This is a genomic window from Thauera sp. 2A1, from assembly GCF_009469595.2.
Classification (GTDB): Bacteria; Pseudomonadota; Gammaproteobacteria; order Burkholderiales; family Rhodocyclaceae; genus Thauera.
Window position 1 is genome coordinate 170,133 of the sequence record NZ_SSXV01000006.1, and the last position, 50,060, is coordinate 220,192.

Sequence of the window (50,060 nt, forward strand, 5' to 3'; positions counted from 1 at the left end):
GGTCTTCCCCGAGCAGGGCACGCGCGACGTCGGCGGCTTCGGCCGTCTGCTGCGGGTCATTGACCAGTACCGCGCCGGGGGCGCCTTCGCGGATCTCGAAGCTCACGCCGAACGACAGGGCTTGCGCCGCGGTGATCGCGCGCACCTTGTCCAGCACCAGCTTGCGGGTCTCGGGCGCGCTGCTGCGGATGCTCAGGCGCAGGGTCGCGGTCTGCGGGATGACGTTGCCCGCGTCGCCGGCGAGGAAGGCGCCGACCGACACCACGGCGGAATCCTTGGCGGCGACGTTGCGCGACACGATGGTCTGCAGCGCCATCACCAGCGAGGCGCCGGCCACCACCGGGTCGATGCTCTTCTCGGGCATGGAGCCGTGGCTGCCCTTGCCGGTCAGCACGATCTCCCAGTTATCGACTGCGGCCATGATCGGGCCGGTGGTGAAATACAGCTTGCCGCGTTCCAGCGTCGGCATGTTGTGCATGCCGAACACCGCGTCCATCGGAAAGCGCTCGAAGAGGCCGTCGCGGATCATCGCCGGCGCGCCGCCCATGACCTCTTCGGCGGGCTGGAAGATCAGGTGCACCGTGCCGTTGAAGTTGCGGGTGCGTGCCAGGTACTGGGCGGCGCCCAGCAACATCGCGCTGTGACCATCGTGGCCGCAGGTATGCGACTTGCCTTCGATGGTGCTCCTGTGGTCGGTGTCGTTGATCTCCTGCACGGCCAGCGCATCGGTGTCGGCGCGCAGGCCGATCGCCTTGGAGCCGTCGCCGGCGCGCAGCGTCGCCACCACGCCGGTCTTGCCGACGCCTTCGGTGACTTCGTAGCCCCAGCCGCGCAGCAGCCCGGCGATGTAGCTGGCCGTGTTGTGTTCGTCGAAGGCGATTTCCGGGTGACGGTGCATGTGATGCCGCCACGCTTCGATTTGCGGCTGGTCTTCAGTCAGTGCGGTGAGCAGGGTGTTCATGATCTTGAATCCTCTGGAATCTGAAATCGGGGTGCGGTACGCCGGGCGCGTCTGCTGCGTCCCGCCAGGGATCCGGTCCTGGCGGTGGCGATGTGAGTGCGGGCCTGGCGTCGAGTCTGTGGCCGGCCGTCTTACGAGGCCTTCTTCGCGCCCGCCTTCGGCACCGTCAGCATGATCGACATGATCGCCACGGCCACCATGAAGACGTTGAACATCAGGGCGATGATCGCGGCCTCGCGCACTGCCAGGTTGTCCTGGCGTCCGACGAAGGTGATCACGCCTTCCACCCAGGAGATGCTTTCCGGGTTGGCACTGAGCGCGGTGAAGATCGCCGCCGAGATCGCCACACCGAAGGCGGCACCGAGCGAAGAGGCCATCTTGTAGATGCCGGCACCGGAGCCGGCCTGGGCGGCGGGCAGGCTGGACAGGGCTGCGTCGGTGGAAGGCGTGGCATAGAAGGCCAGGCCGACGCCGAACAGGGTGTAGCCGATCATCGCCAGGATCTTGTAGTCGGCGAGCAGCAGGTTGGCGGGCGACAGCAGCAGGATGGCCAGACCGGTGATCAGGCAGCCCCAGATCATCGGCTTGCGGGCACCGAAGCGCTGCAGCAGCTTCTCGCCGACACGGATGAAGGCGATGATCGCCACCGCATAGCCGAGGGTCAGCGCACCCGCTTCCTGGGCCGTCATGTTGCCGCCGAGTTGCACAAGTTGCAGGGAGACCAGCAGGGTGCCGGCGACGCCGTTGAGCAGGAAGTTGGAGATCGTGGCGCCGGTGTAGGTCGAGTTGCGGAACAGCTTGAAATCGACGAAGCCCTGCGCAGCCGTGCTTTCGATGCGGAAGAACAGCGAGCCGAAGACGACGGTGACCGCGATCAGGCTGAGGATCAGCGGGCTCGTCCAGCCCAGCTTGTTGCCCTGGGTGACGACGATCTGCAGCGCGACCATGGCGATCATGAAGGTCACCACGCCGGCGAAGTCGAACTTGTAGTCACCTTTGGATTCGACCTTGCTCTCGGGCGTGCCCTTGATCATCAGCAGGCCGATCACCGACACGACGATGGAGGCGAAGAAGATGTAGCGCCAGCCGAAGTTCGCCGTCACCAGGCCGCCGAACAGCGAGCACACGCCCGAACCGCCCCACGAACCGATGGACCACAGGCTGACCGCACGCTGGCGCGCCGGACCATCCCAGTAGGTCTTCACCAGCGCCAGGCTGGCCGGCATGATGCACGCCGCCGACAGGCCCTGCAGCGCGCGGCCGACCAGCAGGAAGGGCGCGGCCAGGTCGCCGATCGGCGCGAGGCCGATCAGCAGCGAGCCGGCCATGTTGAGGAAGAAGCCGATATTGACGACCTTGACGCGGCCGACACGGTCGGCGAGGCCGCCGACGACGACGATGAAGATGCCCGAGAACAGCGCCGTGATCGCCACGGCGATGTTCATCATGCTCGAATCCAGACCGAGCTCGCGCTGCATGTCGGGGGCGATGTTGAGCGTGGTCTGGGCAAACATCCAGAAGGCGATGACGCCCATGATGATGCCGTAGAGCAGCTTGTCCGTCCCCTGGTACGCAGGGGCCTGAACGGCGGTTGTGCTCATGGTTATCTCCTGAAGAAAACCGGTTGAATGGGGGCTACGGGGCGCATCCTATGCTTTCTGGTGAAATCCAAAAGACGCCGTATTGGCGGGGGTGACAACCAATCGGAATCACAAGCCCCTGCTGGCGGCATGGGTACGCTTGGCGGCGCTGCCGAAGGTGGGCACACTGCGTGTCGGCGCGAATCCGCGTGCCGCATGAGTGCATTGTGGCGGGGCATGGAGCCTCGCGAGTCCTTGGGTTGCCGCGATGAAAGACCATCAGTTGAGGGCGCTGCTGCGGGTGGCGGAGTGCGGATCGATCCGCGCCGCGGCGCGGGCAATGAACCTGAGCCAGAGCGCCTTGACCAAGGCCTTGCATGAGCTGGAGGAAGATGTCGGCGCCGAGCTGCTGACGCGAAGCTACAAGGGCATCGAGTTCACCCCTGCGGGCGCTGCTCTGCTGACGCATGCGCGGCTGGCCCTGTCCATCCTGGACAAGGGCGCGGAGGAGGTGAGGCTGCTGAGCGGCAGTGCCCGTTCGCGCGTCGTCCTCGCCGTGACGCCGATGGTGGGCGCGCGCGTGCTGCCGCGCGTGCTGCGCGAATATGAGCGCCTGCGCCCCGATGCCGAAGTGCAACTGACCGAAGGCCTGCTCACCCAGATCCTCCCGGATCTGGTCGAAGGCCGGCTGGATTTCGCCATCGCGGTGGCCAATCCTGACAACCTTCCCTACGAGGTCGCGTTCGAGCCGATCGGCAGCGTGGAAATCACCCTTGCCGGTCGCACCGGGCATCCGCTCGGCACCCGCACCACCTGGGCGGAGCTGGCCAAGGCGAAGTGGATCATGAACCTCAGCCAGGGCAGCCTGGGGAGCGCGCTGGAAGAGTGGATGGAGCAGCAGCACCTGCCACGACCGGCGCGCCTGATCCGCTGCGCGTCGTCCATGCTGATGCTGGAGCTGATGCAGCGCACCGACTACATCGGCCTCGGCCCGGCGGCGCTGTTTCGCGACGAGCTCGTCGGCCACGGCATCCAGTGCATCGAGGTCGAACCCCTTCCGCCGCCGATGCCGCTCGGCCTGCTGCGCCTGCGCGGCATCCCGCTGTCCAGCTCGGCCAAGCCGATGGCGACTCTGCTTGCCCGCTACATGGCGGATTGAGCTCTTCGGCCGGGCGGGCTCAACCCATCAGGCGGTGCACTTCCAGCGCCAGCACGCTGGCGGCGAGCAGCCCCACCAGCAGCAGCAGCCAGCCCTGGCGCCGCTGCAGGGTCGCCAGCTCGGCCATCCTGTCCTTCTGTTCGGCGCGATGCCGGGTGGCCTCGGCCAGCGCCTGGTGCGTCAGCCGCGGCAACTGCGGCAGCGTGCCGGCCCAGTTCGGCGCCTCCTCGCGCACGCTGCGCACCAGCGCGCGCCAGCCCATGCGTTCGTCCATCCAGCGCTCGAGGAAAGGCTTTGCGGTCTTCCACAGGTCGAGGTCGGGGTCGAGCTGGCGGCCCAGGCCCTCGATGTTGAGCAGCGTCTTCTGCAGCAGCACGAGCTGCGGCTGTACTTCCATCTCGAAGCGCCGTGCGGTCTGGAACAGGCGCAGCAGCGTCTTGCCGAAGGAGATCTCCTTCAACGGACGGTCGAAGATGGGCTCGCACACGGTCCGGATCGCCGCCTCGAACTCGTCGACGCGGGTGTGCGGCGGCACCCAGCCGGCCTCGATGTGCGCCATCGCCACGCGCTTGTAGTCGCGCTTGAAGAAGGCGAGGAAGTTCTGCGCGAGGTAGTTCTTGTCCACCTCGTCGAGCGTGCCCATGATGCCGAAGTCCAGCGCGATGTAGCGCCCGTCGCCATGCACGAAGATGTTGCCCGGGTGCATGTCGGCGTGGAAGAAGCCGTCGCGGAACACCTGGGTGAAGAAGATCTCCACGCCAGCACGCGACAGCGCCGCGAGATCGGTGCCCTGCGCGCGCAGCACGCCGGTCTGCGAGATCGGCACGCCGTACATGCGCTCCATCACCATCACCTTGCTGCCGCACCAGTCCCAATATACTTCCGGGACGATCAGCAGCGTCGAGTCGGTGAAGTTGCGCCGCAACTGCGAACAGTTCGACGCCTCGCGCATCAGATCGAGTTCGTCATGCAGGTACTTGCTGAATTCGGCCACCACTTCGCGCGGCTTCAGCCTGCGGCCTTCGGGCCAGATCTTTTCCAGCACCGTCGCCGCGACTTCCAGCAGCGCGAGGTCGTGCTCGATGACGCGCTCGATGCCTGGGCGCAGCACCTTGACCGCGACTTCCGTGCCGTCGGGTAGTTCGGCGAAATGCACCTGCGCCACCGAGGCGGACGCGACCGGCGTGCGTTCGAAGTTGTTGAACACCGCGTCGACCGGCTTGCCGTAGAAGTTCTCCAGCAAGGCCAGCGCCTGCTCGGTGGGGAAGGGCGGCACGCGGTCCTGCAGCAGCGCGAGCTCGTCGGCGAGGTCGGGCGGCAGCAGGTCGCGCCGTGTCGACAGCATCTGGCCGAACTTGACGAAGATCGGGCCCAGCGACTCCAGTGCGCGGCGCAGGCGCACGCCACGCGGCTCGGCGAAGCTGCGCCAGAAGAACACCGCATGCCACGCGCGCGCCAGCCGCCCGCTGGAGTCGGCGTCGAGGATCATGCGATCGAGGCCGAAGCGCAGGCCGACGGAGACGATCTTGGCGAGGCGGAGGAGGCGCACGGCGGAGGGAGTTCGGCTGCGGGAAAGCGCGGACTTTAGCCGGAAAGCCGCGCGTGGGCAAAGAGGAGGCTGGCAGCCTATCCGCTATAATCGCGCGTTTAGTTTCCCTGCCGAGTGCCATGAGCGCCGACCCCAAAGTATTGCTGACCGATCTGCTGAAGGCTGCGCTGAAGAGCGTGGCGCCGGATCACGCCGACACCGCCATCCTGCTGGAGCGCCCGAAACAGGCGAGCCACGGCGACTTCGCCACCAACCTGGCGCTGCAACTGGCCAAGCCGCTGAAGCGCAATCCGCGCGAACTCGCCGGTCTGCTGCTGGCCGAGCTGCCGGCCTCGAAGCTGATCGCGAAGACCGAGGTCGCAGGCGCGGGCTTCATCAACTTCACGCTCGCCGCCGATGCCAAGACGGCGGTCGTGCGCGACGTGCTTGCGCGGGGCGCTGACTACGGCCGCGGCGCGACGAAGGGCGTGAAGGTGCAGGTCGAGTTCGTGTCCGCCAACCCGACCGGCCCGCTGCACGTCGGCCACGGCCGCGGCGCCGCCTACGGTGCGTCGCTGTCGGACGTGCTGGCCTTCGCCGGCTATGACGTGACGCGCGAGTACTACGTCAATGACGCCGGCCGCCAGATGGACATCCTGGCGCTGTCGACCTGGTTGCGCTACCTCGCCTTCTTCGGCATCGAGATCCCGTTTCCGCCCAACGCCTACCAGGGCGACTACGTCATCGACATGGGCCGCGACATGCGCGACGCCCACGAGGACCGTTTCGCCAGGGTCACTGCGGATCAGATCCTCGCCGGCACGCCCGGCCTGCCGCTGGCCGAGCGCAAGGACGACGAGGCCAAGCAGCAGCGCGAGGAACATCTCGACGCGCTGATCGCCAACGCCAAGAAGCTGCTCGGCGACGACTACGGCTGGGTGCATGGCTTCGCGCTCAACGAACAGCTCGGCGACGGTCGCGACGACCTCGGCGAGTTCGGCGTGCGCTTCGACAAGTGGTTTTCCGAACAGAGCCTGTTCGACACCGGCCTGGTCGAGCGCGCGGTGACGCAGCTCGAGAAGCAGGGCCACCTCTACCTGCAGGACGGCGCCAAGTGGTTCCGCTCCACCGCCTTCGGCGACGAGAAGGACCGCGTCGTGCAGCGCGAGAACGGCCTGTATACGTACTTTGCATCCGACATCGCCTACCACCTCAACAAGTACGAGCGTGGCTTCGAGCGCATCATCGACATCTGGGGCGCCGACCACCACGGCTACATTCCGCGGGTGAAGGGCGCCATTACCGCGCTCGGGCTCGACCCGGCAAAGCTGGAAGTGGCGCTGGTGCAGTTCGCGGTGCTTTACCGCGACGGGCAGAAGACCTCGATGTCCACCCGCTCGGGTGAATTCGTCACCCTGCGCGAGCTGCGCAAGGAAGTCGGCAACGACGCCTGCCGCTTTTTCTACGTGCTGCGCAAGTCCGACCAGCACCTGGATTTCGACCTCGATCTCGCCAAGAGCCAGAGCAACGAGAACCCGGTCTACTACGTGCAGTACGCGCATGCCCGTGTGTGCTCGGTGCTCAACCAGTGGGGGGGCGAGGCGGCCGAACTCGCAGCGGCCGACCTCGGCCTGTTGCAGAACGAGCGCGAGCTGGCGCTGTGCGCCCGCCTGGGGACGTTCCCCGAGCTGGTGCAGAACGCCGCAGCCGACTATGCGCCGCACCAGATAGCCTTCTATCTGAAGGACCTCGCTGCTGACTTCCATAGCTGGTACAACGCCGAGCGCATGCTGGTTGACGACGAGGCGGTCAAGCTCGCCCGCCTGGCGCTGGCCGCCGCGGTGCGCCAGGTGCTCGTCAGCGGCCTGGCGATGCTGGGCGTGTCGGCGCCCGAATCGATGTGAGCAGCGGAGAGTCCCGTGAGTCGTGATCGCAAGCCCGTCCGCAAACCCGCCCGTCCGCCCGCGCGCAGCGGCGGCGGCACCCTGATGGGCATCTTCATCGGCCTGATCTTCGGTGCGCTGATCGCCGCCGGTGCCGCCTGGTATTTCACCCGTGCGAACCCCTTCCAGTCGGTGCCGAGCGCCTCGCCGCGCCCGTCGACGGCGGCCCAGCCGCCTGCGGCCCTGCCCGGCAAACCCGGCGACCGCCCGGTGGTGAAGCAGGACTTCGAGTTCTACAAGATCCTGCCGCAAGGCGATGGCACGCAGAGCAGCGCGCAACGGCCGGCGCCGGTCGAGAAGGCGCCGGAAAAGACCGCCGAGAAGCCGCAGGTCGACAAGCCGGCGGCCGACAAGGCGCCGGTTGCGGTGAAGGAAGCTACGCCGAAGCCGGTCGAGCGCCTCTACCTGCAGATTGGCTCGTTCGAGAATCCCGCCGAAGCGGACAACCTGAAGGCGCGCCTCGCGCTGGCGGGCATCGAGGCGAGCGGACAGCGGGTACAGCTTGCCGATGGTCGCACGGTGCATCGTGTGCGCATCGGTCCGTTCTCCAGCCCGGAAGAGATGAACCCGGCGCGCGCGCGGCTGGCCGAGTCCGGCTTCAACGCGACCGTGAGCCGCGCTGCAACCGCGCAATGATTCCTTACCCGCGGCGCGGGAACGTCTGTGGCATGAAGCACGTCTGACGGCCGTTTCCTCGTAGTTCCCAACACCCAAGGAGTACCGCATGAATCGTCGTGACGCCCTGAAACAGCTCGCCGCGCTTGCCGCCCTCGCTTCGCCCGTCGCCGGCGCGTGGGCCGCGGAGGAAACCTTCCAGGTGCTGAATCCGCCGCAGGCGACGGACGACCCGTCGAAGATCGAGGTGGTGGAGTTCTTCCACTACGGCTGCCCGCATTGCCGCAACTTCGATCCGCTGCTCGAGTCCTGGCTGAAGAAGCTGCCGCAGGATGTTGCTTTCCGCCGCATCCCGGCGATCTGGAACAACCAGCAACTTGCAGGCTTGGCGCGGCTGTATTACGCCGCCGAGGTTAGTGGCGACCTGCATGCCCTGCACGGCAAGGTGTTTGCCGCGGTGCAGGACGAGAAGCGTCCGCTGCATACCGAGGCTGGCGTCAGCGAGTGGATCCAGGGCAAGGTGGTCGATCCGAAGAAGTTCATGGACGCCTACAAGTCCTTCGGCGTCAATTCGATGCTGCAGCGCGCCGACCAGCGCGCGCGCGACATGAAGATCCAGGGCGTGCCGACACTGGCGATCGATGGCAAGTTCCTGACTTCCGCGTCGATGGCCGGCAGCCACGAGGCAGCACTCAAGAAGGCCGACGAGTTGATCGCGCGCGCACGGCGGGAGCGCGCAAAATAAGACGTCGATGATCAAGAGCGCCGCGGCGACGGCGCGAACGGGGACAGGGAGCATTCATGAGTGACGAAACCAACACCGGCGGCGGCGAGGCCACGGCCGAACCGGCCAACGCGGACCGTCGTGTGCGCCAGCGCTTCATCGCGCGCCGCCATGGTCGGTCCTGCTTCTGGCTGGCGATGGGCGGCGAGCGCATCGCGCTCAACGACCTTTCGCTGGAGGGCTTCTCCGCCTCGCTCGCGCCGCCGCCCCGGGGCGAGTTCGCCGTCGTGCTGCAACGCGACGGCGTGCCCGACGAAATCCACTGCACTGCGATCGTCGTCAACCAGGTGCCAGGCCCTTGCGGCCCAGCCTCCGGCTGCCGCTTCGTCGGCCTGTCGCCCGAAAACGCCGATCGCCTGCAGGAATGGCTCGTCACCCATGTGATCATGAGCGCCACTGTCCGCATCTCAGAGAAGGATGCGGTGATGATCGTGCAGGGGCGCTCGCTGGTGTAAGTGGCCGTCCGGTCGGTTTCTGGGCCGAAGGCGGGCATTTCTCACGGTGCCCTCAAGAAACCGGCGGCCGGGCCGTAGACACAGGCATCGGATCGTGAAAAGGTAACGTCCAGTTACACGGTCTTGATTTAAGTTAGTCCAAAAGTAGTATTCGCGTCGGCATTCGTAATCGAGTTGATCGTCGCGTCCTGAAACAGGGCAAACCCGTCGAAAGGCGGGGACGCAAAGTTACCGGTCTAAAGGGCTCGCGCCCCATGACAGCGGGATTGCCAGGCAAGCATCGTCCGTATTGGACGGGTGCGTCGTTGGTCCATGCAATCCTCGCCCGTGGCACGCGGGCCGGAGATCTCAAGCATGGAGTCCGCAATGAACGCACCGCACCGCCGCACCTCCCGTTCTTTCCGTCGCGCCCCGGCGCTGGCCTGCCTGGCGATCGCGCTGGGCACGCTGTCGCTGCCTGCGGTCGCGCAGGTTAATTCTTCACAACCGCAGTGGGCGCCGGGCCGCCTGCTGGTGCAGCCGCGCCCCGGGCTGTCGGACACCGAGCTCGACAAGATCCTCAAACCGCACGGCGGGAAGCAGGTTGGCAAGATCGACAAGATCAACGTCCGCATCGTGCAGTTGCCGGCGCAGGCGTCCGAAAAGGCGGTCGAGGCGCTGCTGAAGAAGAACAAGCACCTGAAGTTCGCCGAGCGGGACATGATCGTCTCTGGCGCCGCAACCGCGAACGATCCCTATGCGGCCAGTGAGTGGCATCTGAGCAAGATCCAGGCGAACTCAGCCTGGGATGCGTCGACCGGCGCAGGGGTGGTGATTGCGGTTCTCGACTCGGGTGTCGATGCAACGCACCCGGATCTCGCCACCAAGATGGTTGGCGGGTGGAATTTTCTGGACAATAACGCCGACGCCTCGGACGTGAACGGTCATGGTACGGCAGTGGCGGGCGCGGCAGCGGCGGCGTCCAATAACGGAGTCGGCGTGGCGTCGGTGTCGGGCGGTTCGATGATCATGCCGATCCGCATCGCTGACGCGAATGCCTACGCGTACTGGAGCACGGTGGCACAGGGTCTGACCTGGGCTGCGGACAAGGGCGCAAATGTGGCGAACATCAGCTACAACGGCGTATCGGGCAGTTCGACGGTGCAGAGCGCCGCGCAGTACCTGAAGAACAAGGGCGGCGTCACGGTCGTGGCGGCAGGCAACAGCGGCGCCGAGGAGTTGATCGCCGCGAGCAGTACGATGGTCAGCGTCTCGGCGACCGACGCCAATGACGTGAAGACGTCGTGGTCGAGTTACGGGCAGTACGTCGATGTCGCCGCGCCCGGCATGAACATCTGGACGACGGTGCGTGGTGGCGGCTACCAGCAATGGTGGGGGACATCGCTCGCGAGTCCGGTCGTAGCCGGCGTGGTCGGTCTGATGAAAGCGGCCAATCCGGCCCTGGCAGCGGGCGATCTGGAAAGGCTGCTTTTCTCGACAGCGGTGGATCTGGGTACGGCGGGTTGGGATGCCTACTACGGTTATGGTCGCGTAAATGCGGTCGCTGCGGTGCAGGCTGCCCGCCTTGCGACCCCCGCAGACGCGACGGCGCCGACCGTGAGCATCGCCAGCCCGGCGAGCGGGAGCACGGTGAGTGGCCTTGTTGCGGTCGACGTCAGTGCCAGCGACAACGTGGGTGTCAGCCGGGTCGATCTGATGGTGAATGGCAAGAGCGTCGGCAGCGATACGACCGCACCATACGGTTTCAGTTGGGATACCACGGCGGTGGCTGACGGCGCGGCGACGCTGACGGCCTATGCCTACGATGCGGCAGGCAACTACTCGACAAAGGCGGTTTCGGTGACGGTGGCCAATAGCACGGCGAACAGCACGTCCAAGTCGACAGCGGCCGACACGACGCCGCCGGTGTCGACCATCAGCAACCCGGGTGCAGGTGCCACGGTGAGCGGTACGGTCAGCGTGAAGGGTGCCGGCAGCGACAATGTCGGTGTGACGCAGATGCGGCTTTACATCGACAATAACTTGGTGAGCACCGTCTCCGGCGCCAGCCTGTCCTATTCGTGGAATACGCGCAAAGTTGCGGCCGGCGGTCACTCGGTCCGGCTGGACGCGATCGATGCAGCCGGCAATGTCGGTACTCAGACGATTCAGGTTGCGCGGTGATCGCAACCTCGTAGACGAGGAAAAGGTCCCTGCAGAATGTCTGCTTGGGGCCTTTGCGCTTACACCGCAGTTGCGGGAGACGTCTTCAGGCAGTACGGCGACTGCGCAGACGTGCAGCAAGTCCTGCAAGACCAACCCCGAGTAGTGCCAGAGAGCCGGGTTCCGGAGCGTTTCCGCCGCCTCCGCCTCCGCCTCCGCCCGGCTTCTTCCAAGTTAGGTCGTGTGAGCCGGGGTTATTCTCCCATGTGGTAACGATTCGAACGTTGCTTCCTCCGCCTTGCTCTGACGTCTCAATGGCCATGGCATCGAAGTGAGCCCATGCCAAACTGCCAAAGTCCGAAAGCGTCAACGTCTTAATTTCTCCATCCGCAGCACCGGTTTCGTCTGCTAGATTCGGTACTGCACCTACGGTTTTCGTAAAGCTCCCGATATCGTAGAAAAGGAAGTCTGAAATGCCGTCCTTTAACGGGTCATGGTTATTTGGGAACAGATTGCTCAGTGTCGCACTGCTGTAAAAGTATGAGACGCCTCCGACTTTGAGCCCTACGGTTGCCAACGAGCCATCAGGCACAGACACGACCAATATGGCACCCTTACCATTGAACTCCGTAGGGAAAAAGGCAGATGGGTTGTTGGAAATCTGAATCGACGACCAGTCCCCGCCAGTGCCGAACTGCCCGCCAAGGTTGAGAACGCTATTGTTCTGATAAGTGCCCGCGACGTAGACGGTCCCGCTGGACGTAATTGCTGTATCTGTTTCAGTCGGATTAGTCGTGTTCGCTTGGTAATCGGCATATTTTCCAGCATCGCCAAGTCCGGCAGGTGCGCCCACTTGCAGTACATTGATAGCGTGCGCAGCACCGATTAAGCCGAGGCCGATAGCGGCTGCCACCGCATTCTTTAGCACTTTCATGATAGGTCTCCAATGCTTCACGTTTCGGGCTGCATCGATACGACGCGCTTGCGGACTTTCTAGCATGATTTGTACCATATTCAGCAAAGTATTGATAAATAAAAAATGTTTGTCTTTCGTGCTGTCCGTCAAGATCAAAAGTGTAAAACTGGCCGACACGTGGTTAAATCTTCCTCGCGGACAACAGGCAGACCATGTTTGCTGCTTTCCCGGTTCCTCCGTTTCCCCTTGTGGTGGTGATCATGGGGCAGTTCTCCCATCTCTCCCGTTTGGCCGCTGTGCTCGATTTTGCAAGACCCAATAGTGCGTCGATCCGCCCGGAGCCCCAATGCCCGCAACTTAGCGCCCCCTTATAGGACATATGCAAATGTGGCTTGCCCTCTGGATCGTCGCCATTTCAACAAGCTAGTGCGCGTCTTCATGCACGACGGCAGCGAGGACTGGACCTGCGTCCATGTCGAAGTCCAGGACCAGCACGACAGCGCCCTCGCGCGGCGTATGTTCACCGCATCTTCGACCACTACGACCGCCCCGTCGCCAGCCTCGCCGTTCTCGGCGACGACGATCCGGGCTGGCGTCCCGACCGCTTCGGGTTCGAACGGCTCGGCTGCTGCCATCGCCCCACTTACCCGGTGGCCAAGCTGATCGATCGCGAGGGCGAACTCGCCGCACTGCCGGCCGAACCCAAACCCTTCGCGCTCGTCACTGTCGCCCACTTAATCACGCGGCGCACGCGTGATGCGCCCTACGACCGCTTGGTGGCCAAGCGCCGCCGCTTCGGCCCGCTTTCCGCCGCCGTCACGGATCGTCTCGTCAAGGCTGCACCTGACCAGCTCGAGCGTTGGGCCGAGCGGGTGCTCGACGCCGCGACGCTCGACGACGTGTTCGCAGAGAGCTGAAGGCGGAGGTCGGCTGAAGCCGACCTCGCCCGGTACCACGGCGCTGTTCTTCTGTTCTATTTTCCTGCGAGCAGCCGATCCGCTGCCGCGCGGGCAGCTACGCCCAGTTCTCCAGTATCAAGGGGGCGTCGATCCGCTCGTAATGGCGGAGGTTGTTGGTCACCAGCACTGCTCCCGCCGACAGGGAATGGGCGGCAATCATCATGTCCAGTTCGCCGATCGGCTGGCCGGTGCGGAGGAGTTGGTCGCGGATGTCGGCTGCCACTCTCCGGTCTCGGCGCCCCACGCAAGGTGGGATCGACATCGGAAATGACTGGCGACCCGGTGTAGGTGTTGATCGACGGCCAAGCCGATGTCAACGACGCAAGCGTCGATGCGAAGCTAATGTGCCTCTGCAACCATCTGATTTTCCATAAGTTTGCCATTGGCGTTGCATTAAGCTATGTTCATGGCCTCTATTGTGACGATTTAGATGAGGGGTTTGCAGCTTATGGTGTCAAGGCTCGAAATCCCGCTCCAGGAGGTTCAGCGCCGACTCGGCCTCGACAACCCCTGGTGGCGCGCGGGGGGTGGAATTGACCCGGAAGAGGCACTCTGGCCGCGTCGAGCGTACTTCGGCCCTTTCTGTCGTCTGGCGCTCGAAACCCGCGTTCGGCGCGCCGTCGTACTCATCGGCCCGCGTCGCGTGGGCAAGACCGTCATGCTCAAGCACTTCGTCCAGCGACTGCTGGATGACGGCCTGGCGGGTGTCCGCATCCTTTTCGCATCGCTGGACACGCCGCTGTACTCCGGTCGCAGCCTCGAAGGTCTGGTGCGCCTGTTCATCGAACAGCATCAGCACCCGGCCGGGCAGCAACTCTGGGTCATCTTCGATGAAGTGCAGTACCTGAAGGATTGGGAGGTTCATCTCAAGTCCCTCGTCGACAGCTATCCGGGCGTTCGCTTCATCGCAAGCGGCTCGGCCGCCGCCGCGCTGCGCATGAAGAGCAGGGAGTCCGGCGCCGGCCGCTTCACCGAGTTCGTCCTGCCGCCGCTGACCTTCGCCGAGTACCTCACCTTCGCGCAGCGGGAGGATGAACTGATTGTCGAGCGCGAGGACGAGGGCAGCGGAAATAGTCGTTACCTTGCCACCGACATCGATGCGCTCAACGAAGAGTTTCTCAATTATCTGAACTACGGGGGTTTCCCCGAAGCGGTGATGAACCCGGTGGTGCGTGAGAATCCCTCCCGTTTCCTGCGCCAGGACATCATCGACAAGGTTCTGCTCAAGGATCTTCCCAGCCTTTATGGCATATCGGACACACAGGAGCTCAATCGCTTCTTCAATGTCCTCGCCTTCAACACCGGGGACGAAGTCGGTCTGGAGGCATTGTCGAAGCACTCGAACATCACCAAGCAGAAACTCGGCGATTACCTCGAATACCTGGAGGCCGCATTCCTGATCCGCCGCGTGCACCGCATCGACGAGAATGCCCTGCGCATGCAACGCGCGCGTACCTTCAAGGTTTATCTGACCAACCCTTCCGTGCGCGCGGCACTTTTCGGCTTTGTGCGCAGTGAGGACGAAGCGATGGGCAATCTCGCGGAGACGGCAGTCTGGAGCCAGTGGCTGCACGATACGGTCATCAGTCGATCGCTCCACTATGCACGCTGGAAGTCAGGCCGTCAGACCCTCGAGGTGGATATCGTCTCCATCGACGTCCGCACACGGAAGCCCCGCTTTGCCGTTGAGATCAAGTGGTCCGACCGCATTTCCAAGCAGTTGCAGGAGCTGAAAGGGCTCCAGGAACTGGCGGCCAGGCACGCGCTGGCTCGCCATCCGCTGGTCACAACGCGGACCTACACGGGCCAGGCTGAACTCGACGGAGTTCCGGTCGACTTCGTTCCGGTGGCGCTGCACTGTTACACGATCGCACGTAATCTGCTTCGCTCGAAGCACTAGCGATGACGGCAAGAGACATCTGCCGCCCACCTGCTCACGCGGCGCACCCACGACGCGCCGTACGACCGCTTCCAGGCCAAGCGCCGCCTCGTGCGGCTGCTCTACGAGCGCAACTGGAACAAGGGCTCGCAAGGGGGCGCCAGGAAGGTCGAATGGAGGGTCGCGCAGAGGGCATCGCAGTCCTGCTCGCCCGCCAGTTGAACCGCCGCTTCGGACCGCTTTCCGCCGCCACCACCAACCGCCTCGCCAAGGCGGCACCTGACCTGCTCGAGCGCTGGGCCGAGCGGGTGCTCGACGCCGCGACGCTCGACGACGTGTTCGCAGAGAGCTGAAGGCGGAGGTCGGCTGAAGCCGACCCTACGGAGCAGGCTGCGTCGGGATCGAGCCTTGCGCGCGGTCATGCACTGCGCGCTTGTGCCACAATTCTGCCCTTGCTTGTGACGGGAGGAAGGGCATGGCCGGAATGGTGAGTCGGCGGGGGTGTGGCGCGGGCGGTCGCGGGCGGTCGCGGGGATTCACGCTGCTCGAGCTGCTGGTGGTGATGGTCATCATCGGCCTGCTCGCCGGCTACGTCGGGCCGCGGTTCTTTGCCCAGATCGGCAAGTCGGAGATCAAGGTGGCGCATGCGCAGATCGATGCCTTCGGCAAGGCGCTGGACCAGTACCGGCTGGATGTCGGGCACTATCCGAGCACCGAACAGGGCCTGCAGGCGCTGATGACGGCGCCGGCGGGCGTGTCGCAGTGGTCGGGACCCTACTTGAAGAAGGCGGTTCCCGCCGATCCCTGGGGCCAGCCGTATCAATACCGCCAGCCGGGCGAACATGGCGAGTACGACATCCTGTCGTTCGGTGCCGACGGGCAGCCCGGCGGCGAAGGGCCGGCCGCGGATATCGGCAACTGGTGAGGCGCCGCGCCGCATGCGTTATCGCGTGAAGGCCGTCGGCGCGGATGCTGCGGTCGTCGAAACGGAGCTGGATGCCGGCAGCGAGGCCGAGGCGCGGGCGCTGGCCGCGGCGCGTGGACTGGCCGTGCTGTCGCTGCGCAGCGTGGCGGTGCGGCGCGGGTCGCGGTTTCCGCTGCAACTCTTCAACCAGGAACTGCTCGCGCTGCTGCGTGCCGGCATTCCGCTCGCCGAGGCGGTGTCGGCGCTGGCCGAGAAGGAGCACCGTGGCGCGGTGCGGGTGGTTTTGTCGGATATTTTGACAGCGCTGCGCGAGGGCCGGACCCTGTCGAGCGCGCTCGAGGCCGAGCCGCAGGCCTTTCCCGACCTCTACGTGGCGACGATCCGCGCCGCCGAGCGCACCAGCGATCTCGACCGCGCGCTGGAGCGCTACATCGCCTACCAGCAACAGATCGACACGCTGCGCGGCAAGCTGGTGAGCGCATCGATCTATCCGGTGCTGCTGCTGGGCGTGGGCGGGCTGGTGGTGCTGTTCCTGCTGGGGTACGTGGTGCCGCGCTTCTCGCACATCTACGAAGACATGGGCGGCGACATGCCTTTTCTGTCGCGCCTGCTGCTGGATTGGGGGCGGCTGGTGGAGGCCAACGCGGTGCTGCTCGGCGTGGGGCTGCTGGTGGCGATCGCCGCGGCGGTGCTGGCGGCGCGCAGCCCGGCGCTGTGGGCGGCAGTGGGGCGCGCGCTGTGGCGCCTGCCGATGGTGGGCGCGCGCCTGCGCATCTTCCAGCTCGCGCGCTTCTATCGCACGCTGGGCATGCTGCTGTCTGGCGGCATCGCCGCGGTGCCGGCGCTGGGCATGGTGTCGGGCCTGCTGTCGCCCCTGCTGCGTGACAGCCTCGCCACCGCGATCGCCCGCATCCGCGAAGGCCGCGGCTTTGCCGCGACGCTGGCCGAATGCGGGCTGACCACCCCGGTGGCGCGCCACATGCTGACCGTGGGCGAGCGCGCCGGCAACCTGGGCGAGATGCTGACGCGCTCGGCCGAATTCCACGAGGAACAGACCGCGCGCGAAGTCGAGTGGCTGACACGGCTGTTCGGCCCGGTGCTCATGCTGGTGATCGGCTGCGCGATCGGCCTCATCGTGGTGCTCATGTACCTGCCCATTTTCCAGTTGGCGGAGACCATAGGTTGAGTTCGCAGGCCAACGCGCCCGTCGCGGCACCCCCTTTCAGTGTTGCCGACCTGGCTGCCGCGCGTGCGGCAGGGGGGCGCCTGCTCGACGCGCTGGCGGAACTCGAGCCGGTGGCGCAATTGCGCGCCCCAAGGCTTGCCGCGACTTGCGGGTTTCCGCTCGTGGGTCATGCGCGGCTCATGACGCTGGCGCCTGACTTCGACGCCGTGCCTTTCGCAACCGCCCTGCGCCGGGAATGCGTCGCCCTGCGCGACGAGTCCGGGCGCCTGCTGGTGGTGGTGGCAGACCCCTTCGACAGCGACCTGCTCGATGGACTGGGCGCACGCCTGCCCGAGCCTTTTGCCCTGGCGCTGGCCGACCGCGACGACCTCACCGCCTGCCTCGCCCGCCATGAGGACGAGGTACGTCGTGCGGTGGGCCTCACCGATGCGGGCGAAGCCCTCGAAGGCGGCGAGGCGGTGGAGGAGCTGTCGCTCAAGCGCATCAGCGCCGACGCCAGCCCGGTGGTGAAGCTGGTCAACTCCACCCTGTACGATGCGCTGAAGCAGGGCGCCAGCGACATCCACCTCGAGACGGTGCCGGCCGGGCTGGTGATCCGCTACCGCATCGACGGCGTGCTCTCGAGGGTGGGGGGCGCGGCCGGGGCGGAGCTGGCCGAGCAGGCGATCTCCCGCCTGAAGGTGATGGCCGAACTGGACATCGCCGAGCGCCGCGTGCCGCAGGACGGCCGCTTCAAGGCGCAGACCGGGGGGCGCGAGATCGACTTCCGCGTCTCCATCATGCCCAGCATCCACGGCGAGGACGCGGTGCTGCGGGTGCTCGACAAGGAACACCTGAGCGCCGAGATGAGCGGGCTGACGCTGGAGTCGCTCGGCTTCGATGCCGGCTCGCGCGCGGTGCTGCGCCGCCTGGCGAGCGAACCCTACGGCATGCTGCTGGTGACCGGTCCCACCGGCAGCGGCAAGACCACCACCCTGTACGCCACGCTGGGTGAGACCAACAGCGGGCTGGAGAAAGTGGTGACGATCGAGGACCCGGTCGAATACCAGTTGGCCGGCGTGCTGCAGATCCCGGTCAACGAGAAGAAGGGCCTCACCTTCGCGCGCGGCCTGCGCTCCATCCTGCGTCACGACCCGGACCGCATCATGGTGGGCGAGATCCGCGACGGCGAGACCGCCGAGATCGCGGTGCAGGCGGCGCTGACCGGCCACCTGGTGTTCACCACCGTGCATGCGAACAACGTGTTCGATGTGATCGGCCGCTTCATGCACATGGGCATCGACCCCTACAACCTGGTGGCGGCGCTCAACGGCGTGGTGGCACAGCGCCTGGTGCGCATGAACTGCCCGCAGTGCAGCGTGGCGGTGACGCCCGATGCGGCGCTCATCGCCGAATCCGCGCTGGGCGACGTGTCGCGTTTCGCCTTCCGCGCCGGCACCGGCTGCGGCCACTGCCGCGGCTCCGGCTACAAGGGGCGGCGTGCGGTGGCCGAGGTGCTGCTGCTGGACGACGAGGTGCGCGAGCTGATCCTGGCGCGCGCGCCGGTGCGCGCAGTGCGCGAGGCGGCGCGCCGGCGCGGCTTCCGCAGCCTGCGCGAGGCGGTGATCGAACTCGTCGCTATCGGCGACACCACCGTGGAGGAACTGAACCGTGTCACGCTCCGCTGAGCGCCTGCTGCGCCTCGAGTCCGACGCCTGGCTGCTGCGCGATGCCGATGGCGAACGTCGCCAGCCGCATGGAGGCGATCCGGCTGCCGTGCTGCCAGCGCTGGGCGCAAGCCTGCGCGGCGGCGCTCGGCTGAAGGTGGTGCTGGGCGACGGCTGGTTGCGCTATCTGGTGCTGCGCTGGCCCGCAGGCGTGCGCACCGCCGAGGAGCGGCAGGCATTCATGCTGCATCGCTTTCGCACGGTGCACGACATCGCTGCGCCAGACTGGGCGTTCGCCGCCGACCGCGATGCGGTGCGTTTCCCGTCGCTCGCGTGTGCGGCGCCAGCGGCGCTGATCACTGCGATCAACATGCTTGGACGTGCGCCGGGCGTACGATTGGGCGAGGTCGTGGGCGATTTCGTTGATCGCTACAACCGCCTGCAGCGCAGCTTCGACGAGGCCGCAGGTACCCTGGGTGCGCTGGCGATCCTGGACGGGGAGCGCCTGACGGCAGGCGTGTGGCGTGACGGGGCCTGGCTTGCCGTGCGCAGCCGCGCGGTCGGCGCCGATGCCATGGGCGACCTGGCACGCATGCTCGAGGGTTGGCACACCGAGCATGCACCGGCCGGCGAGGGCACGCTCTACGCCTGCGGCATCGCACCGGCTGCGCTGCCCGGCTGGCGCATCGTGCGCACGGAGGAACGCTGATGCGTCGCCCGTCTTCGCTGCGCAATGCGCCGGCCTTGCTGGCGCTGGATTTCGGGCCGCGCCGGCGGCGCCCGGGCGGGCTCGGCTGGCTGACGTTGCTGATCGGCGCCGTTGCGCTGGTGGCCGCGCTGGTCGGCGCATGGTCGGATTACGTCGATGTTGACGAGCGCACCCGGATCGTCGAGCGCCTGCGCGCGCAGACACGTGCGGCCGCGACGCCGGTTGCAGTCCCTGCAGGCACGGACGGCAGCCTCGATGCCGGCGCGGCGCAGGCGGTGGCGGCCCGGCTCAACGCCGACTGGGCCGGAGTCTTTGCCGACGTGGCGCGCGCGCAGGCCGAGGGGGTCACCTTGATGGAACTCCACGGCGATGCCGCGCGTGGCAGCCTGCGCATCGTTGCCGATACGCCGGATCTGGACGCAGCCTTTGCCTGGGTCGAGCGCCTGCAGCAGGCTGACGGTGCATTGCGCGCGGCCTCGCTCGACAGCCATGCGTGGATCGAGGGCAAGGGTGGCGCGGCGGTGCGCATCAACGCGACGGCGTCGTGGGGGGCGGGACGATGATGCGGACGGAAGGGTTTCGCGAGCGCGGCTTGAGTCCGGGTGCGCTTCTCGAAGGGGGCCTGCGCATGCTGCGCCGCGCCGGTTGGGCCGGACTGCTGGGCGCGGGGCTGCTGCTTGCGGCGGCGCTGGTCCAGGTTGCGGCGGGCGAGTGGGCGGCGGCGCGGCGCGCCGATCTGGCCGCACAGCGAGCACAGTTATCCGGTCAGGCGCCCGCAGGCGCGCGGGGCGCGCCGTCGGTGGCGGGCTTTCTTGCTTCGTTTCCTGCAGCAAGCGAATTGCCGCGGGTGCTGGCGCGGCTTTATGAGCTCTCCGACGCGCATGGGCTGAACGTCGAGCGCACAGCCTACCGCCGTGCCGACGAGCCTGGCACGCCGCTGGCGCGTGTGTCGCTGCAGATGCCGGTGCAGGGCAGCTACGGTGCGCTCTACACGTGGCTTGGCGAGGTATTGGGGAGTACGCCCGCGGTGGGCCTGGAATCATTTTCCATACGCCGCGTTGAAGAGGGCGCGGACCTGGTCCACGCCGACATCCGGCTGGTGGTGTTCGTGAGGCAGGGCGAATGAGGATTCGACCTGCGAACCGACGCCCGCTGCTGTTTGGCGCCGCCCTGCTCGCGACGCTCGCTGCCACCTGGTGGGCGGCGATGCTGGAGAACACGGTCGCGCCGCCGGCGACCCGGCCGGGGGCGGCGTCGCCTGCGACGCGGGGGGCGGCAACGTCGGCGGCGGCATTGCGCACTCCCATTGCTCGCGCCCGCGGCGCAGCGCCAGCGGCCCTGGCAGTGAGCCGTCACGCCTGGCCGGCGGAGGGGGGTACGCTGATGGCCAGTTCGGCCCCGCCCGCGCCGGTAGTGCAGGCGCCGCCCCCGGCACCCCCGCCCGAGGCTGGCTTGCCGCCGCTGCCGTTCCGCTTTGCGGGACTGATCGAGGAGCGCGGCGAGCGCTCGGTCGTGCTACTGGAGGGGCGCGAAGTCCGCATACTGCGCGCCGGCGAGCGCATCGACGAGCGCTACCGTGTCGACCGCATCACGCCGACGCGCATCGAATTCACCTATCTGCCGCTGCGCCAGCAGCAGTCGCTCCAAGTGTCCGATCATGAACCCACTCAATAGACCCTTGCGTCGCCTGTTGCCGCTGGCGCTCGCCGGCTTGCTCGCCGCGTGCGGGACCAACACTGCGCTCGACCGCAGCCGCGCCGAGTTCATCAGCGGCGATCCGCTCGCCGCGCTTGCCGCGCTCGAGCAGCGGGTGCGCGACGAGCCGCGCAACCTCGAACTGCGCGCCTTCTATCTGCGCCAGCGCGAGCGCCTGGCGAGCGAGTACCTGACGGCGGCCGAGCACGCGCGAACCTTGGGGGAGTTCGACCGCGCCGAGCAGTTGTACCGCCGCGCGCAGGGCATCGACCCGACGCATCCGCGTGCGGCAGCGGGCATCGAGTCGCTCGCCGACGAGCGCCGCCGCCAGGTGCGGCTGTCGGAGGCCGAAGTCGCGCTGGCACGGGGCGATGCGGCGGGCGCGGAGCGGCTTGCGCGTTCGGTGCTGGCAGAGGTGCCGGCGAATGCGCACGCGCAGCGTCTGCTGCGCGAGGCCGACGAAGGGCGGACCGCGGAGCGATTGCGGTCGGCAAGCCTGGCGGGCGGTCCGATGGACAGGAAGGTGTCATTGCAATTCCGCGAGGCTCCGTTGCGTGCGGTGTTCGAGGCGCTGTCGCATGCCGCCGGGCTGAGTTTCGTCTTCGACCGCGAGATGCGTGACGATGCCCTCGTGACGCTGGTGGTGCGCGACCGCACCGTGGGTGAGGTGCTCAAGCTGCTCGCCACCACGCAACAGATCGAGACGCGATTGATCGACCCGCACCTGGTGCTGGTGTACCCGTCGACGCCAGCCAAGCAGCGCGACTATCAGGACCTGGTGTCGCGCAGCTTCTATCTCGTGCATGCCGACACCAAGCAGGCACAGGCGCTGGTGAAGCAGGTGGTGAAGACGCGTGACATCTTCATCGACGAGAAGCTGAACCTGCTGGTGATAAAGGACACGCCGGAGGCGGTGCGCCTTGCGGAGCGGCTGATCGCCTCGCTGGACGTGGCCGAGCCCGAGGTGATGCTGGAGGTCGAGGTGCTCGAGGTGGCGCGCACCAAGCTGCGCGATATCGGTCTCGAGTTTCCCGACGAGATCGGCTATGGCCTGCTCGCCAGCCGCAATGGCGGCGCGCTGGTGCAGGGCAACGTCAATCTGCGGCGCGGCGGTGAGCTGGCGCCCTTCGCCGCCAACCCGGCGGCGGTGCTGCGCCTGCTGAGCGAGGACGGCGACAGCAGCACGCTGGCGAATCCTCGCATCCGGGTCAAGAACCGCGCCTCGGCCAAGGTGCACATCGGCGAGAAAGTGCCGGTGTTCACCACGACCTCCACCGCCAACGTCGGCGTGGCGGCGTCGGTCAGCTACCTGGATGTCGGCCTCAAGCTCGAAGTGGAGCCCAGCGTGACCCTCGACGACCAGGTGGCGATCAAGGTCGGGCTGGAGGTCAGCAACATCGTGCGCGAAGTGCCGGGGCCGGAAGGCTCGCTCGCCTACCAGTTGGGCACGCGCAGCGCGACCACCACGCTGCGGCTGAAGAACGGCGAGACGCAGGTGCTCGCCGGCCTCATCAACGACCAGGACCGCGTCACCGCCCGCCACCTGCCCGGGCTGGGCGAGCTGCCGGTGCTGGGGCGGCTGTTCTCGTCACAGCGCGACGACGGCTCGAAGACCGAGATCGTGCTGCTGATCACGCCGCGCATCGTGCGCAACGTGGTGCCGCCGGTTTCCGCCCGCGACGATCTGCCGGCAGGCACCGAGGCCAGCATCGGCGCGCTGCCGTTGCGCATGGCCGGCGGAGCGCAGGGCAGCCTGAGCCTGCGCGCGGCAGGGCCGGCGATGTCCGCTGCGGGCGGCCTGCCTGTGGCCTTGCCGCCGCCGGCCGCTTCATCGAGCGGACCGGCAACTGCGCCGGGGGCCGCCGGGGCGGGCCTTCGCGACCTTGTGGTGCGCTTGACGGGGCCGGAGACGGCCAAGCCCGGCAGTACGGTGACGCTGGCCTTGGAACTGGGGGGCAGCGGCCGCCACGACGGCGGTGTGATCGACGTCGGTTACGATCCGGCGCTGCTGGAGCCGGTGGGCTTCGCCGCCGTGGTGGCGGGCCAGGCCTCGGTGGCGCTGGTGCCGGGCACGCTGCCGAGCCAGTTGCCGCTCTCCTTCCGTGTGAAGGCGGAGGGACAGGGGATGGCCAGCATTGCGGTGACCGGTGTCACGCTGCAGGTCGGCGGGCAGCGCATGGCGAGCCCGGCGAGCAGCTCGACGACGATCAACGTCTTGCCATGATGTGGTCGCGGCGCGGTTTCACGCTGATCGAGCTGGTGGTCACGGTGGCCATCGTCGGGATCCTTGCTGCGGGCGCCATGCCGTTGGCCGAGCTCGCCGCACAGCGCATGAAGGAATCGGAACTGCGCACCGCGCTGCGCCAGATCCGCGACGGGCTCGATGCCTACAAGGCCGCAGTGGACGCCCTGCGCATCGAAGTCAGGACGGGGGCTTCGGGTTACCCGCCCGATCTTGGGACCCTGGTCAATGGCGTCACGGATGCGACCGACCCCGACGGCCGCAAGATCTACTTTTTGCGGCGCCTCCCCCGCGACCCCTTCTTCGCCGACGCCAGCGCACCGGCCGACAAGACCTGGGGCAGGCGCAGTTATGCCAGTCCGCCCAGTGCGCCGCGCGAGGGCGCCGACGTGTTCGACGTGTATTCGCTTTCCGAGCGCGTGGGCCTCAACGGCGTGCCCTATCGGGAGTGGTGAGCATGGCGCAGGGACGGACCGCGCGCGGCGGCTTCACGCTGATCGAGCTGCTGGTGGTGATGGCCATCATCGCCACGCTGCTGTCGATCGCCGCACCGCGCTATTTCAACCATCTCGACCGTGCGCGCGAGAACACGCTGCATCAGTCGCTGGCCGTGATGCGCGACGCGATCGACAAGTTTCGCGCCGATACGGGCGCCTACCCCAAGGATCTTGACGAACTGGTGAGCCGTCGCTATCTGCGCGCAGTGCCGGTGGACCCCATCACCGACGCGGCCAGCACCTGGCAGCTCGTGCCGCCGCGCGAAGGCGAGGAGGGCGGTATGGCCGATGTGCGCAGTGGCGCGGCGGGCACTGCACACGACGGGCGGGCCTATGCAGACTGGTAGCGAGAGGCACGCCGAGGGCGGATATACCTACCTGCTGGTGCTGTTCCTGGTTGCCGGACTGGGCCTGTTCGCGGCGCAGGCCGGCGTGGTGTGGCAGGCGGCGACGCAGCGCGAGCGCGAGGCCGAGCTGCTGGCGATCGGCAGCGAGATGGCGCGGGCGCTGGCGCGCTATCGAGACCAGACGCCGGTGGGCCAGCCGCCGTGGCCCGGCCGGCTGGAACAGCTCGTCGAGGATAAACGCTTCCCGACGACACGGCGCCATTTGCGGCGGGTCTATCGCGATCCGCTCACCGGTCGTGCCGAGTGGGGGCTGGTTCGAGAAGGCGAGGCCATCGTCGGCGTTCACAGCCTGTCGAAGCTCACACCCATCCGCCGCCACGAGCTGCCGCCGGCGCTGGATGAAGCAGCCAAGGGGGCTGCAAGCTACACCGAGTGGATCTTCCGCCCGGTTGCGCCGGCCGCGCCGGGCGGCGCATCCAGGGCGCTGAATGGGGCGCGGAGATGAATGCAATGCCTGCAGTCGCAGATGAGAGCCCGCGCGAATGTGTGCGTGGCATGGCGGGTGCCGAGTGCGAAGGCGCGCGCGACGGCACGGCCTGCGTCGACGCCGCGGGCACCCCGCATGGGCCTGCGCGCGGCGAGGTGCGCATCGTCTCCCTGGTGCCGTCACTCACCGAGCTGGTGTGCGAACTGGGCTTGCGCGACGAGCTCGTCGGGCGCACCGGCTTCTGCATCCATCCGCGCGAGGCATTGCGCAGCGTGCCGAAGGTGGGCGGCACCAAGGATGTGAAGCTCGACGTGGTGCGCGCGCTGGCGCCCACCCACCTGATCGTGAACATCGACGAGAACCGGCGCGAGACCGTCGATGAGCTCGCGGCCTTCGTGCCGCACGTGATCGTCACCCACCCTTGCGCGCCGCGCGACAACCTCGCGCTGTACCGGCTGTTCGGCTCCATCTTCGGCTGCGAGGAACGCGCGGCTGCGCTGGAGGCGGATCTGCTGGCGGCGCTGGACGAGGCGGCTGCGGTGGCGGCGGAGCAGCCGCCCGAGCGCGTGCTGTACCTGATCTGGCGCGAGCCGTGGATGACGGTGGCGCGCGATACCTACATCGCGGCGATGCTGGCCGAAGTGGGCTGGCGGACGCTGCCGGATGTCGACGGCGGCGCGGCCGGCGCGGCGCGTTATCCGGCCTTCGACTGGAACGCGCCCTGGCTGGCGGCGGTGCAGCGCGTGCTGTTGTCGTCCGAGCCCTATCGCTTCCGCGAGGCCCATGTCGCCGAGGTACGGGCGCTCGTCGGCCGGGCGGCGATGCTGATCGACGGCGAGATGGCGTCATGGTACGGCAGCCGCGTCATCGCAGGGCTGCGTTATCTGGCAGCGCTGCGGCGACGAAGCGTTCCGGCGTGAGGATGGCGAAGCGTTCCCGCACCAGGCGGTGACGGGCGAGCTTGAGCAGGGCCTTGTCCCGCGTGACGAGATGTGTCGCCATCGCCTGCGCGGCGATCTCGAGGAACTTCTGGTCGTCGCGGTCGCGACACTGCGGGAGCAGGGGCGGCAAGTCGATCGACGCCGGCTGCGGCGGCGCGGCCTCGCGTGTGCCTGGCGTGGCGGCGGGAAGCACCATCACACGCGCCCGGTAGGCGGCGAGCAGTTGGGCCTGCGCTTCGATGGCCACGCCGAACTGCGAGTAGGCGAGCACGCGGCGCAATTCTTCCAGCGCGTCTTCGCGGCTGTGCAGCGTGATCGTGCCGCCGGCAATCAGGCGCTCGAGCGACTGCAGGGCGGGATCGCGAAACATCCAGATCGCCAGCACGGTGTTGGTGTCGAGGACGAGGCGCACTGGAGCATTCATCGGTGAGGAAAAAGAAAAAAGGGAAGGGTCACCCCTTCCCTCTTTCATCATGCGCAGGCTGCGGTCAGGCGGCCTTCTTGGCGTCGATGCGGATCTTCACGAAGGAGCCCGGCGCGTCTTCCAGCACCTTGAGCTTGCCCTTGGCGGGATCGCGCGGCTCGACCTGCTCGCTGTCGTGCGCCGTCACCCAGGACTGCCAGTCGGTCCACCAGGAACCGGCGTGTTGCTGCGAACCTTCGAACCAGGCATCGGAGGTGGCGGGGAGCTTGGCGGCCGAGTTGATCCAGTAGCCGTACTTGTTGGCTGCCGGCGGGTTGACGATGCCGGCGATGTGGCCGGATCCGCCCAGCACGAAGCGCACGGGCCCACCGAAGTTGCGCGCGCCGATGTAGGTGCTCTTCCACGGTGCGATGTGGTCTTCGATCGTCGAGATGAAGTAGCAGGGTGCCTTGATCTTGCCGAGGTCGATCTTGACGCCGTTGATCTCGATGCCGCCCGGCTCGGACAGCTTGTTTTCCATGTACAGCTTGCGCAGGTAGAAGCTGTGCATCTTGGCCGGCATGCGGGTGGAATCGGAGTTCCAGTACAGCAGGTCGAACGGGAACGGGTCCTTGCCCATCAGGTAGTTGTTCACCACGAAGGACCAGATCAGGTCGTTCGAGCGCAGCATGTTGAACGTGCCGGCCATCTCGGAACCTTCGAGGTAGCCGCGTTCGAACATCTTCTTCTCGAGGCTGGAGACCTGGGTCTCGTCGATGAAGACGCCCAGTTCGCCCGGCTCGGAGAAATCGGTCATGGTGGTGAAGAAGGTCGCCGAACCGATGCGGTCGGCCTGCTTCTTGCCGGCCAGGTAGGCCAGCGTGGTGGCGAGCAGCGTGCCGCCCAGGCAGTAGCCCGCCGCATTCACGGTCTTCTCGCCGGTCTGCTTCTCGATCGCGTCGAGCGCCGCGACGATGCCTTCCTGCACGTAGGAATCGAAAGTCTTCTCGGCCAGCTTCTCGTCCGGGTTGACCCAGGAGATCACGAACACCGTATGGCCTTGGTCCACGCACCACTTGATGTACGAGTTCTTCTCGCGCAGGTCGAGGATGTAGAACTTGTTGATCCACGGCGGCACGATCAGCATCGGGCGCTTGTACGCCTTGTCGGTGCTGGGCGTGTACTGCAGCAACTGCATCATGTCGGTCTGGAAGACGACCTTGCCCGGCGTGGTGGCGACGTTCTTGCCCAGCTCGAAGGCGGTGGTGTCGGTCATGCGCACGCGCAATTGACCACCGCCATCCTCGACGTCGCGCAGCAGGTTGTTGAGGCCCTTGATCAGGTTCTGACCGTGGCTCTTGACCGTCTCGCGGAACACTTCCGGGTTGGTCAGCGCGAAGTTGGACGGCGACAGGGCGTCGATGTACTGACGGGTGTAGAAATTGACCTTCTTCTGCGCCTGTTCGTCCATGCCGTCCACGCAGCACACGGTGTCGTGGATGTGGCGCGCGGCGATCAGGTAGGACTGCTTGATGAAGTCGAACAGGAAGTGCTGCTCCCACTCCTCGTCCTTGAAGCGTTTGTCGCCTTTCTCGGGGGCGGCGACCGGTGCGGCGCTCATGCCGGCGAAGCGCATCATCGAGTGCTGCCACAGCGAGAAGTAGTCCCACACCAGGTTCATCTGGGTCTGGGCCAGCTTGTACGGGTTGGCGAGCAGCTTGGCCATCATGTCCATGAAGGCCTGGGCGATGCCCAGCTCGTCGGCCGGGGTATTGACGCCTTTCTTCAACTGGCGCTGGACATGGTCGCTGATCAGGTGCGAAGCGCGGCGGGCGACTTCAGCGTAGGTCTTGGCGACTTCCTGCGGATCGGGCAGTTCGGCGTATTGGGTTTCGGGGGTGGGTGCAGCCATGTTGTCAGGAACTCCTGTTTTGCGATCGTTCTGGGCGTTCAGCTTGTCCGGATGAACCGGATCAGGTCATCGCTGCCGACCACTCGACGAAGCGCGCCCTGCTTTTCGAGGTGGTTGAGGTGGGCAATCGCCTCACCCATGGCAAACATGCTCTGATGGGTGTCGAGCTCGCGCGGAAACAGCGTGCCAAGCAATTCACCCGCGCAGCGCGGCACGCCACACTCGGCCAGCAGTGCGGCGCAGCGGTCGCGGTGATGCTCGGCGAGCTGATCCACTCGCGCGCGTATCCCCTTGAAAGGTTTACCGTGCGATGGTAGCACGAGCGTGTCGTCGGGCAAGCTGCAGAATCCCCTGATTGAGTCGAGGAAGCGGCCCAGCGGGTCGTCATGTGGCGTTGCGGCATACACGCTGATGTTGGTCGAGATCCGCGGCAGCAGCATGTCGCCCGAAATCAGGATGCCGAGCGTCTCGCAGTAAAGGCTGGCGTGCTCCGGCGCGTGGCCGTAGCCGGCGATGACGCGCCAGTCGTTGCCGCCGATACGCAGCGTTTCGCCCTCCAGCATCCGGTTGAATCGCGCCGGCATCGCCGGGATGCCGTGGCGGTAGGCGTTGCCGCGGCTCGCCAGGGCCTCGGCGCGCGCTTCGGCGAGGCCGTGGGCGCGGAACTGCGCCACCATGTCGGCGATCGAGTAGCCCGGCAACTGGTGCCAGATGGCCTGGCCGCCGAGGAACTCGCCCAGCGTCATGTGAATCTCGCCGTCGTCACGCGCGGCGAGCCAGGTGGCGAGGCCGACGTGGTCGGGATGATGATGGGTGACGACGACCCGGCGCAGCGGCCGCGATTCCTCGCCGAGGATGCGCGTCCAGGCGTCGCGCGTGCGGTCGTTGCCGTAGCCGGTGTCCACCGCCACCAGCGCGTCGCCGTCGTCGAGCAGCCAAAGGTTGATGTGGTCGAGCGCGAAGGGCAGGGGCATGCGCACCCAGCGCAGGCCGGGTGCGATGGTCACCGCCGTGCCTTCGGCGGGGAGGTCGGGGAAGGGGTAATCCAGGATGCTGTCGAGTGCGTTCATGATCTCTTTTCGGCTCAGAGGCACGCGCCGTGCCGCGAGGCGTGCGCTGATCGCATGCGCAGCGCGAGGCGGCCGCGAATCAGCGGTTTGGCATGGAGGGCGGGCGGTTGAAGAGCTTTGGGGCTAGAATTTCGAAATTCTGACGCATAACGGCGACTATGGGCGACGAAAAGACCTTCACGATCACCGAGCTCGCGCGCGAGTTCGACATCACGCCACGCGCCATCCGCTTCTACGAGGACGAAGGGCTGCTGACGCCCGCCCGCGCCGGGCGCACGCGGGTCTACAGCAAGGCTGACCGCACCCGGCTGAAGCTCACCCTGCGCGGCAAGCGGCTGGGGCTGTCGCTGGCCGAGATTCGCGAACTGATCGAGATGTACGGTGGTGTGCATGATTCCGTTCCGCAACTGCAGCGTTTCCTGGGCGTGCTCGCCACGCGTCGTGCCGCGCTCGAGCAGCAGCGGCTGGACATCCAGGCGGTGTTGCTCGAGATCGACATGCTCGAACAGCAATGCCACGCGCTGCTCGGCAAGAATGTCGAAGGCGCGGAGGCGGCACGCGAGGAGCTCGAGAAGCACATCAACAGCAGCAGCGACGCTTGATTTTTTTCGTGGTTAATTTACGTTAACGTAAACGTAATTACAACGATGATCCGCCATCAAGGTGGCAGGCCTCGAGGAGACGACTCATGCGACCTGAAATGCCCCAGTTCCAGCCACGCGACCCCGACTACGCCGTACGCGTGCGTGCCAGCTTCGACCTGCAGCAGGCGATGGCGCTGATCGGTGCCGAGCTCGCGGTGGTGGAGCCGGGTTACGTCGAGATCCATCTGCCGCACCGGGCCGAGGTCACCCAGCAGCATGGCTACATCCACGGTGGCGTGGTCGGCATGATCGCCGACTCGGCCGCGGGCTACGCCGCCAACACGTTGACGCCGGCCGACGCCAGCGTGCTGACGGTCGAATACAAGATGAACCTCGTCGCCCCGGCGGACGGCCAGCGTCTTGTGGCGCGCGGCGAGGTGGTACGTCCCGGCCGCACGCTGATCGTCACGCGCGCCGATGTGTACGCCATTCGCGACGAGCAATGGACCTTGTGCGCGATCATGCAGCAGACCATCATGGCCATGCACGGCAAGAAGGAGCGCGAGGGCTGATGCAGCGCCTCCCGCGCCGGCATTTTGTGCCGCCCCTGACCGTCCCCCCGAAGAGGCCTGCGACATGACGACCCGACTGCGTGTGCTGTCCGCATCCGACACCACCGAACTGGAGCAGGTGCGCCAGTTCTTCCGCCACTATGCTGCCTGGCTGGGCGTGGACCTGAGCTACCAGGGATTTGGCGACGAGGTGGCGAACCTGCCCGGCGCCTACGGCGAGGCCGACGGTCGGTTGTTCTTCGCCGAGGTCGATGGCCGCCCGGCCGGCTGCGTGGGCATCCGCCGCTTCTCCGAGGGCGTGTGCGAGGTGAAGCGGTTGTACGTCGATCCCGATCAGCGCGGCCAGGGCCTGGGGCGCAAGCTGGCGCTGGCGGCGATCAAGGCGGCGCAGGCGCTCGGCTACCGGCGCATCCTGCTCGACACGCTGCCGACCATGCGCATCGCGGTGAAGCTTTACCGCGAGCTGGGCTTCACCGAGGCGCCGGCCTATTACCCGTCGCCGGTCGAGGGCACGATCTTCCTGACCCTCGACTTGGCGAAATGGTCCGAGGACGAGGTCAGCAACGAGAACCTGTTCCATCTCTTCGACTACAACCTGGCGTGGTCGCGCCAGATGCAGCAGATCGACCCCGGCTTCTTCGAGAAGCTGTCGCATCTGCAGAACCCGGAATACCTGTGGATCGGCTGTTCCGATTCACGCGTGCCGGCCAACCAGATCATCGGCCTGCTGCCGGGCGAAGTGTTCGTGCATCGCAACGTGGCCAACGTCGTGGTGCATACCGACCTCAACTGCCTGTCGGTGATCCAGTTCGCCGTCGATGTGCTCAAGGTCAAGCACGTCATGGTGGTCGGCCACTACGGCTGCGGCGGCGTCAAGGCGGCGCTCAACCGCGAGCGCGTCGGCCTGGTCGACCTGTGGCTGCGCCATGTGCAGGACGTGCACGTGAAGCACCTGCGCATGGTCGACGATCTGCCGCCCGAACTGCGTCACGACCGCCTGTGCGAGCTCAACGTGCTCGAGCAGGTGGCCAACGTCGCGCAGACGGTGGTGGTGCAGGATGCCTGGCGGCGCGGTCAGCGCCTGACCGTGCATGGCTGGATCTACGGCCTCAAGGATGGCCTGATCCGCGACCTCGGGCTGAACCTCAGCCGCACTGAAGATCTCATGCCGCGCTATGCCTCGGCGCTCCAGGCGCTCGGATCCTGAGCGCGACCCGTACATCAATTCAACAGGAGAGCTCCATGTCTGATCCCGTCGTCATCGTTTCCGTCGCCCGCACGCCGCTGGGCGGTTTCCAGGGCGATCTGTCCAGCCTGACCACGCCGCAGCTCGGCGCCATCGCGATCAAGTCGGCGGTCGAGCGTGCCGGCCTCAAGCCCGAGCAGGTGCAGGAAGTCATCATGGGCTGCGTGCTGCCCGCCGGCCTCGGCCAGGCGCCGGCGCGCCAGGCGGCGCTCGGCGCCGGCCTGCCGCTGTCGGCCGGCTGCACCACGATCAACAAGGTGTGCGGCTCGGGCATGAAGGCCACGATGCTGGCGCACGACCTGATCCTGGCCGGCAGCAACGAGGTGATGGTTGCCGGCGGCATGGAGTCCATGTCCAACGCGCCTTACCTGCTGCCCAAGGCGCGCTCCGGTTACCGCCTCGGCCACGGCCAGATGTTCGACCACATGTTCCTCGACGGCCTGGAAGACAGTTACTCCAAGGAGAACAAGGGCCGCCTGATGGGCACTTTCGCCGAGGACTGCGCCGGCCACTTCAGCTTCACCCGCCAGGCGCAGGACGAGTTCGCAATCTCTTCGACCACCCGCGCACAGGCGGCGATCGAGGGCGGCGCTTTCACCTGGGAGGTGGTGCCGGTCACCGTCTCCGGCCGCAAGGGCGACGTGCTGGTGACGAAGGACGAGCAGCCGCTGAAGGCGCAGATCGACAAGATCCCCACGCTCAAGCCTGCGTTCAAAAAGGACGGCACGGTGACGCCGGCCAACTCGAGCTCGATCTCGGACGGTGCCGCGGCGCTGGTGCTGATGCGCAGGTCGACGGCCGACAAGCTGGGGCTGAAGGCGGTGGCGACGATCGTCGGTCATGCGACGCACGCGCAGGAACCGGCGCTGTTTACCACCGCGCCGGTGGGGGCGATGCAGAAGGTGCTGGCGAAGGCGGGCTGGAGCACCGGCGACGTCGATCTGTGGGAGATCAATGAGGCTTTCGCGGTGGTGACGATGGCGGCGATGCACGAGATGAAGCTGCCGCACGACAAGGTCAACGTGAATGGCGGCGCGTGCGCGCTGGGTCATCCGATCGGCGCGTCGGGCGCGCGCATCCTGGTGACGCTGATCGGCGCGCTGCGCAAGCGCGGCCTGAAGCGCGGCGTGGCCAGCCTGTGCATCGGCGGCGGCGAGGCGACGGCGATGGCGATCGAGGTGGATACGTCGGTGGGCTGCGGCGGCTGAGGCAGGTGATCGTAGGGCGGGCTTCAGCCCGCCTTCGGACGTCGCACAGGAACGCTGCTCCCGAATCCCCGTAGGGCGGGCTTCAGCCCGCCGGCAACCCGCGGGAGCCGTATGTTGGCGGGCTGAAGCCCGCCCTACGGGGTCCAGAACACACGAACACGGGACGGCTATGACCGTCCCTGGAGAGGGAAACACATGATTCTGACTACTGAACAGGAACTGATCCGCGATTCCATCCGCGCCTTCGCGCAGGAGCGCCTGGCGCCTTTCGCTGCCGAATGGGACCGCAACCACACCTTCCCGCGCGAGGCGTTGAAGGAGCTCGCCGAGCTTGGCGCGCTCGGCATGGTGGTGCCCGAGGAGTGGGGCGGTGCCGGCATGGATTACATGAGCCTGGTGCTGGCGCTGGAGGAGATCGCGGCCGGCGACGGGGCGACCTCGACCATCGTCAGCGTGCAGAACTCGCTGCCCTGCGGCATCCTCAACCGCTTCGGCAATGATGCGCAGAAGGAGGCCTGGCTGAAGCCGCTGGCGCGCGGCGAGAAGCTGGGCTGCTTCTGCCTGACCGAGCCGCATGTCGGGTCGGACGCTTCTGCCATCCGCACCTCGGCCGTGCGAGTTCACGACAATGAGGGTGACGGATGGGTGCTGAACGGCGTCAAGCAGTTCATCACCACCGGCAAGCATGCCGACGTGGCCATCGTCTTCGCCGTCACCGACAAGGCCGCCGGCAAGAAGGGCATCACCTGCTTCCTGGTGCCGGCGAACGCGCCCGGCTACCAGGTCGGCCGCATCGAGGAAAAGATGGGCCAGAAGGCGTCCGACACCACGCAGATTTTGTTCGAGAACTGCCGCATCCCGGCGGACTCTGTGATCGGTGCGGAAGGCGAGGGCTACCGCATCGCCCTGTCCAACCTGGAGGCAGGGCGCATCGGCATCGCCGCGCAGTGCCTCGGCATGGCGCGCGCGGCGCTGGAGGCGGCGGTCAAGTATGCGCAGGAGCGCGAGAGCTTTGGCAAGCCGATTTTCGAGCACCAGGCGGTCAACTTCCGCCTCGCCGACATGGCGACGCAACTGGAAGCCGCGCGCCAGTTGGTGTGGCATGCCGCCAGCCTGAAGGACGCGGGCCGTCCCTGCCTCAAGGAAGCCTCGATGGCCAAGCTGTTCGCCTCCGAGATGGCCGAGTGCGTGTGCTCGGACGCCATCCAGGTGCACGGCGGCTATGGCTACGTCACCGACTTCCCGGTCGAGCGCATCTACCGCGACGTGCGCGTGTGCCAGATCTACGAAGGCGCCAGCGACATCCAGAAGCTGGTGATCGGGCGCGCGCTGGCGGGCTGAGGGTCATCCAAGCGCGGCTCGAGGCCGGCCCTTGCCGAAGCAGGCGGGCCGGCCTTGTCGTTGGTGGGCCGGGCGTCGATCCCGACTGGCCCCGCTTCACCTGGCAGTCCGAGGCGCTGGCCCCGCTTCTACGCCATGTCGGCCGCCATCCTTTCCGACCGCAAGGCCTATTACGCCCAACTCGAAGCCGCCCAGAAGATGAGCGCCGCCGCCGCGCCACTCGATCTCACGCCCTGGTTGCACTGGTTCCTCGCCACGCTGCTCCGCGCCATCGAGTCGGCCTCGGCGCAGATCGACCGGGTGCTCGCCAAGAGCCGCTTCTGGCAGCGCCATCGCGAGCAGATCGCAAGCCCGGAGCAGGCCAAGGTGCTCAACCGCCTGCTCGACGGCGACCAGCCCGGGCGGGGCGGATTCGAGCACGGCATCAGCGCCGCGCAATACCAGGCGGTCGCCAGGGTGTCCAAGGCCACCGCCACGCGACATCTGGCTGACCTGGTCGCCAAGGGCTGCCTGGAAAAACTGCCCGGTGGCGGGCGCTCGACCCGCTATCAGTTCCGCTGGCCGGCGGTAGGCGATGTGTAGCGTTCACTCCCCGCCGTGCACCTCGGCGAACTTGCGCTCCATCTCGCGCCGCATCGCACGACGCAGTTCGGCTTCCGTGAAGCGGCGGCGCTCGTCCGGCGTCTGCGGCTGCAGCGGCGGCACCTTGGTCGGGCGGCCGGCGTCATCGACGGCGATCATGGTGAAGAAGCAGCTATTCACATGGCGCACCACCTTGGCGCGGATGTCCTCGGCGATGACCTTGATGCCGACTTCCATCGACGAGTTGCCGGTGTGGTTGACCGAGGCGAGGAAGCTGACCAGCTCGCCGACCTGGATCGGCTGGCGGAACATGACCTGATCGACGCTGAGCGTGACCACGTAGTGGCCGGCGTAGCGGCTGGCGCAGGCGTAGGCCACCTGGTCGAGCAGCTTGAGGATGGTGCCGCCATGGACCTTGCCGGAGAAGTTCGCGGTGTCGGGCGTCATCAGGACGGTCATGGTGAGCTGGTGGGCGGGAAGGTCCATTAGGGGGTCTCGCAGCAGGGAACAAGTGGCGCCTCTGGCGAGGCGCAGGCGGGGGGGACCCAGTGTCCCCCATTTCCGCCCGCTTTCGCTACGCCGCCGGCACCGCGCGATGGCGGCGACGTTTCATCGGGTCGGAAACGTGTCGGCTCCTGTTCCCCGCTCCGCCGTAGCCGAGCCGGGTGCCGATGTTGCCGCTGACGCCGGGCACGATCCACTTGCCGCCGCGCATTTCCGGAAACAGGGGGCGGGATACGGGAGGCGCAAAGCCATGTTTTTCTTCCCGGTGCCACAGCGCGCGAGCTCGCGCGCAGGACTCAAGGCTCGTCCGATCCGGCCGATGAAGGTGCAGATTGGGGGCAAAGCGGCTGCACCATGATGCGGCTCGGGACGCCTTGTGGCGTCCTGCGGCGGCGCTCGCGGCTGAGCACGAAACAAGGGGCAGGCAATCGGAATCGGGGCAACGGGCGCATTGGGCAGGGCGGATGCCGGCCCATCAAGGAGAGCGCATGGCAGTCATTTTCGCGAAGACGGGCAAGGGCCAGGCCGAGATCGCAAACCGTTCCGCCGCCCTCGGCCCGCGGGTCCGGCGGGTGCTGATCTTTGTCGATGGCAGGCGCGCGGTCGAGGATTTGCGTGAGATGTTGCAATACGACGATCTGCAGCACACCCTGGGCGTCCTCGAAGAGGAAGGATTCATCGAGATCGTCGGCAGCAGCGGGCCGCAAGGGACCGCTGCCCCGCCAGATGCATTGCCTTCGATCAGCGCGTTCAGGCAGCATCCGCCGGGCGACGATTCGCTGCGCCTGCAGCAGGCTCGCAATTTCATGCTCAACACGATCAACACCTTCGTCGGCGCCCTGGGCACCAGCTCGCTGCAGGACCGCATCGCCGCCGCTCGTCACCAGGAGGCGTTGCGCCAGTTGTTCGACGAGTGGTATCGCGCCATCGTCAGCTCCCGGGACGGCCGCCGCCAGGCCGAGCACCTGCGGGGCAAACTGCTCGAGCTGATCTGAACCCGACGACGGCGGCCAGGCGCGCGAGTGTCGGTCGGGCGGCGTGGATGATGAACGGCGGCTAGCGGCCGGTGGCTTGCTGCAGCGTTCCCATCCGCGCCGCCACGGCGATCTGCCGCCGGCATCTCAGTGCGGCAGGAAGCGCTGGACGACCGTTGCCGTTCCCGCCGTGAGCAGGTAGCCGACGGCGGCGAGCAGCACGGTGAATTTCAGTCCCGCGCACCAGGTCGCCAGCTTCGCCAATGCTTCGCTGGCGCCGTGATCGAGCATCCGCAGCATCGCCAGATTCTCCATCGCATCGAGCGGGATCGCGGCGAGCACGGCCCAGGCGACGAAGGCGCCGATCATCGGCACCGGATTGCCCGGCGCGTCGGCGAGCATGGCGCAGGCGAGCGAGAGGGCCAGCGGATAGCACAGCAGGAACAGATAATCCCACCGGGTCTGCTCGCGCACCACCGCCTCCAGCCCTTCCCACGCCGTGAGGATGCGTGCCGCACGCTCGCCCGACCAGGCGAATTCCAGCGACAGGATGCCGCCCGGCTCGCGCGTCTTCAGGATCTCGTCCAGCGGCCCGAGGCGGCCGAACATCACGAGGGCGGCCAGCGCGAGCAGAATGCCCAGCAGGAGCCAGCGCTGCGGCCAGGTCAGCAGCAGGGTGAAAGGTGGCGTCAGTGTCGTCATCGGATCGTTTCCCCTGATCGATATGCGCTCGGCGGCGCCCCTGTCCACTCGCGAAACGCCCGCGCGAAGCTCTTCTCGCTGTCGAAGCCCACCGCGGCGGCGATCTGCTTGACCGGCTTCTTCGTCTGCAGCAGCAGCGTGATCGCGCGTTCGCGCCGCGCGTCGTTCTTCAGGCGCTGCAGCGACACGCCTTCGTCCTTCAGTTGCCGATGCAGCGTGCGCACCGACAGGTTGAGGCGTGCCGCGACATCCTCGGCGGTATGGGCGGCGCCCGGGTCGGCGTTCAGGATCTGGCCTACGCTGTGCACCAGCAGGCGGTCGCGGCGGTATTGCAGCACGGTGAGCGGCAGGGCGCGCTGCAGCATCGTCTGCAGCGCGTGTTCGTCGCGGCGCACCGGAAGTTCCAGGTAGCGCGCATCGAAGCTGATGCTGGCGGCGTCGGCAGAGAAGCGCGCCGGGCCGGCGAAAAGGTAGGCGTAGGCCTCGGCATGCGACGGAGCGGGGAAGGGGAAGGCCGCCTCGGTGAGCGCGATGCGCGAATCGACCAGCCAGCAGGCATAGCCGAGCAGGTAGCGCAGCGTGCTGACCAGGCAGAACTCGCGCAGCTCGCCGAGTGCGGTGTGCTCCGCGACGCGGATGGTGGCGCTGCCGCGCTGGCCGGAGCGTGGCGGGATGAGCTCGAAGACGATGTCCTCGGTCAGCAGGCGGTGGTGGCGGCACCAGCGCTTGAGCGCCACTTGCAGCGTCGGCGAAGTGAGCGAGGCGCGGCACAGAATGCCGTAGCTGCCCCACGGGAGCCGCCGCGAGAACCAGCCCAGCGCCTCGTCGTCGAGCTCCTGCATCGCCGTGCCCGACATCACTTCCATCTGCGCCGCGGTGACGCGTGCGCCGGCGTCGTCGAGGAGCGCCGGCGGGATCTGCGCCTGCGCCAGCGCGCTGGCCGGATCCATTCCGCGGCGGCGGTACCCGAGGACGATCGCGCGGATGAAGGCGATCGGCGTGGCGGCGCGGCCGCGGGTGAGTTCGGCAGCCGGGGGGGCGAGGATCTTCATGTGCCGGAATGCTAGCCGGCGTGGCACGAATTGCAACCTCGATGGCACTCGTCGCGCAGCGTGTCCGGCTAATCTCCGCCCAACCTTGGGCATGCGCCGTCCATAATGGATCAGCGCACATCGCCCCACGCGCCAGGACAACCTTGAGGAGGAGACAGCCCATGAACGTGCCCAGCCTGAACTTCAATCTTGGCGAGACCATCGACGCGCTGCGCGACACGCTGCAGGCCTTCTGTGCCGCCGAGATCGCGCCGCGCGCGGCGGAGATCGACCGCGAGAACGAGTTCCCCGCCGACCTGTGGAAGAAGCTGGGCGACCTCGGCGTGCATGGCATGACGGTGAGCGAGGAGTACGGCGGCACCGACATGGGCTACCTCGCCCACATCGTGGCGATGGAGGAGATCTCGCGCGCGTCGGCCTCGGTGGGCCTGTCCTATGGCGCCCACTCCAACCTGTGCATCAACCAGATCCGCCGCAACGGCACCGAGGCGCAGAAGCAGAAATACCTGCCCAGGCTGATCTCGGGCGATCACGTCGGTGCGCTGGCGATGTCCGAGCCCAACGCCGGCTCCGACGTGGTGAGCATGAAGCTGCGCGCCGACCGCAAGGGTGACCGCTTCATCCTCAACGGCAGCAAGATGTGGATCACCAATGGCGGCGACGCCGACACCCTGGTGGTCTATGCCAAGACCGACGTCAATGCCGGGCCGAAGGGCATCACCGCCTTCATCATCGAGAAGGGGATGAAAGGGTTCAGCCACGGCACCCACCTCGACAAGCTCGGCATGCGCGGCTCCAACACCTTCCCGCTGTTCTTCGACGACGTCGAGGTGCCGCTGGAGAACGTGCTCGGCGGCGAGGCCAACATCGGCCGCGGCGTGCAGGTGCTGATGAGCGGCCTCGACTACGAGCGCGCGGTGCTGTCGGGCGGGCCGCTCGGCATCATGGCGGCGTGCATGGACGTGGTCGTGCCCTACCTGCACGAGAGGAAGCAGTTCGATACCCCGATCGGCGAGTTCCAGCTCATGCAGGGCAAGGTCGCCGACCTGTACTCGACCTGGTCCGCCTGCCGCGCCTACGCCTATGCGGTGGGCCAGGCCTGCGACCGCGCCGACCACGCGCGCACGCTGCGCAAGGACGCCGCCGGCGTGATCCTCTACACCGCCGAGAAGGCCACCTGGATGGCCGGCGAAGCGATCCAGACCCTGGGCGGCGTGGGCTATACCAACGAATATGCGGCCGGCCGCCTGTGGCGCGACGCCAAGCTGTACGAGATCGGCGCCGGCACCAGCGAGATCCGCCGCATGCTGATCGGGCGCGAGTTGTTCAGCGAGACGCGCTGAGGCGGGGGCAGACCGGACCGAGCAGCGGCGCGTTGGGCTAGGTCGGAGTACGCATTGCCGCTGCAGGATGCGAGTGCATTTAGGCGGCGGGTAAGCGCTATTCGTTAGCTTGGCGAGAAGGAGAGACGGCCATGCGGAAGTTCCTGCTCTATGTGGTGTTCGTCTTGACGGCCTTCGGTGGGAGCGTCTGGGCACAGATGCCGAAGGGCGAGTACCTGGACGGCAAGGCGTCCCGGGCCGCGGTCATTCTCGCCCACGGGCAGAGTTTGGATCCTGATTCGCAGGTTGTCGGGCCATTGCGCAAGGCGGTCCATCGGGAACTCGGATTCCATACCCTCTCGCTCCAGATGCCGGTGCTTCCTGGCAGAGTCGGCACGGAGTCGCTATTTCTTCAATATGCCTCGACCTTTCCAGAAGCCTACCAGCGGCTTCAAGCTGCAATCGACTTCCTGAGAAAGGAGAAGGGCGTGGAACGCATATATCTCATGGGCTACAGCATGGGAGGTCGAATGACGAGCGCTTTCCTCGCCAACAACGCCGACGCCGGTGTAGCGGGCTTCATTGGCGTTGGTCTCACAGCCGGGGGGCCTGAGCCTTTGAATACGAACTTGAACTTGCGCAGGGTGAACATCCCCGTGATCGACATCTACGCGGAAGAGGACAAGGACGCCAGGTTCGCCGAATTCCGGAGGCCATTCGTGTCGAAGCGCTTCAAGCAGGTGTCGATCCCTGGAGCCAGGCACGACTATCGCGGCTACGACAAGCAGATAGCCGACGCGGTGATCGGATGGCTTCGAGAGCAAGAGCGCAAGTAAGTGCTGACAAGCCCTTGCACTTTTAGTGTGGTCACCCGATTTGATGTTCCTGGAATTTAGGGGTTACCCATTTCTCCTCTTCTCTCCCCATGATCCTTCTCTCCAAGTGACTCCGAACCTCCCGCGAAACTAACCCGGTGGCCGGCCCGGCGGGGGAGGTCAAGTCCGACAGGCTGCTAGGCGCGGCATGCTCGGTCAGGCAACGTGCTCCTGCTTTGGCTCGAAGCGAATCACCAGCCGCTGCCCACAGGCGTCAGCGTACTTGCGCAGGGTCGCCAGGGAAGGGGCGTGCTTGCGACTGCCGATGCTGCCCTCAATGCGGGCCACGACAGGCTGCGACACCCCCATGCGCTCTGCCAGCTCGGTCTGGGTCAGGCCGGCACGCTGGCGGGCGCGCAGCAGTTCGGCAAGGGCGGCGAACTCATCGGCCATGCCCTCGTAGGCTTCACGAAATACTGGGTCGCGCTTGCCGGCTTCCTCTGCGAAGGCGCGCGGATTGAAGGCGACAGGGTTGTATTTCTCACTCATGAGCGGATCTCCTTCATGCGGCGGCGTGCTGCGTCCAAGGCACGCTGCGGGGTTTGCTCGGTCTTTTTGATGAAGCCGTGCAGGATGACGATACGCTTGCCGACAACAGTGCAGAACAAGGCGCGTCCGATACCTTCCTGCCCCTTGGCGCGAATCTCGAACAATCCATCACCCATTGCGCGGGTGTAGGGCAGGCCCAGGTTCGGGCCGTGTTCAACGATGCGCTCCGCAATTCGGATGAAGCTGGCAAGGATGCCGGCGGGCCACTCCATCACCTCGGCTTCCACGGCTTCGTTGAAGAACTCGACGCGGTAACTCATGAGATGAATATAGCTTGTATGTTATAGACAATCAATGCGCTGTCCAATCGGGCCACTCGCGCAACGCAGGGGGGCTTCTTGCGTGAATGATTGAATGCAAGACCTGCCCCTTATCTTCTCTATCTTCTTGTCCATTGTTGATTGGCGAGGCCGTCAATGCGAGGTGGAAGTCATGACGGCCTGCTTGCCTCTTCCGGGTTCGCTGCTATACCAATAGCGTAAGCCGAAATCGCAGCGGCATTCCGCTGCGCCACAAGGAGCCTGCCATGAGTGCCTCTCGAATCTATCTCCCCACCGACTCCTGGGAGCCGGGCGAGTTTCCGGCGGTGCTGGCGATCGGGGATTCGTGGTTCTGGTATCCGCGCAACAACGTCTTGCAGGCCTTGGTTGAGCACAAGCGGCTGAAGGATCCGTACCGGTTCGTCCAGATGCTGGGCAATAACGGTGCCAAGCTCGAAGAGTACGTCTTCGGGCGTTATGCAAAGCAGCTCGAGAAGCATCTGTCGCCAGGTTTCCGCGGCGTCTATTCGGCGATCCTGATCAGCGGCGCTGGTAATGATGCAGTCGATTACCGGCTCGCGCTCAGGCGCAACTGCAGCAGAGCACATTCGGCGGAGGCATGCATCGACGAGGACACCATGGGGGTCTTCATCGGCAAACTTTCGGCGGCGCTCAGCGCATTGCTGCAACGGATCACCGACGCCTACGCCGACGGACCGGTGCAGCGGCCCGACATTTTTCTGCACTCTTACGATTACCCCGTCCCCGACGGCCGCGGCTTCAAGCTCGCCGACCTGAAGATCACCGGTCCGTGGCTGCAGCCGGCGATGGAGGCGCGCCGGGTCGAGGCGGAAATGGTCCTGCGTCGCGGGGTCTGCCGCATCCTGATCGATCGGCTGGCGGCCATGTACGAGCGTTTTGCCGCCACGCACGAACGCGTGTATTTCATCAGTTCAACCGGCTGCCTCGCCTCGGACAACTACAAGAAGGACTGGGACAACGAGTTGCACCCCACCCAGGCCGGATTCAAGCAGGTGGTGGACCGGTGCTGGATTCCAGTGCTGGCGCAGCACGGGTATGCGAAGCCCGCCGGGTGAGTGGTGCCCGGCTTATCCAGAGGCTTGTTCGTCCTGCTTGACGGGTGGCTTACGGGCGCCCCCCTCCCGTGTCCGCTCCTGCTTCTCCTACAGGTTTTTGCGAGCGCTGAGCGAAGTCCAAGGTGCTCCACAGACGAATCAAAGGCCCGTCGCGTTCCGTCGTAAAACCTCCATGCAGGGCCCCGGTCACGATCACCTCTTCTGTCGCAACGCGCTCGACTCCGAGCAGGGTGTCCAACTCCTCAGACTGTGGAGTTACGGTTCCGCGGAAATGGTTGATCCAGACAATGCAATGCAGTCGACAAATCGGCTGGCACGAATTGCGACCATCTTGGCACTCGTCGCGCGCGGCCAGAAGTTAGTCTTGCGCCATAAACCTGCCAAGGGTCGGGCGGGCGTGTGTATTGTTCCCCGATCACCGCGCCCCGCGGGGCAAATACACGAGGACGAGGAGACATGAGCACGATCAAATCTGCCATCAACACCCGCAGCGCGGACTTCCAGTCCAACGCAGCGACGATGCGCGGCCTGGTCGACGACCTGCGCGCGAAGGCGGCGGAAGTCAGCCTGGGTGGCGGCGAAGCGGCGCGCGCCAAGCACACCGCGCGCGGCAAGCTGCTGCCGCGCGACCGCGTCGGCCACCTGCTCGACCCCGGCACGCCCTTCCTCGAAGTGGGGCAGATGGCGGCGTTCGGCATGTACGAGGACGAGGCGCCGAGCGCCGGCGTCATCACCGGCATCGGCCGCGTGCAGGGTGTGGAGTGCATGATCGTGGCCAACGACGCCACGGTGAAGGGAGGCACCTACTACCCGATGACGGTCAAGAAGCACCTGCGCGCGCAGGAGATCGCCGAGCAGAACAACCTGCCCTGTGTCTATCTGGTCGACTCGGGCGGCGCCTTCCTGCCGAAGCAGGACGAGGTCTTCCCCGACCGCGACCACTTCGGCCGCATCTTCTACAACCAGGCCAACATGTCGGCCAAGGGCATCCCGCAGATCGCGGTGGTGATGGGTTCGTGCACCGCCGGCGGCGCCTACGTGCCGGCGATGTCGGACGAGACAGTCATCGTCAAGAACCAGGGCACCATCTTCCTCGGCGGCCCGCCGCTGGTGAAGGCGGCGACCGGCGAAGTGGTGAGCGCCGAAGACCTCGGCGGCGGCGATGTGCACACGAGGCTTTCCGGCGTGGCCGACCATCTGGCCGAGAACGACACCCACGCGCTGTCGATCGCGCGCCGCATCGTCGCCAATCTGAACCGGGTGAAGCCGATCGGCCTCGCCCTGGGAACCGGCGAAGAGCCGATCTACGACCCGGAAGAGATCTACGGCATCGTCCCCACCGACACGCGCAAGCCCTACGACATCCGCGAGATCATCGCGCGCGTGGTCGATGGTTCGCGCTTCGACGAGTTCAAGGCGCGCTATGGAACGACGCTCGTCACCGGCTTCGCCCAGCTCCACGGCTACCCGGTGGGCATCGTCGCCAACAACGGCATCCTGTTCGGCGAGTCGGCGCAGAAGGGCGCGCACTTCATCGAGCTGTGCGGCCAGCGCGGCATCCCGCTGCTGTTCCTGCAGAACATCACCGGCTTCATGGTCGGCCGCAAGTACGAGAACGGCGGCATCGCCAAGGACGGCGCCAAGATGGTGACGGCCGTGGCCACCGTGCAGGTGCCCAAGATCACCACGCTGATTGGCGGCTCCTTCGGCGCCGGCAACTACGGCATGTGCGGCCGCGCCTACAGCCCGCGCTTCCTGTGGATGTGGCCCAACGCACGCATCAGCGTGATGGGCGGCGAACAGGCGGCGAGCGTGTTGTCCACCGTGCGCCGCGACGGCATCGAGGCGAAGGGCGGCGCCTGGAGCAAGGAAGACGAGGAAGCCTTCAAGGCGCCGATCCGCGACCAGTACGAAGTGCAGGGCCACCCCTACTACGCCACCGCGCGCATGTGGGACGACGGCGTGGTCGACCCGGCGCAGACGCGCCGCATCCTCGGCCTCAGCCTGTCGGCCGCGCTGAACGCGCCGATCCAGCCGACCAAGTTCGGCGTGTTCCGGATGTGAAGGGAGCGAAGCGGACATGAGCTACGAAACCCTGGAAATCCTGCGCGACGGTGGCGTGGCGACGATCTGGATGAACCGTCCGGACGTGCACAACGCCTTCAACGCGCAACTGATCGCCGACCTCACCGCCGCCTGCCCCGCGCTCGACGCCGACGACACGGTGCGCGCGGTGGTGCTGGCCGGGCGTGGCAAGAGCTTTTCCGCCGGCGCCGACCTCAACTGGATGAAGGCCGCCGGCCAGGCCAGCGAGGCGGAGAACTTCGCCGACGCGATGAAGCTCGCCGGCATGCTGCGCACCCTGGCCGAGATGCGAAAGCCGACCATCGCCCGCGTGCACGGTGCGGCGCTTGGCGGCGGCATGGGCTTGGCCAGCGCCTGTGACATCTGCGTGGCAGGCGACAAGGCGGTGTTCGCGACCTCGGAAGTCAAGTTCGGCATCATCCCGTCGGCGATCAGCCCCTACGTGATCCGCGCCATCGGCGAGCGCCAGGCCTACCGCTACTTCCAGACCGCCGAGCGCATCGGCGCCGCGCGCGCCGGCCAGATCGGCCTCGCGCACGAGGTGGTGGCAACCGAGGAGATCGATGCCAAGGTGAAGGATGTGGTCGACGCCCTGCTGCAGGGCGGGCCGAAGGCGCAGGCCGCGGCCAAGGACCTGATCCGCGCGGTGGCCAACCGGCCGGTGGGCGACGCGGTGGTGGAAGACACCGCGCGCCGTATCGCCGGGCTGCGCGCCACGCCGGAAGCGAAGGAAGGGCTGGACGCCTTCCTGTCGAAACGGCCGGCGGCTTGGGTGCCGCAGGGCTGAGGAGGCAGAAGGCCGAGACGAGCGACTGTAGGAGCGGGCTTGACCGCGACAGTACGCGTGAGGTCGCGGTCAAGCCCGCTCCTACAGGGCACCGTTCAGGCCTGATCTTGCAGGAGCGGGCTCGACCGCGATGCGGCGCATGAGATTACGACCAGGTCCGTTTCTGCACGGTAATGAAGCGCGGTAGTGCGGCGCTTTGCCCGAATCGGATTTGAGGCAGGAGCTCAAGGAGCACGGCATGGACTTCATCTACGCATGGAGCAGCAAGCTCGATTCCCTGAGCCCCTTGCTCGACTGGCGCGACCTGCCGCTGAACATGGCCTCGCTCGCCGCGCTGGCGGCCGGGCTGGGATGGGCGAGCGGGTTGCGGCTGTACGCGCTGGTGTTCGTGCTCGGCGTGCTCGGGCGATGGGGTGGCGTGCATCTGCCGGGCGACCTGCATGTGCTCACGCATCCGCTGGTGCTGGGCCTGTCGGGGCTGATGCTGTTCGTCGAGTTCTTCGCCGACAAGCTGCCTTGGCTGGATTCGCTGTGGGACGCGGTGCACACCTTCATCCGCATTCCCGCCGGCGCGGCGCTGGCCGCGGCGGTGATGGGCGACCAGGGCAGTGCCGCGCAGGTTGCGGCGGCGCTGGCGGGCGGCACCCTGGCGGCGGGCACGCACTTCGCCAAGGCGGGCGCGCGCATGGCGATCAACGCCTCGCCCGAGCCGGTGACCAACGTTGGCACCTCGCTCGGCGAGGACGCGCTGTTCGCCGGCGGGCTGTGGATGTTGCTGCATCAACCGCTGTGGTTCCTGGTCGCGCTGGTGGCCTTCCTGCTGCTGGCCCTGGCGCTGATCCTGCTGCTGTGGCGCTTCATCGGACGATTGTTCCGGCCGCGGGTGCGGCCGGGAACGACATGAGGAACTGGAGGCCCGGAGGGCAAGGCCGTAGGGCGGGCTTCAGCCCGCCAGCCTGGCCGGGCAGCGTGCTGCTGCAAACGGTCGGCTGAAGCCGACCCTACGACGAAGGGTGCGCCCTAGCCTGTCGCGCTGTGCGAATGAGCCGAAGAGCGCGCCTGGGCGGCACAAGGGATTCACAACATCGAAGCAGAGAAGGTGGAGACGACATGTTCGACAAGATACTTATCGCCAACAGGGGTGACCAGGTGCGCAGCGCCGCAGCGACGAAGTCACATCGCCTTGCATGCGCAGCATGCTCAGGCGATTTCACCGCGGAGAGCACCCATGTTTGACAAGATCCTGATTGCAAACCGCGGTGAAATCGCCTGCAGGGTGATCAAGACCGCCCGCCGCATGGGCATCAAGACGGTGGCGGTGTATTCCGAAGCCGATGCCAACGCCCGCCACGTGCGCCTGGCCGACGAGGCGGTGCTGATCGGCCCGGCTGCGGCGCGTGAAAGCTACCTGGTGGTCGACAAGATCATCGCTGCGGCCAAGGCCACCGGCGCGCAGGCCATCCACCCCGGCTACGGCTTCCTGTCCGAGAACGAGGACTTCTGCGACGCCTGCGAGCGCGAAGGCATCGTCTTCATCGGCCCGCCGGTGTCGGCGATCCGCGCCATGGGCTCCAAGTCCGAGGCCAAGAAGCTGATGGAAGCCGCCAAGGTGCCGCTGACCCCGGGCTACCACGGCGACAACCAGGAAGCCGCGTATCTGCACCAGCAGGCCGACGCCATCGGCTACCCGGTGCTGATCAAGGCCGCGGCCGGCGGCGGCGGCAAGGGCATGCGCCTGGTGGAGAAGTCCGAGGACTTCATCGACCTGCTCGCCTCGTGCAAGCGCGAGGCGATCTCCAGCTTCGGCGACGACCACGTGCTGGTCGAGAAGTACATCACCAAGCCGCGCCACATCGAGATCCAGGTGTTCGGCGACACCCATGGCAACGTGGTGTACCTGTTCGAGCGTGACTGCTCGGTGCAGCGCCGCCACCAGAAGGTGCTGGAGGAGGCGCCTGCGCCCGGCATGACCCCCGAGCGCCGCGCGGCGATGGGCAAGGCGGCGGTCGAGGCGGCCAGGGCGGTGGGCTACGTCGGCGCTGGGACCGTCGAGTTCATTGCCAACCAGGACGGCTCCTTCTACTTCATGGAGATGAACACCCGCCTGCAGGTCGAGCACCCGGTCACCGAGATGATCACCGGCCTGGACCTGGTCGAGTGGCAGTTGCGCGTCGCCTCCGGCGAGAAGCTGCCGCTGGCGCAGGAGCAACTGCAGATCCGCGGCCATGCGCTCGAGGCGCGCATCTACGCGGAAGATCCGGCCAAGGGCTTCCTGCCCTCCACCGGCAAGCTGGTGCATCTGGCGCCGCCGGCCGAAGGGCTGCATGTGCGCGTCGACACCGGCGTCGAGGAAGGCGACGAGATCAGCCCGCACTACGACCCGATGATCGCCAAGCTCATCGTCTGGGACATCAACCGCGACCGCGCGCTGGCGCGCATGCTGCAGGCGCTGGCCGACTACCGCGTGGTGGGCGTGGCCAACAACATCGAGTTCCTGTCGCGCCTGACCGCGTGCCCGGCCTTCGCCACCGCGGACCTGGACACTGGCCTGATCGAGCGCGAGAAGGCCTACCTGTTCCCCGAAGGCGAGGTGGTGCCCGAGGACGTGTGGCTGGTGGCCGCGCTCGCCGAGCTGGTGCGCGAAGGCCAGCGTGCGCAGGAGGCCGCGCGCAGCCACCGCGATCCGCTGTCGCCCTGGCATGCGCGCGACGGCTGGCGGCTGAATGCGAGCGCGAAGCGTGAGCTGGTGTTCCGCCTGGGCGAGACGCAGCAGGCGGTGGACGTCACTTATTGCGCGGGCGCCTTCCGGCTGACGGTGGGTGGGCGCAGCGTGCTCGCGCGCGGCGAGTTGAATCCGCGCGGCCTGCTGCGCGTCGAGCTCGACGGCCTGCGCATGGACGCCACCGTGATCGTCGCCGCCGAAAAGCGCCATGTCTTCCTGCAGGGTCGCACCTGGCCGCTGACCCGCGTCGATCCGCTGCTGCATACCGGCGAAGGAGCGGGCGCGGAAGGCGGCCTGCTGGCGCCGATGCCGGGCAAGGTCATCGCGCTGGTCGCGGCAGAAGGGGCGAAAGTGGAGAAGGGCGCGCCGCTGCTGATCCTGGAGGCGATGAAGATGGAGCACACCATCACCGCGCCGGCCGCCGGCACGGTGAAGGCCTTCCGCTTCGGCGTCGGCGACCAGGTGGGCGACGGCGCCGAGCTGGTGGAGTTCGAGGCCGCGGCCGCCTGATTCGCGGAGCCTTGGGAGGTATTGCAAGGCATCGCGGTCAAGCCCGCTCCTACGGGGCGCGGATGCTGGATCGGCGCATGACGCTGATCCGCACACGGCGTCGCGGTCGCGGGGTGGGTGCAAAACGTTCGGCGGTGCCGTAGGAGCGGGCTTGACCGCGATCCGACGCGTCGAGGCGCGCCCGGCCCCGATCCTGCGGTAAGCGTGAAATACAAGAGAAATGGAGGAGAGAACGACACGATGAGCAACCTGAGCTATGTCCACGGTGCATCCGACAACCAACTGATCGGCCAGACCATCGGCCGCTTCTTCGACGAGGCCTGCGCGCGCCATGCCGAGCGTGACGCACTGGTGGTACGTCACCAGAATGTGCGCCTGAGCTACGCCGCGCTGAAGCAGAAGGTTGATGCGCTGGCCTGCGGCCTGATGCGCCTCGGGCTGGAGCCGGGCGAGCGCGTCGGGATCTGGTCGCAGAACAATGCCGAATGGGCACTGACCCAGTTCGCCACAGCCAAGGCCGGCCTGGTGCTGGTCAACATCAATCCGGCGTACCGCCGCTCCGAGCTCGAGTACGCGCTCAACAAGGTCGGCTGCCGCGCGCTGATCCTGTCGCCGGCGTTCAAGACCAGCAACTACCTCGAGATGATCGCCGACCTCGCGCCCGAGCTCGGCCACTGCGAGCCCGGCCTGCTGCGCAGCCATCAGTTGCCCACGCTGGAATTCGTCATCCGCATGGGCGCCGGGCGCAGCCCCGGCATGCTCAACTTCGACGAGCTGCTGACCGCGCCGACGCGCGAGGAACTCACCGCGCTGGCGCTGCGCGGCGAGAAGCTGCAGTTCGACGACCCGATCAACATCCAGTTCACCTCGGGCACCACCGGCCATCCCAAGGGCGCCACGCTGTCGCACCACAACATCCTGAACAACGGCTACTTCGTCGGCGAAGCGATCCGCCTCGTGCCGGGCGACCGGCTGTGCATCCCGGTGCCGCTGTACCACTGCTTCGGCATGGTGATGGGCAACCTCGGCTGCCTGACCCATGGCGCGACGATGGTCTACCCGGCCGAAGCCTTCGAGCCGCTGTCGGTGCTGGAGGCGGTGGCGGAGGAGAAATGCACCGGCCTGTACGGCGTGCCGACGATGTTCATCGCCGCGCTCGACCATCCGCGCTTCGCCGAGTTCGACATCGCCAGCCTGCGCACCGGCATCATGGCCGGCAGCCCGTGCCCGATCGAGGTCATGAAGCGCGTGATCGAGCGCATGAACATGCGCGAGGTGACCATCGCCTACGGCATGACCGAGACCTCGCCGGTGAGCTTCCAGAGCGGCACCGACGACCCGATCGACCGCCGCGTATCCACCGTGGGCCGCATCCAGCCGCACCTCGAAGTGAAGATCGTCGATAACGAAGGCCGCATCGTGCCGCGCGGCATGCCCGGCGAGCTGTGCACCCGCGGCTACTCGGTGATGCTCGGCTACTGGGGCGACGAGGCCAAGACCAGGGAGGCGATCGATGCCGGCGGCTGGATGCACACCGGCGACCTCGCGGTGATCGACGACGAGGGCTACTGCAACATCGTCGGCCGCATCAAGGACATGGTGATCCGCGGCGGCGAGAACATCTACCCGCGCGAGATCGAGGAATTCCTCTACTCGCACCCGAAGATCCTCGACGTGCAGGTGGTCGGTGTGCCCGACGAGAAGTACGGCGAAGAACTGTGTGCCTGGATCATCCTGCGCGAGGAAGGCTCGCTCACCGAGGCCGACGTGCGCGCCTACTGCCAGGGGCAGATCGCGCACTACAAGATCCCGCGCCACATCCGCTTCGTCGACAGCTTCCCGATGACGGTGACGGGCAAGATCCAGAAGTTCATGATCCGCGAGACGATGAAGCGGGAACTGGGGCTGGACGAGGCGAAGACGGCCTGAGAGCGTGAGAGTTTTTCTCCAATCTCGCCAGGTTGTGCTGGGACTGGCATGCTCCGAGACATGAACGAGACCGAAGGTCATAACGGATCGCCGGCCAGCCTGTTCGATGACCTGCCGGCTGTCGAGGAACAACAGGTGATCGCGGCGAAGCAGGCGCGGGCGGCTTCACGCCGGCAAG

General features: G+C 66.7%; 49 protein-coding genes and 1 riboswitch (1 of these 50 only partly in view). Of the genes, 36 read left to right on the forward strand and 13 right to left on the reverse strand.

Translation table 11 applies throughout. The features are described 5' to 3' along the window. Together GH664_RS08065 and GH664_RS08070 are read right to left on the reverse strand one after the other, a co-directional pair. Positions 1–961 carry the 5' portion of a M20 aminoacylase family protein gene (locus GH664_RS08065; protein ID WP_153167534.1) on the reverse strand. Its footprint begins 197 nt before the window's first position, so 961 of the gene's 1,158 nt are visible here — the first part of the coding sequence; its start codon is at positions 959–961; the stop codon falls past the left edge of the window. Between the two features lie 131 nt (positions 962–1,092). Then, entirely contained in the window at positions 1,093–2,562 is a 1,470-nt protein-coding gene (locus GH664_RS08070) for an MFS transporter (RefSeq protein WP_153167535.1), read from the reverse strand. Between the two features lie 247 nt (positions 2,563–2,809). Here GH664_RS08070 and GH664_RS08075 point away from each other — a divergent pair, with 247 nt between their 5' ends. Beyond that, positions 2,810–3,700, forward strand: a complete 891-nt coding sequence (locus GH664_RS08075) for a LysR substrate-binding domain-containing protein (RefSeq protein ID WP_153167536.1) — start codon at positions 2,810–2,812, stop codon at positions 3,698–3,700. Between the two features lie 19 nt (positions 3,701–3,719). Here GH664_RS08075 and ubiB read toward each other — a convergent pair whose 3' ends face one another. After that, positions 3,720–5,249 carry a ubiquinone biosynthesis regulatory protein kinase UbiB gene (gene ubiB / locus GH664_RS08080; RefSeq protein WP_153167537.1) on the reverse strand — a complete coding sequence of 510 codons (1,530 nt, stop codon included), beginning with the start codon at positions 5,247–5,249 and terminating at the stop codon, positions 3,720–3,722. Positions 5,250–5,368: 119 nt separating this feature from the next. Between ubiB and argS the strand changes: the two genes are divergently transcribed. The 5 genes from argS to GH664_RS08105 all read left to right on the forward strand — a co-directional run bounded on the left by argS (position 5,369) and on the right by GH664_RS08105 (position 11,188). Next, positions 5,369–7,132 (forward strand): arginine--tRNA ligase, encoded by a 1,764-nt coding sequence (gene argS / locus GH664_RS08085; protein WP_153167538.1) that lies wholly within the window; start codon positions 5,369–5,371, stop codon positions 7,130–7,132. A gap of 15 nt (positions 7,133–7,147) precedes the next feature. Next, positions 7,148–7,807, forward strand: a complete 660-nt coding sequence (locus tag GH664_RS08090; RefSeq protein WP_153167539.1) for an SPOR domain-containing protein — start codon at positions 7,148–7,150, stop codon at positions 7,805–7,807. Positions 7,808–7,895: 88 nt separating this feature from the next. Next, on the forward strand, positions 7,896–8,531 hold the full coding sequence (locus GH664_RS08095; RefSeq protein WP_153167540.1) for a thiol:disulfide interchange protein DsbA/DsbL: 636 nt from the start codon (positions 7,896–7,898) through the stop codon (positions 8,529–8,531). Positions 8,532–8,587: 56 nt separating this feature from the next. Continuing rightward, positions 8,588–9,025 (forward strand): PilZ domain-containing protein, encoded by a 438-nt coding sequence (locus GH664_RS08100; protein ID WP_153167541.1) that lies wholly within the window; start codon positions 8,588–8,590, stop codon positions 9,023–9,025. A 187-nt stretch (positions 9,026–9,212) separates the two neighbouring features. Continuing rightward, positions 9,213–9,299, forward strand: a riboswitch (cyclic di-GMP riboswitch). 92 nt (positions 9,300–9,391) lie between these two features. Next, complete coding sequence (locus GH664_RS08105; protein WP_153167542.1) at positions 9,392–11,188, forward strand: S8 family serine peptidase; 1,797 nt, start codon at positions 9,392–9,394, stop codon at positions 11,186–11,188. An 85-nt stretch (positions 11,189–11,273) separates the two neighbouring features. Here GH664_RS08105 and GH664_RS08110 read toward each other — a convergent pair whose 3' ends face one another. Continuing rightward, entirely contained in the window at positions 11,274–12,260 is a 987-nt protein-coding gene (locus GH664_RS08110) for a choice-of-anchor N protein (protein WP_228111431.1), read from the reverse strand. Between the two features lie 473 nt (positions 12,261–12,733). Between GH664_RS08110 and GH664_RS08115 the strand changes: the two genes are divergently transcribed. Continuing rightward, complete coding sequence (locus tag GH664_RS08115) at positions 12,734–13,000, forward strand: hypothetical protein (protein WP_153167543.1); 267 nt, start codon at positions 12,734–12,736, stop codon at positions 12,998–13,000. Between the two features lie 97 nt (positions 13,001–13,097). On the opposite strand, the gene GH664_RS08120 is transcribed toward GH664_RS08115, so the two are convergent. Then, positions 13,098–13,265 carry a type II toxin-antitoxin system VapC family toxin gene (locus GH664_RS08120; RefSeq protein WP_228111432.1) on the reverse strand — a complete coding sequence of 56 codons (168 nt, stop codon included), beginning with the start codon at positions 13,263–13,265 and terminating at the stop codon, positions 13,098–13,100. A 207-nt stretch (positions 13,266–13,472) separates the two neighbouring features. Between GH664_RS08120 and GH664_RS08125 the strand changes: the two genes are divergently transcribed. From GH664_RS08125 to GH664_RS08190, 14 genes are all read left to right on the forward strand, one after another. Further along, positions 13,473–14,942, forward strand: a complete 1,470-nt coding sequence (locus GH664_RS08125) for an ATP-binding protein (protein WP_256219462.1) — start codon at positions 13,473–13,475, stop codon at positions 14,940–14,942. 152 nt (positions 14,943–15,094) lie between these two features. Further along, a complete protein-coding gene (locus GH664_RS08130; protein ID WP_228111434.1) occupies positions 15,095–15,274 on the forward strand; it encodes a DUF4351 domain-containing protein in 180 nt (59 codons plus the stop codon). 122 nt (positions 15,275–15,396) lie between these two features. After that, complete coding sequence (gspG, locus tag GH664_RS08135) at positions 15,397–15,846, forward strand: type II secretion system major pseudopilin GspG (RefSeq protein WP_269468949.1); 450 nt, start codon at positions 15,397–15,399, stop codon at positions 15,844–15,846. Positions 15,847–15,859: 13 nt separating this feature from the next. After that, a complete protein-coding gene (locus GH664_RS08140; RefSeq protein ID WP_153167546.1) occupies positions 15,860–17,032 on the forward strand; it encodes a type II secretion system F family protein in 1,173 nt (390 codons plus the stop codon). Further along, positions 17,029–18,699, forward strand: a complete 1,671-nt coding sequence (locus GH664_RS08145) for a GspE/PulE family protein (protein WP_153167547.1) — start codon at positions 17,029–17,031, stop codon at positions 18,697–18,699. The genes GH664_RS08140 and GH664_RS08145 overlap by 4 nt, the downstream gene beginning before the upstream one ends. Beyond that, a complete protein-coding gene (locus tag GH664_RS08150; protein ID WP_153167548.1) occupies positions 18,683–19,387 on the forward strand; it encodes a hypothetical protein in 705 nt (234 codons plus the stop codon). Before GH664_RS08145 ends, GH664_RS08150 begins: the two co-directional genes overlap by 17 nt. Next, a complete protein-coding gene (locus GH664_RS08155) occupies positions 19,387–19,950 on the forward strand; it encodes a hypothetical protein (RefSeq protein ID WP_153167549.1) in 564 nt (187 codons plus the stop codon). Before GH664_RS08150 ends, GH664_RS08155 begins: the two co-directional genes overlap by 1 nt. Next, positions 19,947–20,513: a hypothetical protein gene (locus GH664_RS08160; protein ID WP_153167550.1), complete on the forward strand. Its 567-nt coding sequence runs from the start codon at positions 19,947–19,949 to the stop codon at positions 20,511–20,513. Before GH664_RS08155 ends, GH664_RS08160 begins: the two co-directional genes overlap by 4 nt. Further along, on the forward strand, positions 20,510–21,061 hold the full coding sequence (locus GH664_RS08165) for a hypothetical protein (protein WP_153167551.1): 552 nt from the start codon (positions 20,510–20,512) through the stop codon (positions 21,059–21,061). The genes GH664_RS08160 and GH664_RS08165 overlap by 4 nt, the downstream gene beginning before the upstream one ends. Next, positions 21,045–23,306: a secretin N-terminal domain-containing protein gene (locus GH664_RS08170; protein ID WP_153167552.1), complete on the forward strand. Its 2,262-nt coding sequence runs from the start codon at positions 21,045–21,047 to the stop codon at positions 23,304–23,306. Before GH664_RS08165 ends, GH664_RS08170 begins: the two co-directional genes overlap by 17 nt. Beyond that, complete coding sequence (locus GH664_RS08175; RefSeq protein WP_153167603.1) at positions 23,306–23,779, forward strand: type II secretion system protein; 474 nt, start codon at positions 23,306–23,308, stop codon at positions 23,777–23,779. Before GH664_RS08170 ends, GH664_RS08175 begins: the two co-directional genes overlap by 1 nt. A 2-nt stretch (positions 23,780–23,781) precedes the next feature. Then, a complete protein-coding gene (locus GH664_RS08180; protein ID WP_153167553.1) occupies positions 23,782–24,168 on the forward strand; it encodes a type II secretion system protein in 387 nt (128 codons plus the stop codon). After that, positions 24,155–24,673 carry a type II secretion system protein gene (locus tag GH664_RS08185; RefSeq protein WP_153167554.1) on the forward strand — a complete coding sequence of 173 codons (519 nt, stop codon included), beginning with the start codon at positions 24,155–24,157 and terminating at the stop codon, positions 24,671–24,673. Before GH664_RS08180 ends, GH664_RS08185 begins: the two co-directional genes overlap by 14 nt. Before the next feature lie 50 nt (positions 24,674–24,723). Continuing rightward, entirely contained in the window at positions 24,724–25,575 is an 852-nt protein-coding gene (locus tag GH664_RS08190) for a helical backbone metal receptor (RefSeq protein ID WP_153167604.1), read from the forward strand. Here the strand turns inward: GH664_RS08190 and GH664_RS08195 are convergent. The 3 genes from GH664_RS08195 to GH664_RS08205 all read right to left on the reverse strand — a co-directional run bounded on the left by GH664_RS08195 (position 25,520) and on the right by GH664_RS08205 (position 28,981). Then, positions 25,520–26,020, reverse strand: coding sequence for a putative toxin-antitoxin system toxin component, PIN family (locus GH664_RS08195; protein ID WP_153167555.1), 501 nt, complete (start codon positions 26,018–26,020; stop codon positions 25,520–25,522). The genes GH664_RS08190 and GH664_RS08195 overlap by 56 nt on opposite strands. A gap of 64 nt (positions 26,021–26,084) precedes the next feature. Further along, entirely contained in the window at positions 26,085–27,911 is a 1,827-nt protein-coding gene (locus GH664_RS08200) for an alpha/beta hydrolase (RefSeq protein WP_153167556.1), read from the reverse strand. Positions 27,912–27,949: 38 nt separating this feature from the next. Then, positions 27,950–28,981 carry an MBL fold metallo-hydrolase gene (locus GH664_RS08205; RefSeq protein WP_153167557.1) on the reverse strand — a complete coding sequence of 344 codons (1,032 nt, stop codon included), beginning with the start codon at positions 28,979–28,981 and terminating at the stop codon, positions 27,950–27,952. Between the two features lie 158 nt (positions 28,982–29,139). On the opposite strand from GH664_RS08205, the gene GH664_RS08210 reads away from it, so the two are divergent. The 6 genes from GH664_RS08210 to GH664_RS08235 all read left to right on the forward strand — a co-directional run bounded on the left by GH664_RS08210 (position 29,140) and on the right by GH664_RS08235 (position 34,514). Then, positions 29,140–29,583, forward strand: a complete 444-nt coding sequence (locus tag GH664_RS08210) for a MerR family DNA-binding transcriptional regulator (RefSeq protein WP_153167558.1) — start codon at positions 29,140–29,142, stop codon at positions 29,581–29,583. Positions 29,584–29,669: 86 nt separating this feature from the next. Next, a complete protein-coding gene (locus tag GH664_RS08215; protein WP_194270355.1) occupies positions 29,670–30,137 on the forward strand; it encodes a PaaI family thioesterase in 468 nt (155 codons plus the stop codon). A 64-nt stretch (positions 30,138–30,201) separates the two neighbouring features. Beyond that, positions 30,202–31,344, forward strand: coding sequence for a carbonate dehydratase (gene can, locus GH664_RS08220; RefSeq protein ID WP_153167559.1), 1,143 nt, complete (start codon positions 30,202–30,204; stop codon positions 31,342–31,344). 35 nt (positions 31,345–31,379) lie between these two features. Beyond that, positions 31,380–32,591 (forward strand): acetyl-CoA C-acetyltransferase, encoded by a 1,212-nt coding sequence (locus GH664_RS08225; RefSeq protein WP_153167560.1) that lies wholly within the window; start codon positions 31,380–31,382, stop codon positions 32,589–32,591. 195 nt (positions 32,592–32,786) lie between these two features. Then, positions 32,787–33,932: an acyl-CoA dehydrogenase gene (locus GH664_RS08230; protein ID WP_153167561.1), complete on the forward strand. Its 1,146-nt coding sequence runs from the start codon at positions 32,787–32,789 to the stop codon at positions 33,930–33,932. Positions 33,933–34,067: 135 nt separating this feature from the next. Then, positions 34,068–34,514: a hypothetical protein gene (locus tag GH664_RS08235; protein ID WP_228111435.1), complete on the forward strand. Its 447-nt coding sequence runs from the start codon at positions 34,068–34,070 to the stop codon at positions 34,512–34,514. A gap of 3 nt (positions 34,515–34,517) precedes the next feature. Here GH664_RS08235 and GH664_RS08240 read toward each other — a convergent pair whose 3' ends face one another. Continuing rightward, positions 34,518–35,000: an acyl-CoA thioesterase gene (locus tag GH664_RS08240; RefSeq protein ID WP_153167562.1), complete on the reverse strand. Its 483-nt coding sequence runs from the start codon at positions 34,998–35,000 to the stop codon at positions 34,518–34,520. A 506-nt stretch (positions 35,001–35,506) separates the two neighbouring features. On the opposite strand from GH664_RS08240, the gene GH664_RS08245 reads away from it, so the two are divergent. Then, entirely contained in the window at positions 35,507–36,013 is a 507-nt protein-coding gene (locus GH664_RS08245; protein ID WP_153167563.1) for a hypothetical protein, read from the forward strand. Between the two features lie 126 nt (positions 36,014–36,139). Here the strand turns inward: GH664_RS08245 and GH664_RS08250 are convergent, their stop codons facing one another. Then, positions 36,140–36,694, reverse strand: a complete 555-nt coding sequence (locus GH664_RS08250) for a hypothetical protein (RefSeq protein ID WP_153167564.1) — start codon at positions 36,692–36,694, stop codon at positions 36,140–36,142. Further along, on the reverse strand, positions 36,691–37,746 hold the full coding sequence (locus tag GH664_RS08255) for an AraC family transcriptional regulator (protein WP_153167565.1): 1,056 nt from the start codon (positions 37,744–37,746) through the stop codon (positions 36,691–36,693). Before GH664_RS08255 ends, GH664_RS08250 begins: the two co-directional genes overlap by 4 nt. Before the next feature lie 161 nt (positions 37,747–37,907). Between GH664_RS08255 and GH664_RS08260 the strand changes: the two genes are divergently transcribed. Next, a complete protein-coding gene (locus tag GH664_RS08260; protein WP_153167566.1) occupies positions 37,908–39,089 on the forward strand; it encodes an isovaleryl-CoA dehydrogenase in 1,182 nt (393 codons plus the stop codon). Positions 39,090–39,220: 131 nt separating this feature from the next. Next, on the forward strand, positions 39,221–39,904 hold the full coding sequence (locus tag GH664_RS08265; RefSeq protein ID WP_153167567.1) for a dienelactone hydrolase family protein: 684 nt from the start codon (positions 39,221–39,223) through the stop codon (positions 39,902–39,904). Between the two features lie 195 nt (positions 39,905–40,099). Here the strand turns inward: GH664_RS08265 and GH664_RS08270 are convergent, their stop codons facing one another. Further along, positions 40,100–40,432, reverse strand: coding sequence for a helix-turn-helix domain-containing protein (locus tag GH664_RS08270; protein WP_153167568.1), 333 nt, complete (start codon positions 40,430–40,432; stop codon positions 40,100–40,102). Then, positions 40,429–40,752, reverse strand: a complete 324-nt coding sequence (locus GH664_RS08275; RefSeq protein WP_153167569.1) for a type II toxin-antitoxin system RelE/ParE family toxin — start codon at positions 40,750–40,752, stop codon at positions 40,429–40,431. Before GH664_RS08275 ends, GH664_RS08270 begins: the two co-directional genes overlap by 4 nt. Positions 40,753–41,018: 266 nt before the next feature. Here GH664_RS08275 and GH664_RS08280 point away from each other — a divergent pair, with 266 nt between their 5' ends. The 6 genes from GH664_RS08280 to GH664_RS08305 all read left to right on the forward strand — a co-directional run bounded on the left by GH664_RS08280 (position 41,019) and on the right by GH664_RS08305 (position 49,882). Next, positions 41,019–41,849, forward strand: a complete 831-nt coding sequence (locus tag GH664_RS08280) for a hypothetical protein (RefSeq protein WP_153167570.1) — start codon at positions 41,019–41,021, stop codon at positions 41,847–41,849. 456 nt (positions 41,850–42,305) lie between these two features. Next, positions 42,306–43,913: a carboxyl transferase domain-containing protein gene (locus tag GH664_RS08285; protein WP_153167572.1), complete on the forward strand. Its 1,608-nt coding sequence runs from the start codon at positions 42,306–42,308 to the stop codon at positions 43,911–43,913. 16 nt (positions 43,914–43,929) lie between these two features. After that, on the forward strand, positions 43,930–44,721 hold the full coding sequence (locus tag GH664_RS08290; RefSeq protein ID WP_153167574.1) for an enoyl-CoA hydratase/isomerase family protein: 792 nt from the start codon (positions 43,930–43,932) through the stop codon (positions 44,719–44,721). Between the two features lie 238 nt (positions 44,722–44,959). Then, positions 44,960–45,625 carry a DUF4126 domain-containing protein gene (locus tag GH664_RS08295; RefSeq protein WP_153167576.1) on the forward strand — a complete coding sequence of 222 codons (666 nt, stop codon included), beginning with the start codon at positions 44,960–44,962 and terminating at the stop codon, positions 45,623–45,625. A 324-nt stretch (positions 45,626–45,949) separates the two neighbouring features. Next, a complete protein-coding gene (locus tag GH664_RS08300; RefSeq protein WP_153167578.1) occupies positions 45,950–47,953 on the forward strand; it encodes an acetyl/propionyl/methylcrotonyl-CoA carboxylase subunit alpha in 2,004 nt (667 codons plus the stop codon). Positions 47,954–48,193: 240 nt separating this feature from the next. Beyond that, on the forward strand, positions 48,194–49,882 hold the full coding sequence (locus GH664_RS08305) for an AMP-binding protein (protein ID WP_153167579.1): 1,689 nt from the start codon (positions 48,194–48,196) through the stop codon (positions 49,880–49,882). The last annotated feature ends 178 nt before the right edge of the window (positions 49,883–50,060 follow it).

Bases quoted from the DNA above. Each gene is read 5' to 3' on its own strand.
- GH664_RS08070 (WP_153167535.1), bottom strand. From the start codon at position 2,562: ATGAGCACAACCGCCGTTCAGGCCCCTGCGTACCAGGGGACGGACAAG.
- GH664_RS08075 (WP_153167536.1), top strand. From the start codon at position 2,810: ATGAAAGACCATCAGTTGAGGGCGCTGCTGCGGGTGGCGGAGTGCGGA.
- argS (WP_153167538.1), top strand. From the start codon at position 5,369: ATGAGCGCCGACCCCAAAGTATTGCTGACCGATCTGCTGAAGGCTGCG.
- GH664_RS08095 (WP_153167540.1), top strand. From the start codon at position 7,896: ATGAATCGTCGTGACGCCCTGAAACAGCTCGCCGCGCTTGCCGCCCTC.
- GH664_RS08100 (WP_153167541.1), top strand. From the start codon at position 8,588: ATGAGTGACGAAACCAACACCGGCGGCGGCGAGGCCACGGCCGAACCG.
- GH664_RS08105 (WP_153167542.1), top strand. From the start codon at position 9,392: ATGAACGCACCGCACCGCCGCACCTCCCGTTCTTTCCGTCGCGCCCCG.
- GH664_RS08125 (WP_256219462.1), top strand. From the start codon at position 13,473: ATGAGGGGTTTGCAGCTTATGGTGTCAAGGCTCGAAATCCCGCTCCAG.
- GH664_RS08130 (WP_228111434.1), top strand. From the start codon at position 15,095: ATGGAGGGTCGCGCAGAGGGCATCGCAGTCCTGCTCGCCCGCCAGTTG.
- gspG (WP_269468949.1), top strand. From the start codon at position 15,397: ATGGCCGGAATGGTGAGTCGGCGGGGGTGTGGCGCGGGCGGTCGCGGG.
- GH664_RS08140 (WP_153167546.1), top strand. From the start codon at position 15,860: ATGCGTTATCGCGTGAAGGCCGTCGGCGCGGATGCTGCGGTCGTCGAA.
- GH664_RS08155 (WP_153167549.1), top strand. From the start codon at position 19,387: ATGCGTCGCCCGTCTTCGCTGCGCAATGCGCCGGCCTTGCTGGCGCTG.
- GH664_RS08160 (WP_153167550.1), top strand. From the start codon at position 19,947: ATGATGCGGACGGAAGGGTTTCGCGAGCGCGGCTTGAGTCCGGGTGCG.
- GH664_RS08165 (WP_153167551.1), top strand. From the start codon at position 20,510: ATGAGGATTCGACCTGCGAACCGACGCCCGCTGCTGTTTGGCGCCGCC.
- GH664_RS08170 (WP_153167552.1), top strand. From the start codon at position 21,045: ATGAACCCACTCAATAGACCCTTGCGTCGCCTGTTGCCGCTGGCGCTC.
- GH664_RS08175 (WP_153167603.1), top strand. From the start codon at position 23,306: ATGTGGTCGCGGCGCGGTTTCACGCTGATCGAGCTGGTGGTCACGGTG.
- GH664_RS08180 (WP_153167553.1), top strand. From the start codon at position 23,782: ATGGCGCAGGGACGGACCGCGCGCGGCGGCTTCACGCTGATCGAGCTG.
- GH664_RS08185 (WP_153167554.1), top strand. From the start codon at position 24,155: ATGCAGACTGGTAGCGAGAGGCACGCCGAGGGCGGATATACCTACCTG.
- GH664_RS08190 (WP_153167604.1), top strand. From the start codon at position 24,724: ATGGCGGGTGCCGAGTGCGAAGGCGCGCGCGACGGCACGGCCTGCGTC.
- GH664_RS08195 (WP_153167555.1), bottom strand. From the start codon at position 26,020: ATGAATGCTCCAGTGCGCCTCGTCCTCGACACCAACACCGTGCTGGCG.
- GH664_RS08200 (WP_153167556.1), bottom strand. From the start codon at position 27,911: ATGGCTGCACCCACCCCCGAAACCCAATACGCCGAACTGCCCGATCCG.
- GH664_RS08205 (WP_153167557.1), bottom strand. From the start codon at position 28,981: ATGAACGCACTCGACAGCATCCTGGATTACCCCTTCCCCGACCTCCCC.
- GH664_RS08210 (WP_153167558.1), top strand. From the start codon at position 29,140: ATGGGCGACGAAAAGACCTTCACGATCACCGAGCTCGCGCGCGAGTTC.
- GH664_RS08215 (WP_194270355.1), top strand. From the start codon at position 29,670: ATGCGACCTGAAATGCCCCAGTTCCAGCCACGCGACCCCGACTACGCC.
- can (WP_153167559.1), top strand. From the start codon at position 30,202: ATGACGACCCGACTGCGTGTGCTGTCCGCATCCGACACCACCGAACTG.
- GH664_RS08225 (WP_153167560.1), top strand. From the start codon at position 31,380: ATGTCTGATCCCGTCGTCATCGTTTCCGTCGCCCGCACGCCGCTGGGC.
- GH664_RS08230 (WP_153167561.1), top strand. From the start codon at position 32,787: ATGATTCTGACTACTGAACAGGAACTGATCCGCGATTCCATCCGCGCC.
- GH664_RS08235 (WP_228111435.1), top strand. From the start codon at position 34,068: ATGTCGGCCGCCATCCTTTCCGACCGCAAGGCCTATTACGCCCAACTC.
- GH664_RS08240 (WP_153167562.1), bottom strand. From the start codon at position 35,000: ATGGACCTTCCCGCCCACCAGCTCACCATGACCGTCCTGATGACGCCC.
- GH664_RS08245 (WP_153167563.1), top strand. From the start codon at position 35,507: ATGGCAGTCATTTTCGCGAAGACGGGCAAGGGCCAGGCCGAGATCGCA.
- GH664_RS08250 (WP_153167564.1), bottom strand. From the start codon at position 36,694: ATGACGACACTGACGCCACCTTTCACCCTGCTGCTGACCTGGCCGCAG.
- GH664_RS08255 (WP_153167565.1), bottom strand. From the start codon at position 37,746: ATGAAGATCCTCGCCCCCCCGGCTGCCGAACTCACCCGCGGCCGCGCC.
- GH664_RS08260 (WP_153167566.1), top strand. From the start codon at position 37,908: ATGAACGTGCCCAGCCTGAACTTCAATCTTGGCGAGACCATCGACGCG.
- GH664_RS08265 (WP_153167567.1), top strand. From the start codon at position 39,221: ATGCGGAAGTTCCTGCTCTATGTGGTGTTCGTCTTGACGGCCTTCGGT.
- GH664_RS08270 (WP_153167568.1), bottom strand. From the start codon at position 40,432: ATGAGTGAGAAATACAACCCTGTCGCCTTCAATCCGCGCGCCTTCGCA.
- GH664_RS08275 (WP_153167569.1), bottom strand. From the start codon at position 40,752: ATGAGTTACCGCGTCGAGTTCTTCAACGAAGCCGTGGAAGCCGAGGTG.
- GH664_RS08280 (WP_153167570.1), top strand. From the start codon at position 41,019: ATGAGTGCCTCTCGAATCTATCTCCCCACCGACTCCTGGGAGCCGGGC.
- GH664_RS08285 (WP_153167572.1), top strand. From the start codon at position 42,306: ATGAGCACGATCAAATCTGCCATCAACACCCGCAGCGCGGACTTCCAG.
- GH664_RS08290 (WP_153167574.1), top strand. From the start codon at position 43,930: ATGAGCTACGAAACCCTGGAAATCCTGCGCGACGGTGGCGTGGCGACG.
- GH664_RS08295 (WP_153167576.1), top strand. From the start codon at position 44,960: ATGGACTTCATCTACGCATGGAGCAGCAAGCTCGATTCCCTGAGCCCC.
- GH664_RS08300 (WP_153167578.1), top strand. From the start codon at position 45,950: ATGTTTGACAAGATCCTGATTGCAAACCGCGGTGAAATCGCCTGCAGG.
- GH664_RS08305 (WP_153167579.1), top strand. From the start codon at position 48,194: ATGAGCAACCTGAGCTATGTCCACGGTGCATCCGACAACCAACTGATC.